Origin of the sequence: Cohnella herbarum (assembly GCF_012849095.1) — a bacterium.
In the GTDB taxonomy this organism is placed as follows: domain Bacteria; phylum Bacillota; class Bacilli; order Paenibacillales; family Paenibacillaceae; genus Cohnella; species Cohnella herbarum.
Genome location: NZ_CP051680.1, coordinates 230,686 through 288,356, shown reverse-complemented (window position 1 = coordinate 288,356; position 57,671 = coordinate 230,686). Strand labels below are relative to the sequence as shown.

General features: G+C 52.1%; 30 protein-coding genes, 1 tRNA gene and 3 pseudogenes (2 of these 34 only partly in view). 6 read left to right on the top strand and 28 right to left on the bottom strand.

The genetic code is table 11. The features are described from left to right. From HH215_RS01230 to HH215_RS01135, 20 genes are all read right to left on the bottom strand, one after another. A protein-coding gene (locus HH215_RS01230) for a non-ribosomal peptide synthetase (RefSeq protein WP_169278241.1) crosses the window boundary here: on the bottom strand, positions 1–7,918 show its 5' portion. 1,061 nt of this gene lie to the left of the window's left edge; only the first 7,918 of its 8,979 coding nucleotides appear in the window; it begins with the start codon at positions 7,916–7,918; its stop codon lies off the left edge, out of view. Between the two features lie 25 nt (positions 7,919–7,943). Continuing rightward, entirely contained in the window at positions 7,944–9,014 is a 1,071-nt protein-coding gene (locus tag HH215_RS01225) for a glycosyltransferase (RefSeq protein WP_169278240.1), read from the bottom strand. 23 nt (positions 9,015–9,037) lie between these two features. After that, positions 9,038–10,708 carry an ABC transporter ATP-binding protein gene (locus HH215_RS01220; protein ID WP_169278239.1) on the bottom strand — a complete coding sequence of 557 codons (1,671 nt, stop codon included), beginning with the start codon at positions 10,706–10,708 and terminating at the stop codon, positions 9,038–9,040. Then, a complete protein-coding gene (locus tag HH215_RS01215; protein ID WP_169278238.1) occupies positions 10,708–12,468 on the bottom strand; it encodes an ABC transporter ATP-binding protein in 1,761 nt (586 codons plus the stop codon). The genes HH215_RS01220 and HH215_RS01215 overlap by 1 nt, the downstream gene beginning before the upstream one ends. Before the next feature lie 533 nt (positions 12,469–13,001). Beyond that, a tRNA-Leu gene (locus tag HH215_RS01210) sits at positions 13,002–13,088 on the bottom strand. A 95-nt stretch (positions 13,089–13,183) separates the two neighbouring features. Further along, positions 13,184–17,347, bottom strand: a complete 4,164-nt coding sequence (locus tag HH215_RS01205) for a carbohydrate binding domain-containing protein (protein ID WP_169278237.1) — start codon at positions 17,345–17,347, stop codon at positions 13,184–13,186. Positions 17,348–17,438: 91 nt separating this feature from the next. Next, the gene (locus HH215_RS01200; protein ID WP_169278236.1) at positions 17,439–20,816 is read right to left on the bottom strand and encodes an alpha-amylase family glycosyl hydrolase; all 3,378 of its coding nucleotides are present in this window, start codon (positions 20,814–20,816) and stop codon (positions 17,439–17,441) included. A gap of 270 nt (positions 20,817–21,086) precedes the next feature. Continuing rightward, entirely contained in the window at positions 21,087–21,902 is an 816-nt protein-coding gene (locus HH215_RS01195) for a prolipoprotein diacylglyceryl transferase (protein WP_254450330.1), read from the bottom strand. Positions 21,903–21,970: 68 nt separating this feature from the next. After that, on the bottom strand, positions 21,971–22,768 hold the full coding sequence (locus HH215_RS01190; protein WP_169278235.1) for a M56 family metallopeptidase: 798 nt from the start codon (positions 22,766–22,768) through the stop codon (positions 21,971–21,973). Continuing rightward, positions 22,765–23,196, bottom strand: a complete 432-nt coding sequence (locus tag HH215_RS01185; protein ID WP_169278234.1) for a BlaI/MecI/CopY family transcriptional regulator — start codon at positions 23,194–23,196, stop codon at positions 22,765–22,767. The genes HH215_RS01190 and HH215_RS01185 overlap by 4 nt, the downstream gene beginning before the upstream one ends. Positions 23,197–23,440: 244 nt before the next feature. Continuing rightward, a complete protein-coding gene (locus HH215_RS01180) occupies positions 23,441–24,223 on the bottom strand; it encodes a DeoR/GlpR family DNA-binding transcription regulator (protein WP_169278233.1) in 783 nt (260 codons plus the stop codon). Between the two features lie 79 nt (positions 24,224–24,302). Continuing rightward, a complete protein-coding gene (locus HH215_RS01175) occupies positions 24,303–25,418 on the bottom strand; it encodes an ABC transporter ATP-binding protein (RefSeq protein ID WP_169278232.1) in 1,116 nt (371 codons plus the stop codon). Then, positions 25,415–26,248, bottom strand: a complete 834-nt coding sequence (locus tag HH215_RS01170) for a carbohydrate ABC transporter permease (RefSeq protein ID WP_169278231.1) — start codon at positions 26,246–26,248, stop codon at positions 25,415–25,417. Before HH215_RS01170 ends, HH215_RS01175 begins: the two co-directional genes overlap by 4 nt. Positions 26,249–26,265: 17 nt before the next feature. Then, a complete protein-coding gene (locus HH215_RS01165) occupies positions 26,266–27,198 on the bottom strand; it encodes a carbohydrate ABC transporter permease (protein WP_169278230.1) in 933 nt (310 codons plus the stop codon). 88 nt (positions 27,199–27,286) lie between these two features. Further along, positions 27,287–28,675 carry an extracellular solute-binding protein gene (locus HH215_RS01160; RefSeq protein WP_169278229.1) on the bottom strand — a complete coding sequence of 463 codons (1,389 nt, stop codon included), beginning with the start codon at positions 28,673–28,675 and terminating at the stop codon, positions 27,287–27,289. Between the two features lie 130 nt (positions 28,676–28,805). After that, positions 28,806–30,173 carry an aspartate aminotransferase family protein gene (locus HH215_RS01155; protein ID WP_169278228.1) on the bottom strand — a complete coding sequence of 456 codons (1,368 nt, stop codon included), beginning with the start codon at positions 30,171–30,173 and terminating at the stop codon, positions 28,806–28,808. Continuing rightward, positions 30,163–30,975, bottom strand: coding sequence for a phosphonoacetaldehyde hydrolase (phnX, locus tag HH215_RS01150; RefSeq protein WP_169278227.1), 813 nt, complete (start codon positions 30,973–30,975; stop codon positions 30,163–30,165). The genes HH215_RS01155 and phnX overlap by 11 nt, the downstream gene beginning before the upstream one ends. A gap of 62 nt (positions 30,976–31,037) precedes the next feature. After that, positions 31,038–32,393 (bottom strand): MATE family efflux transporter, encoded by a 1,356-nt coding sequence (locus HH215_RS01145; RefSeq protein WP_169278226.1) that lies wholly within the window; start codon positions 32,391–32,393, stop codon positions 31,038–31,040. A gap of 8 nt (positions 32,394–32,401) precedes the next feature. Beyond that, the gene (locus HH215_RS01140) at positions 32,402–33,358 is read right to left on the bottom strand and encodes a PHP domain-containing protein (protein ID WP_169278225.1); all 957 of its coding nucleotides are present in this window, start codon (positions 33,356–33,358) and stop codon (positions 32,402–32,404) included. Then, positions 33,358–34,338 carry a CehA/McbA family metallohydrolase domain-containing protein gene (locus HH215_RS01135; RefSeq protein WP_169278224.1) on the bottom strand — a complete coding sequence of 327 codons (981 nt, stop codon included), beginning with the start codon at positions 34,336–34,338 and terminating at the stop codon, positions 33,358–33,360. Before HH215_RS01135 ends, HH215_RS01140 begins: the two co-directional genes overlap by 1 nt. Before the next feature lie 255 nt (positions 34,339–34,593). Here HH215_RS01135 and HH215_RS01130 point away from each other — a divergent pair, with 255 nt between their 5' ends. The 4 genes and pseudogenes from HH215_RS01130 to pdxR all read left to right on the top strand — a co-directional run bounded on the left by HH215_RS01130 (position 34,594) and on the right by pdxR (position 38,409). Continuing rightward, a complete protein-coding gene (locus HH215_RS01130; RefSeq protein WP_169278223.1) occupies positions 34,594–35,202 on the top strand; it encodes a TetR/AcrR family transcriptional regulator in 609 nt (202 codons plus the stop codon). A gap of 114 nt (positions 35,203–35,316) precedes the next feature. Further along, entirely contained in the window at positions 35,317–36,054 is a 738-nt protein-coding gene (locus HH215_RS01125; protein WP_169278222.1) for an SDR family NAD(P)-dependent oxidoreductase, read from the top strand. A gap of 15 nt (positions 36,055–36,069) precedes the next feature. Continuing rightward, positions 36,070–36,333: an SDR family NAD(P)-dependent oxidoreductase gene (locus HH215_RS01120; protein ID WP_169278221.1), complete on the top strand. Its 264-nt coding sequence runs from the start codon at positions 36,070–36,072 to the stop codon at positions 36,331–36,333. A 638-nt stretch (positions 36,334–36,971) separates the two neighbouring features. Then, positions 36,972–38,409, top strand: a pseudogene (gene pdxR, locus HH215_RS01115) (MocR-like pyridoxine biosynthesis transcription factor PdxR). Positions 38,410–38,473: 64 nt separating this feature from the next. Here the strand turns inward: pdxR and HH215_RS01110 are convergent. The 6 genes and pseudogenes from HH215_RS01110 to HH215_RS01090 form a co-directional block, all read right to left on the bottom strand. Next, positions 38,474–39,214: a YggS family pyridoxal phosphate-dependent enzyme gene (locus HH215_RS01110; RefSeq protein WP_169278220.1), complete on the bottom strand. Its 741-nt coding sequence runs from the start codon at positions 39,212–39,214 to the stop codon at positions 38,474–38,476. A gap of 557 nt (positions 39,215–39,771) precedes the next feature. Next, positions 39,772–40,266: a DUF3732 domain-containing protein gene (locus HH215_RS37220; RefSeq protein ID WP_510549638.1), complete on the bottom strand. Its 495-nt coding sequence runs from the start codon at positions 40,264–40,266 to the stop codon at positions 39,772–39,774. After that, positions 40,191–40,667 (bottom strand): DUF3732 domain-containing protein, encoded by a 477-nt coding sequence (locus HH215_RS37170; RefSeq protein ID WP_445662480.1) that lies wholly within the window; start codon positions 40,665–40,667, stop codon positions 40,191–40,193. Before HH215_RS37170 ends, HH215_RS37220 begins: the two co-directional genes overlap by 76 nt. Positions 40,668–41,510: 843 nt before the next feature. Further along, positions 41,511–41,811: pseudogene (locus HH215_RS37165) on the bottom strand (transposase); the annotation flags it as partial. Between the two features lie 191 nt (positions 41,812–42,002). Beyond that, complete coding sequence (locus HH215_RS01095) at positions 42,003–46,967, bottom strand: fibronectin type III domain-containing protein (protein ID WP_169278219.1); 4,965 nt, start codon at positions 46,965–46,967, stop codon at positions 42,003–42,005. Between the two features lie 354 nt (positions 46,968–47,321). Further along, positions 47,322–52,106 carry a fibronectin type III domain-containing protein gene (locus HH215_RS01090; RefSeq protein WP_169278218.1) on the bottom strand — a complete coding sequence of 1,595 codons (4,785 nt, stop codon included), beginning with the start codon at positions 52,104–52,106 and terminating at the stop codon, positions 47,322–47,324. Between the two features lie 522 nt (positions 52,107–52,628). On the opposite strand from HH215_RS01090, the gene HH215_RS01085 reads away from it, so the two are divergent. Further along, positions 52,629–53,669: a transposase gene (locus HH215_RS01085; RefSeq protein ID WP_169278217.1), complete on the top strand. Its 1,041-nt coding sequence runs from the start codon at positions 52,629–52,631 to the stop codon at positions 53,667–53,669. A gap of 1,189 nt (positions 53,670–54,858) precedes the next feature. Then, a pseudogene (locus tag HH215_RS36240) lies at positions 54,859–55,182 on the top strand (TIGR01212 family radical SAM protein); the annotation flags it as partial. Positions 55,183–55,269: 87 nt separating this feature from the next. On the opposite strand, the gene HH215_RS01080 reads toward HH215_RS36240, so the two are convergent. Further along, positions 55,270–57,306 (bottom strand): hypothetical protein, encoded by a 2,037-nt coding sequence (locus HH215_RS01080; RefSeq protein ID WP_169278216.1) that lies wholly within the window; start codon positions 57,304–57,306, stop codon positions 55,270–55,272. A gap of 90 nt (positions 57,307–57,396) precedes the next feature. Further along, positions 57,397–57,671, bottom strand: partial view of a carbohydrate ABC transporter permease gene (locus HH215_RS01075; protein ID WP_169278215.1) — the final stretch only. 613 nt of this gene lie beyond the right edge of the window; the window shows 275 of its 888 coding nt (coding positions 614–888); the start codon falls outside the window, past its right edge — the gene reads right to left on this strand; it ends in the stop codon at positions 57,397–57,399.

Here is a 57,671-nt window from a genome sequence, read left to right as displayed (position 1 = left end):
CTTCTTTCACGGCTACGAAACCCCATAACGCCTTTTCCCCTGCATTATCGTCTTTTGCCAGCACGACGGCTTCGCGAATACGCGGATGCTGCTGAAGTGCGTACTCGATTTCCCCCAGCTCGATTCGGAATCCCCGTACTTTCACCTGGTGGTCTATCCGGCCCATGTACTCCAATTCGCCGTCCGTTGACATGCGGACCAGATCGCCTGAACGATATAAAGTTTCTCCCGGGCGATAGGGATTGGCGATGAACTTCTGCGCCGTCAATTCGGGGCGGTTCAAGTACCCTCGCGCGACGCCGTTGCCGCCAACGTATAGTTCCCCGGCAACGCCTACCGGCACAAGCTTTAAGTTGCCGTCCAGAATATAGGCGTTTAGCGTCGGAATCGGCCGGCCGATCCGGCTGACGTTCGACGAGATCTCTACGTCCGTCATTTCCTTGTAAGTGACATGAATCGTCGTTTCGGTAATCCCGTACATGTTCACCAGCTTGGTATCGGGGTATCGTTGTTTCCAAGAGCCGAGCATCGACGGCTTCAATGCTTCGCCTCCGAAGATCACGTACCGGAACTGAAGCTCCGGCCTCTGCCTCGCCGATTCATAGCGAATGAAATGATAGAAAGACGAAGGCGTCTGATTAAATACCGTCACCTTCTCCCCGATCAGCACATCGAGCATTCGCTCCGGATCTTGCGCGACCTGCTTCTCCAGCACGACCAACTTTCCTCCGAATAACAAAGCGCCGTACATTTCCCACACGGAGAAATCGAAGCAGTAAGAATGGAACATCGTCCAAGCGTCGTTTGCATTGAAGTCGAATAACGATGGGTCATGAACCAATAGACTTACTACGTTACGATGCTCGATCATGACCCCTTTGGGATTGCCGGTCGTACCGGACGTATAGATGATATAGGCCAGATTGCCGGATCCGCTCGTGCTCTTCGCGAGGTCGCCAGACCAAGTGGAAAGCTGGGCGATATCGATGACTTCAGGTGCGATTAACCGCAGACCGGCCTCGTACTTCGATTCCGACAAGACGATAGAGGCTTCGCTATCGTCAATCATATATGCCGCCCGTTCCGCCGGGTAATCCGGATCGATTGGAACATAAGCGCCCCCGGCTTTCAGAATCGCGAGGATGCCGACGATCATGTCGATGGAGCGATCCAGCATGAGACCGATCCTCTGATCGGGTACGACCCCTTTGCTTCGCAGCCCTGCAGCTAGTCGATTCGCCCTTTCGTTCAACTCGCGATAGGTGATCCGCTCGTTGCCGCAGACGACGGCGATATTATCGGGCGTTCGTTCCACCTGCTCTACGAACAACCCGTGGATCGTTTGGTCGCGCGGATAACGCACCTCAGCATCAGGAACGGATAACAACCGGCTGATTTCGTCCGAGGAAAGCATATCGATATTTCCGATCGCGATTTCCGGGTTGTCCGTCACTTCCTTCACAATTTGGCGATAATGCCGTACCCACGCCGCGACCGTCTCTTCCCGGAACAGCTTCGTGCAATATTCGAAATGGCATTCGATTTCCGCTTCTTCCGTCTCGACCGCTTCCAACGTGAAGTCGAACTTAGCGGAGACGTGCGGCGATTCGCAACGCTTCAGCGGTCGTTGATCGAGCGTCAGCTCCGGTATCGCCATATTCTGCATCACGAACATGGCGTCGAACAGCGGATTTCGGCTAAGACTCCGCGTCAATTGCAACTTTCCGACCAGCTCTTCGAACGGATAATCTTGATTGCTGAAAGCACCCAGCGTATTTTCTCGTAATTCCTCCGCGAACGATCTGAACGTTTTATGCGCGGACGGGTAATTTCTCATAGGCAGCGTATTGACGAACATCCCTACCGCGTTATGGAGATCGGCGTGAGACCTGCCCGATACCGGCGTGCCGACCACGATATCGTCCTGACCGGAATAACGGGACAGGAAAACGTTGAAGACGGCCAACATCGCCATGTACAAAGTGATTCGAAGATCCGCTGCGAGTTTTCGCAACGCAAGCGTTTCTTCCTTCGTCAGTCGAAACGCAACCTTGTCTCCTTCGAACGATCTCATGGAAGGCCGATTATAATCGGTTAGCATGTTCAGCGTCGGCACCCCATCGGCGAATTGCCCGACCCAATAGCGCTCCTGTTCGCTCCAAGTCCCGTTAGCCAATGCTTCCCGCTGCCAACCGGCGAAATCCTTATAAGGAACGATGGACTTCTCCGGCTCTCTTCCCTCATAGAATCCGACGAAATCTTCCACGAGAACGCCCATCGAGACGCCGTCGGACACAAGATGATGCATATCGAACAGAATAAGCTGCTCGTTCGGGCTCAGTTGCACAACCGCTGCCCTCAAGAGAGGAGCCTCGGTCAGCACGAAAGGTCGAATGAAATCCCGGATCAATTCCGGTAACGTCGCTTGCGTACCGTCCTTCCATTCGACTGAGACGACAGCTGAAAAATGGACTTTTTGCACGGGCACCCCATCCACCATCCGGAATGAGGTTCGCAGGCTTTCATGCCACCCGACGACCGAACTCAACGCCTTCTCGAACCGGTCTTGATCGACGGTACCTTCGTATAGGAAAGCCGCGGGCAAATGATACGCCGTGCCGATCCGTTCGAATTGCTGCAAGACGTACAATCTGCTCTGCGCCGGAGAAAGCGCGTAATGCTCTCTTTCCTCCGTTGGCGGTATAGGGGCAACGTCGCTTTTTTCCTTCTCGCGCAATAGGTTTGCCATCTGGCGTACCGTCGGGTTGTCGAAGATCTCTTTTAACGATAGAGTAGCCCGAAGCTCCTTATGCAGCTTGTTCAGAAGCTCGGTCGCTTTAAGCGAGTGCCCTCCGATCTCGAAAAAGTCGTCTAAGGCGCCGATTCGCTCCCGATGAAGCACCGTCTGCCATAATGCGATCAAAGCCTCTTCCGTTGAATCGAGCGGCGCCTCGTAATCCGCAGCAGCCAGCTCGACATCTTCTAGATTAGCCAGCGCCTTCCGATCGACTTTGCCGTTCGAAGTCAGAGGCATCCTGCCGATGAGGCTATAACGCGCGGGAATCATATATTCCGGGAGCAGCCGACCCAGATGCTCGCGGATTTCGGCAATCGTCGGTACTTGATTGCTCACCATGTGCGCGCTTAAATACTTGTCGCCTTCAAGCGTTTCTTTCACCGTTACGACGGCTTCATGAATTGCGGGGTGCCGCAGCAGTCCCGCTTCGATTTCGCCTAGTTCAATCCGATAGCCGCGCAGCTTCACTTGATGGTCAAGCCTGCCCATGTAGACGATCGTTCCGTCCGCTTGCCACTTCGCGAGATCTCCCGTCCGGTACATCCGCGTTCCCGGGACGAAAGGATTGTCGACGAATTTCTCCGAGGTCAGCTCCTGCAATTGAATATATCCGCGGGCTAACCCCCTGCCCGCGATGTACAATTCGCCGGGAACGCCAATCGGAAGCAATTGCCGCGCTTCGTCGAGAACGTATAATTGAATGTTATCGATTGGTCTGCCTATGGGGACGCTGTCCGCTAGCGGTTCCGGCTGACAATCGTAATACGATACGTCGATGGCGGCTTCCGTTGGACCGTATAAGTTAACGAGTATGGGTCCGCCTTGCAACAAACCGAACCGCTCGTAAAATCGTTCCACATGCTGCGGGGGCAACGCTTCTCCGCTTGCGAATACGTATTTCAAAGTCGCCAAAGAAGCTTGGCTCCTATCGGCTTCCTGCCGTCTTTCCTGATGTTCCAGAAATAAATGCAGCATGGAAGGCACGAAATGAAGCGTTGTCACCCGGTGGGCTTCGATCGCTCGCACGATGGCGTCCGGATCCTTCTCTCCGCCCGGCGACAAGAAGCTAACCGCCGCACCGGCGAAAAACCACCACAGCAGTTCCCATACCGACACGTCGAACGTAAAGGCCGTCTTCTGCAGAATGACATCGTCCTGTCCGATCGGGTATTGCTTCTGCATCCAACGAATCCGGTTGACGGCCGCTCCGTGTTCGATCATGACCCCCTTCGGGTTGCCCGTCGAACCGGAAGTATAGATGACGTAAGCCAAGTTGCGGCTATGAACGGGATTGCTTCCCTGCGTCGCTTCGTCAACGCGATCGCCGCTGTATCTCTCCTCGTCTCCGATGTCCATAATGGCGCCGGTGAACGCTATACGAGTCGAGTTTTGGTTCTTTTCTTTGGCATCGCCGAACCGGTTCAACCATGCCTTCTGGGTGAGCAATACGACGGCGCCGCTATCTTCCAACATGAAACGTATCCGTTCGGGCGGATAGTCGGGAGAGATCGGCAAGTAAGCTCCGCCCGCTTTCAGAACGGCCAGAATGCCGATCATCATCTCCGCGGATCGTTCCGCGACGATCGCGGCGATCCGGTCCGGCCCCAAGCCGTTCCTTCTTAGTTCCGAGGCTAGCCGGTTCGCTTTCCCATTCAGCTCCCGATAAGTCATCCGTTGATCGCCATTTAAGACGGCTAATTGATCAGGCCATTGTTCTGCGCCTTTCTCGAACCATTCGTGCAGCACGCTCTCGTCGCTATCCTCCGTTGTTGTTACCTCGCGGTTGAACGACCGAAGGATTTGAAGACGTTCCGTCTCGGCCAGCATGTCGATATCGCGCAGATGGGCATGCGGATTGAGCAATACGGATTGAACGACAGCCTCGAAGTGTCCGCACCATCTCTCCATCGTCTCGCGATCGAAGAGATGCCGATTATATTCCAGCCGGCAAGTAAGCCCGCTTCCCTCCATGTAAACGTCCAGCTTGAAATCGAGCTTCGACGTATTCGTTCGCCATTCTTCGAAAGTCAGTTTCCCGTCGCCCATCCTTATTTCCGAACCGATGTCCATCTGGTTGTGCACGATCAACATCGTATCGAATAACGGATTTCGTCCTTGAGGCGTTCTTGAAGACACTAAACCGATCATGTCCTCGTAGGGAAAATCTTGATGCGAATAATCCTCCGTTATGGAACGCGCGCAACGTTCAAGCGTCTCCACGAAAGTCGTTGCGGGATCAATCGTCATCCGCAACGGCACATAATTGACGAACATGCCGACAATGGACTCCAAGTCCGCGTGATTCCTACCCGAAACCAATGAACCGACGACAAGGTCCTGCTGTCTCGTATATTTGTTTAACACAATCGCGTAGACGGTTAATAAGATCGCGTTAACGGAAACCGAATGCCGATGCGCGAGCTCGTTCAGCTTCTTTACGCACTTCTCGTCGAGAGAGAAAGGAATCGAATCGCCTTCGAAGCTTCGAGCTTCCGTCCTCTTGCGATCCGTCGGCATCTCAAGCAGGGGGACCTCGCCGGACAATTTTCGCTCCCAATAGAACCTGTCGCTTGCATATCGATCCGAATGCTTCCGCTCCCGCTGCCACATGACATAGTCTTTATATTGCAGATGGGAGGCCGACAAGTCCTTCCCGTCATATTGCATTGCGAATTGTTCGATCAAATGGTTGACCGAGATTCCATCGGATATAGCATGATGCATATCCAGAATAAGATGGTGCTTGCCCGCTACCGTCCTTTCATCGCCTTCCGAAACAAGCCCGGCTCGAAATAATGGCGCTTCGCTCAGACGAAACGGGCGGATAAATTCATTGATCGCCCCTCGCACGCCGTCATGTTGGAGATTTAAGATTTGCAAGGCAAACTCAATCTCTTCTTCCCGATGGACGAGTTGAACAATGTCTCCTTCCATTTCGGCAAAGGAAGTTCGAAGGCTCTCGTGGAGACTTATTAACCGGCGGATAACGCGCTCCGCTTTCGCGATGTCGAGATCGCCTTCGATATGGATGAGAACCGGCATATGATAGCTTGTCCCGATGTGTTGAGACTGTTCTTGCACGTACACCCGGTACTGCGAGGAGGAAACCGGATAATACTCGCGTTCCTCGGCCTTCGGGATCGGCTCGTACATACTCTTCTCCGCGTCTCGAATGTAATTTGCCAGCTTCCTCGCTGTCGATAACTCAAATAGAGCGGCAGCAGGCACTTCGACATGAAACTCTTTATGAATGCGATTAAGCAACATTGCCGCCGTTAACGAATCCCCGCCCATTTCGAAAAAATCTTGATCGATACCGACGCTTCCCCGACCCAGTCCGTCAGCCCATAGCCGGGACAGACGCCGCTCCAGCAAATCGTCCGCCGTTTCCGTTGCCTCCGGCGTTATCCGCTCGTCCAGAAGCTTGTTCAGCCGTTCGATGACTTCCGTAAATTCTCCCCTTTCATAGCTTTCGGCCAGCTTGTATCGTTGCAATTTTCCGCTGGTCGTTTTGGGTATGCTTCGTACGGGTACAACCTGTTTGATGGATAGGCCGGTCGCTTTATTCAAAGTCTTCTTAACCTCGAGGACGGTGTCGACGAAGCTGTCCGGTTTGCCCCGGTGCACGATGAAAGCGGCGATCTCTTCCGTGCCCGAGTTCTCGCCGGTCACTCCGCAAATCGCGATTTTCCCAAGCTCGATACCTAGCTGTTCCTGAGCTATCCCTTCAAGATCGTGCGGGTAATAATTTTGTCCGCGCACGAAAATAATGTCTTTTTTCCTTCCCGTAACGACTAGACGCCCCTTGCGCATAAATCCTAAATCTCCGGTATTCAGCCACCCGTCATCGGTTTTGAGCTTGTCCGTCTCCTCGGGATTACGGTAATAACCCCTCGTGACGTTATTGCCCTTGATCTGGATATTTCCGATATACCGCTCTTGCAATGTCCGGCCGTCCTCATCGCATATACGGACCTCGCAATCTTGCACGGGATAGCCAACGTCCACGAACGTCACGCATGCTTTGTCGTCGGGGCCGATTTCCGCAACGGGTTCGCCTGCCGAAAGCAAGCTTCTATTCACGTAAACCGGAATCACTTCTTCGTTCATTGGAGGGAAGGTGACGGCCAGACTGGCTTCCGCCATTCCGTAGACGGGGAACAAGATGTTCCTGCCCGCTCCGGCCGGCCCGATCGCATCCAAGAACGAATCGCATAATCTTGCCGATACCGGTTCCGCCCCATTGAAGATAAGCCGCAATCGCGATAGATCCCATTCCGCGATACGCTCCTTCTTGCAGTGGCTCAGGAAATGCTTGTAGCCGAAATTCGGCGAGGACAGAAGCGTAATCCGATGCTCATGCGCTTTATGCAACCACAGCTCGGGATCCATTACGAATAAAGTCGGCGGCATAATGAATTGATGAATATCGGCGGTAAGGGCCGTCAGATGGCAACCGATCAATCCCATATCGTGCGTGAGCGGCATCCAACTCAGGGAACGATCGGCCGAACTAACCCCTGCGCCATCGATGATGGCGTTGATGTTGCAAAGTAGATTCCCGTGAGTCAAGACGACTCCCCTGGGAGCGCCGGTCGAACCTGATGAATATTGGATTAAAGCGATATCCTCCGACCCGATCGATTGCAAATTCCCTCTGCCGGGTTCGATGGATTGCGCATCGTCATCTATGAGGATCGCTCGCCTCTGCATCGACGCCAGGCAAGATGAGATCTCCGGATGCTCCTCGTATTTTTCGATTTGCCTAAGGGTTTCCTTCGAACAGGCTAGATAGGGATTTCGAAGGGTGTTCCACACTCTGGCCAGCTTGAGTTTATGATCTTCGTTATTTCCGGCCGCGAGGGGGACGGGGATGATGCCCCCTAGCTGGCAAGCCCAGAAAAGGATAATAAATTCGCCGTTATCCTCCACCTGGAACACTAACTCGTCCTTGGGCTGCATGCCTTTACGTTGCAGGAAGTGCAATTTCCCCTGCGCTTTGCCGTACAACTCGCCGTATGAAACGAAAGCTTCTTCATGCCTGGTCGTATAAGTAATTCCGTTACCGGAATCCCTAAGGTCATGAAGAACATCCGCAAGTGTCGATTGTCGCGTCCGCATCCTCGCATCCATCCTCCTTATTCCGCTACCCTCTCGATCTAATACCAAACCTCGCTCCTAACGACCGGTTTCTTCTGCTCCTCATGATCGTACGATACAGCGAGTCCCAATCCTCGACGGTACCTGATTCGCCTAATGCGCCTTCGAATTGAATTAATATCTCGTTCGCGAGCAAAGTAGGAATATTATCGTAAAACGCTCTGCGAAAAATATAACTGGCGGGCGTTCCGAATTTGGCGTGAAAATAATCGATGTTTCTTTTTAGCTCGTTCATACGTGAAATGCTCAACGTCGGATTAATCCAGAACTTTCGACCGATCGGATGAATTTGATGATAATTGAACGCCTCGGGACATTCTTTTAGCGCCAATCCGTTCCTTACCAGCCTGTAGCAGAGCTCGGAGTCCTCCATTCCCCAACCTCTGAACTCCGTATCGAACATCCCCGCTTCGACTACGGCATCTTTTCTCACGGACAAATTAGCCGTTGTGCCTAGCATCCACTTCAGGCGAAAGTCTTCTATCCGATCTATTGGAACCCCTAACGCATGATTCGATTCGAACTCTTTGCCCAGAAACAAACGTTCGATGGTATGCTCGAAATTCGTCTCCACTTCCTCTGCCGACGCAAGCTCCGCATACGTCTTCCTGCGAACGCGATGCCAACGATCGCCTAGCTGCTCCGCTAACTTTCGACGGTCTTGGCCTTGCATGATCAACTGATTTCGCCGCCAGATCGTTAGTACCCGACCTTTGCCGCCGATATGAACGGTATTTGCTTCTCTTGAGAGTGCCGATTGATGCCGTTCGATAAAATCGCCCCGAACGATACGATCGTCATCGTTAAACAGTAGATACTCCCCCGAGCTAGCGGAAATCCCCTTATTCCTCGCTGCCGATCGCCCCAGGTTAGCCTGTTTCAAGCGGATCAAATTCAGCTTGTTCTTGTAATTGTCCGCGATGGCTTGCGTGCCATCTCCGCTGCCGTCGTCGATCAGGACGATTTCGTAATCCTTGGAAGTTTGCCGTACGAACGAGGCTAAAGTCAGATTCAAATAGGCGGCTTTATTGAATGTCGGCATAATAACGCTAATCACGAGTTCCCTTCTTTCATTTCCGTTTACTGTTTTTGCGCTTTCCCCTCTTCGATGCAATACACAACGTCAGATTGATATCGCGACTTAGATTCATGAGCGATAACGAGGCACGTCTTCACCCCCCTCAATCGGTTCACGACATCCGCCACCGCATTCGCCGCAGCGGCGTCAAGCGAAGAGCTTGGCTCGTCCAGAAGCAGAATCGGGGCGTCTTTCAGAAAAGCTCTGGCAATGGTAATCCTTTGTTTCTGTCCTCCCGATAGGTTGGACGCATCTTGCGTAATATTCGTGCCGTAACCTTCCGGCAGCGAGTGAATGAAGTCGTGGGCGCCTGCTGCCGCGGCTGCGGTCCGTACGTCTTCATCCGAAGCGTCAAGGTTCCCAAATCGAATGTTGTCCTCGATCGTCCCAGAGAAGAGAAACGGTTCTTGCGGAACATAAGCGATTCTACTTCTCCAATTCGTCAGCGAGCACTGCGAGAAATCATCGCCAAGCAGTCTGATGCTGCCGCTGTCCGGTCGATAAAAACCGAGCAACAGCTTGCAAAGCGTGCTTTTTCCATTGCCGCTCCCTCCCATGATGACGGCCGTCTCGCCAGACCGCACCGACATCTTAACCCCTCGTAGAACGGATCTTTGGCCATATGAAAAAAATACATCGTCTAACTCCACGGCATAGTCTTTCGTGCCTTCTGACGAATCCGACTTCCCTTCGACGATCTCTTGGGTTTCCTCTTCACTCTCGAGCAATCCGTTGATTCGTTCGGATGCCGTAACGGAAACCTGCATTCGGGCAACCAATCCGCCCGTAAGCATAATGACGAACGTTACGTTCATCTGCAACTGGATAAGGGCGATGAGCGAACCCGTTTCAATCGAACCGCTCAGTACTAGAAACGTTCCCGCTACGGCAATGCCCCCGAAACTTATGAAGGTCAACAAATAATTCATGGCTTCCAGCCCTGCGGTTTGTAGTCCGAATCTACTCGTTAAATGCTGAATCTCGCGATTTCGTTCATCGTATTGCCCGATGACGACGGGTTCCAGCTGATAGAGCTTAATCGTGGAGAGACCGTGTAACAAATCGCTGCATCTGGCATTCGCTTCGCCTTTCCGTTGCTGTAAAGTATGGCTAAGTATTCGCAACGGACGTAGGAATCGATAGTTCACCGCTCCTATCACGACGGTTAACGAGATCAGCGACACGGCAAATCGCCATTCCAAAACGAGCATCGCCGCGAAGGAAGCTAGGCCCACGATCGCATAATGGACTAAATTACGCATATGCTCGGTATACATTTCCTCCATTTGAAGCACGTCGTTCGACATTTTCGACATCAATTCGCCGCTTTCATGGCGTTCGAAGAACGGAAAAGACAAGTATGCGACTTTGTTGATCAGTTTGCCGCGTATGCCGACGCTGAGTAGCTTGGCCGTCCGTTTTACTCTGTAGACGAGCAAAGGCGATAGGGCGGCGAACAAGAGGGTAGAACCGCATAATATAGAAAACGTTTTCCATAAAATGTTGATATCATCCGACACCGACGCGTCTATCGTCCATTTGAGAGCGAATGCCGTGACGATCGGAACAATCGATCGAATCAAGGACTCGCCGATCGCATATTGGAAATATCTTCGCCTCGGTTTCGGCAGCATGGAATAAAAGCGCAACCACTCCGAACGTCGTTCGGCCATTAGGAGACACCTTCTAATAAGTTTTGATGCAAGCCGGAATATAGCCCGCTATGCCGCATTAATTGTTCATGCGTTCCCGACTCGACTATGCGGCCTTGATCCATCACAAGAATGAGATCCGCGTCTTGAACCGTAGACAATCGATGAGCGATAACGAGAATGGTTTTTTCCCTTCGAACTTGCCGTAGCGTCTCTTGAATAATCGCTTCCGACTCTCCATCGAGCGCGGAGGTCGGTTCGTCGAAAACAATGATCGGAGCTTCCTTCAACAGCGCTCGCGCAATGGCAATCCTCTGCATCTGCCCACCGGATAATCCCGCTCCCCTCTCGCCAATCTGTGTCAGGTAACTTTCGGAAAGCTGTTGAATAAATGCGTCTGCCCCTGCGGCTATGCTCGCTTCGATCACTTCCCTATCCGTCGCAAGCGGCTTGCCGTGTCTGATATTGTCCAAGATCGTGCCCGGGAACAAGAACGTATGTTGCTTCACGAAAGAAATCATGGAACGAGCTGCCTGCGGATTGTAATCGGCTAACGGCTTTCCAAATAACCGAATTTCTCCTCCATTCGGTTCGTATAGCTTGCTTAATAACTTCATGATCGTACTCTTCCCGGAACCGCTCGGCCCGACGATCGCAACGAATTGGCCTTTCCGGACGTCATAAGTAATATCGTTGAGGGCAAGCACTGAGCGGCCCGCGTATTGAAAATTGACATCGTTGAATGAAATGACGCTTTCGCTCTCATCCGTACTTGTCCGATCCTCGTTATCGGCCACTGTCGTCCCCGTATCGTCTTCCGTTCGATAGTCCATGATCTGATCCAACCGCCTAACCGCGCCTGCCGCAACGAATAACTGATTGATCAGCTCCGGCAGCGCGGAAGCGGATTGAATGCAATAGCCCAATAGATAGATGAAGGCAAGCAATGCCGCAGGACGCATATCGCCATGAATGGCCAGCCAGCCTCCATAAAGAATACACATCGCGAATGGAAGCGTTTGCAGTAGAATTTGCCACGGGATGATGAGCGACCTTTGCCGTTCCAAATCAAAGCTTTTGAACAGGCCTTTCTTCAAAACACGTTCAAATCGTTCCCTCAGCCAATTCTGCCTTCCGTAGGACTTTATTAAAGCTTGCCCGAGCACGGCATCCTGGATTTGGGAGTTGATCGTCCCTTCGATCTCTTGCAATTGCTGCGATTGTCGAATAATCGGCTTTCCTAGTTGCCAAGAAATCAAGAGCGATAGCGGTATAATCAAGCAGCATAGCAAAACAAGCTTCCATTGCAACAAGAACAAAAAAATAAAAGTGCCTGTCGCCATGATAGGGTGAAACAACAAATTGCATAAGTGATAAGTAAAAAATTGCTCGATCGCGAACGCATCATTGGATAGAACGGACATCCAATCGCCCGCGTGGCGGGATTCCGCTTCGGATTGCTTTAATTTCGTCATATGAGCGAACAACGATGAACGCAACTTATAAGCGGTATTTGCTCCGAATCGCGTCGCGGCCGCCTTTATCGAGAACTTCAACAGAAAACCGACAATAACCGCTGCCGACATGTAGATGGACATCCGAATGGCGGTATTTTCGTCCCCGGATAATCCGGCATCAGCCAATCGCATGATCGACAAAGCTATGGCCATTTCAGCCAAAGCGCCGCAAATCGCTGCCGTCACCGCTATAAGCAAATATCGACGCGAGCCCTTGGCAGAGCGGTTCAAGATACTTGGAGATATAAGCTCCTTAAACGACAACGCATCACCTCATTGTTTACGTCGTTAGAAATTATATCGCGCATACCGAAAATCAGATTATTATTTCCCTCCTAATCGTTGTAATAATCTATATAACTCTATCTAAAGAGTTTCTATCGTGTTGACCTGATGTTGAATTTGTGGGTTTTGACACGGTATTGGAGAGTAAGCCGCTTTGCTAAGAAATGAATGACTTGAATCGGAGAGGTTAGGAAGGCTCCTTGCAATAATTTGCAAGAATATCGCCCTATACAATGTTGTCGGAGATGAGCATATATAAATAATAACATATAAAGACACTCTATTAAACTATAATTTTGAATAATTGTAAAAATTTTTAATTAACTCAAATTTGAGAATGTAATGACGTAAAACGTTTTCCTTATTATATTCGTACGTTACCACGAATCCATGGTCATGTATATAGTCAGAGTGAAGCCATACTTAAATATGAAGTGATTCCTACGAATGTACACTCAGTATAATAAATCAAAAAGAAAAAACCCTTCCTAAGAAGAGTTTGTTTGAGAGTTTGGTGCGGTCGAGAGGACTCGAACCTCCACGGCTGTTACACCACTAGAACCTGAATCTAGCGCGTCTGCCAATTCCGCCACGACCGCACATTCTGACAATATTGGCTTCCGAGTCAGAATTATAATTTATCATGGATGATAGGCAAAGTCAATCATTTACTTCCTAAACTTTCCGATAAAATCTATTGATCCTTCCAACGCTGTACCGATAGATTAACGATCTGCGAGCCCCCCGTTGGGGTTAACGTTCGATTGGCGATATCGCTGCCGTTCGAATTCACCTCTACCGAAGCCCAAGTTCCTCTCGCCAGCTTGTACTGAATCGCCGTCCCTGCCGGCAAATTCAAATCGATAGAATAAACTCCGTCGGTTCCTCTTGTCAATTGATAGGCTGAATCCCCAGTCGCCCAACCGTTGAGCGAACCCGTTAAGTAAACCGGTCCGTTCACGGGCGTTGACGACGGCACCGTCACTCGTAACGTTACGCTATCCGCTTGCGGCGTTCCGGATGTCTTACTGCCATTGATTAAGCTCCACGTCCCCGAGCCGAACGAATAATTACTACCGCCGTTGTTATCCCAGCTTCCGCTGCCATTCGTAAAGGCTGCGATTAATCCCGTTGCGCTGCCGAGCTCAATGGCGACGCTCGAATAACCCGGATAAACGGAGCTTTGCATAGGCACGCCCGGCAATGTCGTCCACGTCGTCGAGTTGTCGAGTTTATAATGAATATAGGAGCTCGCAAACGCCGCATTCTTGTAATAAATCGTAGCCTGATTGTTTTCCGGCAACGATGGAGGGCCGGATACGATGTTCCCCGTCGGCGTATACGTCCATGTTCCCGCTCCGAACAAATAGTTCTGTGAATTGTTGCTGTCCCATGTCCCGCTGCCGTTGTTGAAGCAAGCTTCCAGTTGACTCGCCGTACCGATACTGATCGTGATCTTGTTATATCCGGATACCTCCGACTCCGGCATGGCGACGCCCGGCGCAGACGTCCAGGTACCTCCAGCCGGGCGATAATGAATATACGGCGCGGCGAATCCTTTCTTGTAGTAGATCGTCACGTTGTTGCCCGCCGGAGTCGAGATGACGGCCGGAGGATCGCTGCTCACCGAACGATTACCCGCCGCATCGAATGCCTTCACTGTATAAGAATAGGAAGCTCCCGCAGAAAGTCCGCTATCGGTATAAGTCGTCGCGGTCGCCGTCGATCCGACTTTCGCGCCGTTCCTGAACACGTCGTAACCCGTAACCCCGACGTTGTCCGTGGACGCGCTCCACGTAATCGTGGCGCTCACGGCCGATGCCGCTTGAGCGGTCACGTTCAATGGTGCGGTCGGTGCCTGCGTATCCACGATCGGGGCACCCGCTACGATGTTGCCCGTAGGCGTGTAAGTCCATGTTCCCGTTCCGAATAAATAGTTCTGCGAATTGTTGCTATCCCATGTGCCGCTTCCGTTATTGAAACAAGCCTCTAACTGCGTTGCGGCGCCGATGTTGATCGTGATTTTATTATATCCGGGCAACTCCGACGACGGAATGGCGGCTCCCGGAGAAGTCGTCCACGTCCCGCCGGCCGGGCGATAATGGATATAAGGCGTCGTGAAGCCTGCCTTGTAATAAATCGTGACGTTGTTGCCGGCTGGCGTCGTAATGACGGCTGGAGGTGCGCTGAAGTCCGAGCGGTTGCCTGCCGCATCATACGCTTTAACGGTGTACGAATAGGCGGTGCTGCCCGCTAAACCATTATCCGTATAAGCGCTAGTTGAAGACGTCCCGACTTTCGTTCCGTTGCGATAAACGTCGTATCCCGTAACGCCCGCGTTATCCGTGGATGGGCTCCATGACACTTTAATAGAGGAAGCGTTGATCGTTTGCGCGCTTACCTGAGCCGGTACGCTTGGAGGTTCATTATCCGGGATAGTCGGTTGATCGGTTATGAAAGGATGCGTGCCCGTAACAGATCCTTGCACGTCCTCGATGTATTTGCCGCCCACGAGATTATATTTGCCCGCACCGACGTACACTTGCTGGATCTCGCTTTTCGTAACGTTGCCTTTCGAATCCGTTGCTTCAATATAGTAGTCTAATAATTGGTCGCGGTAGTCATCGATGTACGAATAATAGAGATCCCCGATTTCCTGCGCCGGCACCTTAGCCATGACCGCTTTGCCGCTGGGCTGCCAATCTACTCCGTTTATATCCGGCGTTAGGTCGCGTACGTTCATCGAATATTCCGTCCATGAGCCGACCTTTGCCGGATCAATCCCTTGCACGCCTGCCGCCTGAAGCGCCGCCGGATCGTACACTTTAAACGTATTGTCCGCGGCGTCGGCCGACTTGCTCGTATGCGTCCTGACTTTGACCTTGATGTTCTGGATCCCGCTCGTATCGTAGGCGTACGAATAGATGGCAAAAGAATTATCGAAATGATGCAATGTCCATCCTTCCGCTTTACTCACGTTCGCGCTGCCCGGGTTATACGGATAGCGCTGCGGCCACCAGACGGAAGGTCCCACTTTATCCTTGGCTAACTTAGACTGCACGTAGGGTTTGGAGAAATATAAAGATTGATTAAAGGACAAAGTCGGTTTCACGTTATCGTCCACGTTCTCGTCGTAATACCCGAAGCCGGAATCCATTGCGGGAAGCAGGAAATACCAAGCGAGCTCCGCTGGATTAGCGCCGCCCGCGTAATCGTTGGCGACGTTCCCCTTCACCGGATACGACAGCATCCAAGGATTTAATTGGTTACCCGGATACGTAATCTCATGATCCAGCGCCGTGGTCGGTTGCCAATAGTTCGGATGCTCTTCCAGCCAGATTTGCTCCGCCGTCTTCGCATAGTTCAAAGCGGCTTGCAACAAAGCGAAGTTGCGCTCCAAGTAATGGTATCCGTACTCGAACGATACCGTCATTCCGTCGTCGATTCCCGCTAAGTTTTTCTTAGGCGCGTAAGCGGTTTGATTCGCTTGATTAAAGCTTGAGAATTGCGACTTCCATATGCCGAAAGGCAACCGCCAATGGTACCATGTCGGATCGGATGAAGAATCTCTCGTATCGATCCATGAGCCGTCCTGGACGTGAACGACATCGTTCGCGGCGGGAAGATTCATGCGAAGATACTCATCGATTCCCATCCCCTTCACGCCGGAATCGGTATACGTAACGTTCGCCGCGTTGCGCCAGGTTTCTTCCGAGCCCGCGCGCCCCGAAGAGTTATCGCCGTCGTGCGCGACAACGAAAAACTGTTTCTGGGATGAAATCCCTTCGAAGGGCTTGAGCGCCGTAGCTTTCGTGCTGCCGTTGTAGCCTTCCTCCCATGACTCTGCTTGAGCGACAGGTATACCAACGACCTTCGATTCCTGTCCCGTAGCCGGGTCCACGTAACGAACCCAATGAGGCGTAGAGGCGAACGGATATTTATTATGAACGACCTGTTGCTCGTTAAACATGTTCTGGCTCACCCACGAGCCGACATTGCTCGTATTCTGCAAATCCGCGCGGTTGGGTGGCGATATCATCGTATCGGTACCCGGGCTGTTCAATAACGGATAGTCCTTTAACGTACGCGAAAAATGGTTGTTCCCGATGACCGACCATTGAATGCCTAGCTTCTGTAGCACCGGAATAATCCGTTCCGAGAACCCTAGCTCCGTAGGGAAAAATCCGTTCGAAGATTTATAACTGCTTCCCATAAAATAAGGCTGGGCAAGAGCGGCTCCTTGGTAAATCAAATCTTTCAGCATATAATCGTTGCCGGCTAACGGCCCCATGCTATGATGACCCGTAAAATGGATCAGATCCAATGTCTTCTTCCCATTCTGCGTTAGAAGATTGTTGTATGCCGTACGCCATGGCTGCCACCAATTTAGGTTGTTGTAGTCGTTCACGTTGCCGCGTTGAACAAGGCTGTTCACGTTATTGACGAGCGACCCAGACATCGTCACGTGCATCTGGGCTTGGGCGTGATTGTTGCGCAGATCTCCCGCTACGCTCCAAGGCCAACTCAGATAGGCTCCTTTCTTGGCGTGATGAGAGTAATAAGATACCAGGTCATCGTGGGGCATGATGGCTCCGCTAGGCAAATAATAGGGATAACCTGGCGGAGGATTGTTCTTAAGCGCGATGACATCCCCGTCGTACGTATACCGAATCGGGCTCCCGACGGGAGTCGAACCATATTGATTGACGTCATAGTAAGCCCAGAAATTAGGCATATGATTATGATAAACGTGAGCGGCGGCGATCTCGGCAGAAACGCCGGAAGCGCCAGCTTGCAGCAACCAAGCACCCCCCAGCAAAACGGCAATCGATCGAGAAAGCCATTTCATCTTAATCATGATCTTCTTGTATCCCCTTTCATTCTCTTATTCTCAAAAAGAGAGGGCTGTCGATAGTTCAACAACCCTCTCGACAACCCTCTGCCGTTCCTTATTGGTCTTTCCAGCGTTGTACCGTTAGATTTACGGTTAGAGCTCCTCCGGATGGAGTTATCGTACGATTGGAAATATCGCTTCCGTTCGAATTCACCTCGACCGTCGCCCACGTCCCCCGCGTGAGCTTGTATTGAACCGCCGTACCCGAAGTCCAGTTCAACGTAATAGAGTAAACGCCGTCCGTTCCTTTCGTCAATTGATACGCGGCATCGGACGTGGACCAATTGTTGAACGTTCCCGTCAAGTAAACCGGCCCGTTCGCGGGCGTTGACGATGGCACCGTCACTCGTAACGTTACGCTGTCCGCTTGCGGCGTTCCGGACGTTTTGTTGCCGTTGACCAAGCTCCAAGTTCCCGAGGCAAACGTATAATTGCTGCCTCCGTTATTGTCCCAAGTTCCGCTGCCGTTATTGAAGGCGGCGGTTAACCCCGTCGCGCTGCCAAGCTCGATCGTGATGCTCGCGTATCCCGGGAAGGATGAACTTTGCATCTGGCTTCCAGGCAACGTCGTCCAAGTAGTAGAATTGTCGAGCTTATAGTGAATATAAGAATTCGTAAATGCAGTATTCTTGTAATAGATCGTGGCTTGGTTACCAGCTAAAGTCGTTACCGAAGCCGGAGGCGTGCTCTCGGCGGAACGGTTGCCGACCGCATCGTAAGCTTTCACCGTAAAATTGTAAGTCGTTGCGGCCGCAAGTCCCGTGCTCGCGAAGGATGTTGTCGCGGAGGTCCCGACTAACGTTCCGTTGCGGAACACTTCATACCCGGTAACCCCGACGTTATCGGTCGATGCGCTCCAAGTGACGTTCACGGATGTAGCCGATACGGCTGTCGCTGCTACGTTCTGCGGAACGCTAGGCGGAACGTTTTCCGGCAACGAAGGGGCACCGGATACGATGTTCCCCGTCGGAGTGTACGTCCACGTTCCGACTCCGAACAAGTAATTTAACTGATTGTTGCTATCCCATGTCCCGCTACCGTTGTTGAAACAAGCTTCCAGTTGACTCGCCGTACCGATGTTGATCGTAATCTTGTTATATCCCGGTACCTCCGATGCGGGGATCGGTACGCCAGGCGTCGTCGTCCATGTGCCTCCGGCAGGACGGTAATGGATATAAGGCGTCGTGAAGCCTTGTTTGTAATAGATCGTCACGTTATTGCCGGCTAACGTCGTAGCTACGGCAGGAGGCGCGCTGAATTCCGAACGGTTAGCCGCTGCATCGAAAGCTTTGACCGTATAGGAGTATGAGGTCGTTGCCGCAAGACCGACGTCCGCGTAGGAGGTTGTCGTTGACTGTCCAACGAGCGTACCGTTCCTGTAAACTTCGTATCCGGTGACGCCGATATTGTCCGTCGATGCCGTCCATGCGACGTTGATCGAGGAGGACGACGACGCGGTTGCCGCTACGTTCTGCGGTACGCTCGGCGCCTGCGTATCCGGCGGAGTCGTCGTCGCCGAAGCCGGCGGCGAGCTTAACGCGGACCGGTTCGTTGCCGCGTCGTATGCCTTGACGGTATAGGAGTACGTCGTTGCGGCCGTTAATCCGTTATCCGTGAATGAAGTTCCGGACGTCGTTCCAACCAACGATCCGTTGCGGAACACTTCGTATCCGGTGACGCCGATGTTATCCGTAGCAGCCGTCCAAGTGACTTGGATACTTGTCGCGCTAAGCGCGCTTGCGTTCACGTTCGTAGGCACCGTCGGCGCTTGCGTGTCGGAAATCTCCTTGGCATAAATTTTCGCGGAGTTCGCTCCCACGCTTACCGTAATTTGCTTACCCGTGACTCCTCCGGATTGAACGGTAATGCTGTCTGCGGTATTCAACTGGTTAACTAAAACCGTCCCGGCGGTTAAGGTACTCTCGGCCCGAAGAGGAATCGTAACGTTTTGCGTTCCGCTCGATGCGTTGCTGAATACCGATAGTACCTCCTGCCCAACGTTAGTACCGCTTTCTACGCGGCGGGAGAAGGCGTACAGATTTTGAGCGGACCACATCTCGCGCTGTTTGCCCTTACGGAGCGCTTCATACTTCGAGCGAATTTGATTGAGCTTGGCGACGTGCTGGTACGTGTTCGTACTCTCGTTAAAATAGTTCTGAATGACGTTGCCGTTCGCATCGCGCTTAACCATCGACCAACGGTTCCAAGTATCCGCGATTCCGTCGCTCAGAATTTGATTATTGGCATTCCCTTTGTTTTGCTCCGTTCCTTGGAAGACGACCGGCATACCGCGCACGGTGAAAATAAACGTCAGCGCGTTTTGCAGCTTCTGCACGTCTCCTCCCGCTTCCTGAAGGAACCGATTTCGGTCGTGGTTGTCGATGAAGGTGACCATATGGTTCTCGTTGCCGTTATACCGATAATCCTGGGCTAAGCCGTCTTTGATATACGCATCGAAAGACTGCCCGTGCGCAAAGCTGCTAAGAATCTTAAAGAACAGCGGAAAGTCCAGCATTCCCCATTCTTTGTTCGCGCCGACCCAGCGGGAGACGAATTCCGCGTTTCCGTCGAAGTTTTCTCCGAAGGTGTTTACTCCTAGATAATTCTGCAACGCGCCAATGTCCGTCGGTTTCATTAGCTTAGCCGCGTCTACGCGCGCCCCGTCCGCCCCCGTGTAGTCGAACCAGCCTTTGATCGAGTCGAAGATCGCTTGCCTGGCCGCCGGGACGTCGAAATCGATATCGTCGAGTCCACCTAAGTCATAGTTCTCCAGATAATCTTGTGCCGCTTGGGTATAAATCCCTTCGACGGATGCGAAATTGATATCCCCGTTGTGATGATACCAAGACGGATTGTTAAACGGAGCCGCCGGCTGCAAGCTAGGAATATCGTAAAAGGCTTGCGTTCCTAACATATAGTCGCCGATGTGATTCGGAACGACGTCGATGACGACTTTGATTCCGAGGGCATGTGCCGAATCTACGAGCTCCTTGAGCTTCTCTTTCGTTCCGAAGAACGGATTAGCCTTGTTCGGATCTTTGATATTGTAGCCGTGATAAGCCGTATTTCTGCCCGAACCGTTATTTTCCCGGTTCGTCATTTGCGGTTCGGCGACGGGAGATATCCAGATCGCCGTGTAGCCCATGTTTTTAATGTAGCCCAGCTTATCGATGATCCCTTGCCAGTCGCCGCCTTTCATATGACGGAAGTCCTCTTCCGACGTTTCGCCGTAGCGGATGGCCGCTCCCGTCGCATTGTTGCTCGGATCTCCGTCATGGAACCGGTCGACCATAATTTGATAGATCGTGTCGTTCTCGTCTATCGTACCTATGCTTGCCGCATGTACGGTTTGGGGAGAGACGATGAATACGTTAGCGCATAGAGTTAACATAAAAGCCGCAATAAGCAACGGAGATAACCATCTTCTGAGCATCCTTATTTCCCTCCTGGATTTTCTTATATTAAGCGCTTACATTCGTGCTTGATCAGAGCACTCCTTCATTTCACTCATTCATTAATTTCTAGGAAACCGGTTTCCCGAATAGAAATTAGCATGTTCCCGATTCTATTGTCAATACATGCCAATGAAATAGAGTCCTAAGTCCCGAGCTCTTGCCGACATGACGAAATCGGTCGAATCGTGGCGCTACAAAAATCTTTGGCCTTCTTAATAACTTCCGCTTTCTTCTGATCAGCCGTGTTCCTAGCGCGCCTCCGTCTGACTATTGTCCGAAATAGCAAGTTTTTTTCTTCTATCGATCAGAAATGCAAGACTGGTTATCAAAATCACCCCGATAGCGATACACTGCGAGGTAGCAAGAACCCCAAACTGTCCTCGGATAAGGTCGCCTCTGAAAAACTCGATGCCAAACCGTCCTACACTGTACATTACAAGATACAAACCCGCAATCACTCCATGATGCGGCCGGTATTTTTTTGACACATAGACTAGCGCTATAAAAAGAGAAAAACAAAACAAGCTCTCCATGATTTGCGTAGGGACAAGTTTGACATCATTCGGGGCGGACTCCGAGTGGCGAAAGGTAATGCCAATCCAACTGTCCGTTTCTTCTCCATAGCAACACCCCGCAAGCAGACAGCCGATCCTGCCGAATCCCTGGGCCAATGCTACACAAGGCACAAACAGATCCAGGTGTTGGAGAAAGTTTATTTTTTTCTTCCGGCAATAAGCGTAACCAGCCAAAATCCCCCCTATTATGCCTCCGTAGACCACGAACCCTTCGGAAACATTTAAAACAATGCCCGGGTCGTTTACGATTTTATTGATTTGAGTGATCCAATACAAAAGCTTGGCTCCCGCGAATCCTCCTATAAGGCTAAGCACGGTTAAAGAGAATATATGGGATTGCACGATTTGTTCCGTTGTCGCACGATATAGGACTACTTTGTAAGCGACAAGGATTCCGAGCGCAATCATCATCCCATAGCCGTAAATGGTTACCGGACCGATTGTAATTAATTCATTATGCACGAGTTCATCCCCCAAATCGTTTTTCATGGTTTAAGGTCCCAAGCTTTCAGACGACCAAACTACAATATGTAGTATTGTTAGTTAAAAAAAAGGGATTATGAATCCCCACCCACGATTAACAACAGCAAAATGGAACAGGTTCTCAAAAATGGCTTCAGTAAAGCAAGCGGAACCTTCACAGCTTCTTCTGGCTCAAGAACCTGCATCACGCGATATTGCAAGGTTGTATTCGCAAAATAAACGGCAGAATGATAACGCTGAAGATTTTCGCGTTTTGCCAATTTCAACAAGACTTTACCTAAATACAATTCCGTGCCCATTTGTTGCATTGCATATCGATCCGCAAACAGTTCTTTCCATGTCTCATAATAGCGAACAATTGGTTTAACGATCGGCAAATAGCCAAAAGCATCAACCAGCAAGCTGGAGAGGAACATTTTGCGTCCGTCGTGATTGAGGCAATGATATCGTTCATGCAGCAAAATCGCTTTTACTTCCATTTTGCTAAACCTGTCTACAACCATTGTGGAGACAACGATTTTGGGTCGAATTAGTCCAATCGTAAGCGCAACAAAAGAGTCTTCCTGTACAACGATGATTTCTGTTCCCCAATTTCGGCATATGTACTGCAAGCGCTTGGTGAGTTTATCGTGTTTGCGGGACCGAAAATGTTTGATCCATTTTTGCGATAAATACATTTGCCGGATAATCCGCCATATCATCATGCCAAGCATGTATCCAAGTACTAAGATGATTGCATAATTGAAAACGGGAGCTTGGAACGTTCCGCTGCGGACTTGATAGACAAGAATCCATCCCATTTGTGCAATCGCAGTTGTTATTATGACTATCATCAGAGAATAAGAGCCTCTTAGCCTTGTTATCGGACTCATTTCTTTTTCCTGCTTTTCAGATCATGTAGCTTGCGCTCCAGCCTTGTGATGACTTCAGGATCGACTTCATCAAGCGCATCAATCATGTGGTTTACGACTAAACTTCCGTATTCTTGAATGAGTCCCTGCGACACTTGCTTCGTTTGTTCGGACAGAAACTGCTCTCTGGATAGAATCGGACAGAACTTGGCTGCCCTCGCCCGGCCGGTTCCCGTCATGAGCTTTGCCAAATGTCCCTTGTCCAGCAGACGATTCATAATGGTCATCACCGTATTAATCGAAATCGGACTTTCCTGATCCAGGATCGCTTGCACTTCCTTAACGCTCAAACCTTCGGAAGTCCAAAGAATATCCATAATCCGGGACTCCAGAGGCCCAAAAAATCGGTTCAGGCCTTCACTGCCCATATTCATTTTTTTGATCTGCATTGTTGTCTCACCACCATACTACACATAGTAGTATGGTGGCGCACAAATGTCAACAGCCTGCGGCATGATTCATTCCTATAGTAATCTACATCAGAAAAGTTGGTGTATTTCCGATGAGAGGCCCCCCCTTCATTGATTCTGAGTAGAGGGGATAATGCCAAAGGAACTTTCAAGAATCATGCCAACACACAGCTTCTGAGCAAGAGGGATAGTCGCGGGTGTCCGCCCTCCTACCTCAATGGATTCACTGAGGATGAATCCATCTTAAATCCATCTTCATAAGAGCCGGCTTCCACTCTGTTGGAGGTGCTTGATCGGATATGATGATGTGGATGTCTTCCATATCGACGATTTTGGCCACTGTACGTTTGTCGACTTTAGAGGAATCCGCCACTACGATCGCCGTTTCCGCGCAACGGATCAACTTTTTGGTGAACACGGATCTTTCGTAATCATAGCTAGAAACGCCGTTTTTCAGAGAGATTCCATCGACGGAAACGAAAGATTTGTTCACGTAGAAGTCATCCATAATCTTTTCGGCAATCGGACCGGATACTCGAAGATGTTTGGCGTTCACTTCGCCGCCGATAAAAATAATTTTACCGTCGTATTTATTCCGTTTTTGATGTTCGATAAGAAGCATAAGAGCCGGTATGGAGCTCGTCAATATCGTCAAATTTCGCTTATTCACTAAGAAATGAATGATTTGCAGCGCCGTGCTGCCTTCATCCACCACGATGACATCGTTATCCTCTATCAATTCCGCGGCCAAGAAACCGATCTTGCGCTTAGCTTCCGCGTGTACGAACTCTCTCTCGTTATGCCCGAGCTCCACTTCGACTCGAAATTTAACCGCTCCGCCATACACTTTTTTCAGTTTATTTTCTTTTTCCAGCTCGTCGAGATCTCTACGGATCGTTTCCGTCGAAACTTCGAACAACTGAGAAAGCTCGCTCGCGATAACTTTCCCTCTTTCATTGAGCAAGTCCATAATACTCGTTTTTCTTTCCTCCCCCGCCAGCGACACCCGATCCCCTCCTTCGTCTTGCATTATTATATCAAAATCTTCCACGGTTCTCCTGCTTATTACGAATCGGCACCGCTTGCTAACGATATTGATATAAATTGCGTCCGTTATCCGTCATATCGAATAGATGAAATTTAGCATCCTTAAATTTAATATGCAAGTTATCTCGAGAGCTAACTTCATTTTCATTGTCCGTCAACAGACGAATCATCGTCTCTAGCTTATTTTGCGGATCTATCACTTTAACGAGTTTTCCGCTGCCTAAGTGCTCGACCAGATCCACCTTCATCCGAATCGCTTGCTTATCGCTAGCCTCGCATATCGCGATGTCGTGAGGTCTGATGCCGAACTGGACCGGTTTCCCGATATGCAGCTTATTCAGCTTCCTCTCTTCCGGCAGCGTATACTCGAAACCGTTCGTAACGACGACTTGATTGCCGGACTTCTCTTCAAGCGTTCCGGTAACGAGGTTCATCGGCGGATTTCCTAGAAAGCTCGCCACGAACAAATTGGTCGGATGATTAAACAGCTCGTTGGGAGGCGCGTATTGCTGAATTCGACCCCCGTTCAAGATCGCGACCCGATCGGAGATCGCTAGCGCCTCTTCTTGATCATGCGTGACGATTATCGTCGTTACTCCCAATTTACGCTGGATCTTGCGAATCTCATCCCGAACGTCTAATTTCAGCCGCGCGTCCAAATTGGACATCGGTTCGTCGAGCAGCAATATTTCCGGATTTTTGGAAAGCGCCCGAGCCATGGCCACACGTTGCTGCTGTCCGCCGGAAAGTTGGGCAGGCTTGCGATCGAGCAGGTGATCGATCTGCAGTATTTTGCTCGTTTCTTTCGCTCGTTCATAAGCTTCCAGCTTCGGAATTTTCCTCTCTCTTAGCGGGAAGGCAATATTCTCTCGCACCGTTAGATGCGGGTATAACGCATAAGATTGAAACACCATCCCGATGTTACGATCTTTAGGCTCTACATGATTCATCAGCTTGTCGCTGAAGTATATTTCTCCGGAAGTCGGCTTAAGCAATCCGGCAAGCATCATTAACGTCGTAGTCTTGCCACACCCGGAAGGTCCGAGCAAAGCTACGAATTCTCCCTTGTTAATCTCGAGATCCAGCCCATCTACAGCCTTATTGCCCGCCTGCTTACCGTCGTATTCCTTTACGATCCTTTTCAAAGTAATCATACCTGCTTCGCTCCTCCCAAGTTGACCTTCATGAAGATCTTCTGCGTAAAGATATAGAAAACAACGATTGGCAGCGTGTAGAATAATCCGATAGCCGTAATCAAGCCGTAATTGATAATGTTGTTTTCTTTAGTCACTAATTTAGACAAGTAGCCTGCCAGCGTCAGCATGTCATCGTTGAAGATGAGCAATTTGAACAGAAACCACTCTCCGTAAGCTCCGAGAAAAGAGAATACGGCTATCGCGCCGATCCCCGGCAGCACGTAAGGTACGAGTACTTTTTTGAATGCGCTGAACCGCGTGCAGCCGTCGACCATAGCCGCCCATTCGATATCCCACGGCACTTCGTCGAAAAATCCTTTCATGATATACACCCGTCCTGGAAGAGACCCAGTAATCGCCACCAATAGAACTCCCAAATACGTGTTAACCAAATTCATTTGAACCAATATGAAGAAGGTCGCGATAATTAACGTAATGCCCGGAAAGGATCTCATGAGGAACAAAAATTTCATCGTCGCCCGCTTCCCGCGAAAATCCAGTCTTGCAAAGGCGTACGCCGTAGGTACGGATATGCATACTTCAATGGCGACAATTAAAAACGAGTACACTATCGTATTGAGGACGATCGGCCATATTAACGGAAGCTTCACCCCTGCATACTCCACCGGCTTACCGAAAAACGAAAAGTTCTCCATGGAAAACTGCCCGGTCGTAAAGTTCATCGTAGCCGCTAGGAAGTACCATATGATCATAGCGATTATTGGCAAGGTAAATAACGTCATATAGGTATGAACCAACAATTTTTTAAGCGTACCGGTTGACATCATGCAGCCTCCTTCCTTAACTAATCTTCAATTCTAGATGGCTTGATCATTTGGTCGAAGTCGAATAACCGTAAGAAGAATAGTGTAAGGATAAAAGATATTAACACGACGATTAACGACACGGCAGAGCCGTAGCCGTAATATTTCAAGTTGAATGCTTGCTGATAGGCGTATAAGGACAAGGTCGTCGTATCTCTCATCGGCCCGCCGTTCGTCAATAGCATAATGAAGAAATAGGACGATACGAAACCGATCAACTCCGAAATCGTGATATACATTAACGGCCATTTTAACGTAGGAAGAATGATCTTCGTAATGACCGATTTCTCGCTTGCTCCATCCACTCGGGCGGCTTGGTACAAATCTTCGGGAATCGAGTTGATCGCGGCGGACAATAAGATCATGCCTCCGGAAATGGTGGAAATGATCGTTGCTACAATGACAATAGCCATAGCGGCTTTCGTGAACCATGACACGGGATCGGATTCCACGCCGAATTGATGCATGATGCTATTGAGCAATCCGACTTCGGTCGGGTCGAACACGTATTTCCAGAAGGTTACGTAGACGACGGCCGGAATTATGCTTGGAATGAGCCATAATACTCTGTATATGACAGCTGTCACTTTGCCTTTAAGAAAGTACTGAGTGGCAATCGATATAATTAAAGCAAAGAGCATCGAGATGGCCAAAGATAGCACCGCGAAGATAGCCGTGTTCCATAAAATTTGAGGAAGATTGTAATCCATAAAGATTCTCTTAAAATTCGTAAATCCAACGAAATTCGGCTTCATGGAAGCGTTCAAATCGGTAAACGACATTGCGATCGTGGCAATGGCAGGTAATATAAAAAAGATGAACACCAGCACAGCAAACGGCATAATAAACAAATACGGGTAGATTTTCTTAGTAAACGGTTTTTTGTAGGTTTGCCGAGTGGTCGCGTTCTCCATGTAGACTTTCACCACTTCCTTCAGAATAACTGGAAAGGTGCTCTAACCTAAGATTAGCGCACCTTTCGATAGAGTGAATCCGGTTTATCTACTCAATGATGACATTTTCTTGCGGCACGTTTTGCTTCACTTCTTTTTGGAATAGTTCATATGCTTCTTCCGCAGATTTGCCCTTGGTTAAGATGGCCTCCACGCCTAAGGTATAGCCTTTAATAAAGGTCGCGTAATCCGGTTGCGGCGGGCGAGTGCGAGTAAATTCAACCAAGTACGCATGCTCTTCGTAGAATCCCATTTCCTTAAACCGCGGATCCTCTTGAGCTTCCGGCGTCACCGGCAATTTTCCGCTTACGATCGTATGGTTCACTTGGAGATCGGGATCGAGAACATGCTCGATCAATTTTTGCACGTAAGGCATTTTCGCGTCGTCCACTTTAGGACCGACGAATATTAATGCCGGGTTACTATAGGAGGATGGCTTGCCGCCTTTGGTCGCCGAGGGAACCGGAATCCAAATCACGTTCTCTTTGAACCATGCGTTATAGCCCTCGATATCGTCCTTCATCCCGTTAGCTTCCCGCATCATTTGGTAGAATTCCGTACGTGCGAATTCGGCGAAGATGTCGCCCTTAATGAACATAGGAGCCGCTTTGTCCGTATCGATATTGCCGATCCCTTCGGTTATGACTCCTCTCTTCACCGCATCGGCCCAGAAAGAGTAGACATCCAAAGCCGGACGGGCAAGCACTAATTTATTCTGTTCCGGATTGTAGTTATAATTGCCGAAGGCGTAGTTCCAGCCTTCGAATCTGGTATCCTCTACGGCAAAGCCGACCTTAACCAGATTTTTCTTCTTCGCTTCGTCCGCTAAATCCACCAAATCCCCGAACGTAAAATCTCCGGAATCGACGCGAGCCTTCAAACCGTCTATCTGCTCATTCGTCCAGCCTAAGCCTTGAAGCGCTTTGCGACTGATGAACACGGGAGAAGCATCCATGTCCTGAATGACTCCGTAATAATGACCATCGTATTTCATGATATTCGTATAGGAATCCGGAACGCTTTTGAATACTTGGGAGTCTTTAACCCAGTCGATATCGCGGATAATGCCCGCTTCCAGCTGCCAACCGATATCTACGCTGGAGTTAATGAAGATGTCCGCCGATTTGCCGGCTTGCGCTTGAAGTATGAGCTCTTCGTCGTCGATTCCCGGCCACCAGTCGATTTTCACTTGTACGTTGTCGGCCTTTAACTCTTCGTTCAAGCGCTTCTCTGCTTCTAGAAAGTTGTCTTTGCGGGCTCCCCAAGTATTCTCGCGAACGGAAATCGAAATCTCCTTCGCTTTACCGCCATTAGCAGCGTTAGACCCGCCGGTATTACCTGCCGGAGTCGAGTTCCCGGATTCACCATCCGTCCCGCAACCCGCCAGTAACCCTACTCCCATGACCACGCTCAAAGCAGTGACAACAAACTTCTTCATACTTTGCAATCCTCCTCGTAATCTCTTAATCGTCAGCATCGCTATCGGTACAAGCTTAGTATACGGCGGCAGTGTAAACAGATGATTAAACACACGTAAACTTATAGTTTTATTGTTGTTTCTTATGAAATTATGTTGTTTTAACACTGGAGATCTCGGCGATTACGTCCTCAATGATGAATAGTGCCTGTTCTAATTGCGACTGCGTCGTAATTAACGGCGGCACAAGCGTAATGACATTGCCATTCGAAACCTTAAAACTTAATCCTCTCTCCATGCAACGGTACATGACTTTCTCCGTGGCCTCTATCGCTCTGTCTTTCGTTAATCTGCTCGTTACGAGTTCGATTCCCGCCAGCATGCCTTTTACGCGTACATCTCCGATGATTTCATGCCTGTCCATCATTTCCGTAAGCCTTTGTTCCAGGAATGCGCCCATCCGCGTCGCATGCGCTAGCAACCGATTGTTCTCGATGAACTCGATGGTTGCCAATGCAGCCGCGCAGCCTACCGAGCTCTTCTCGTGAGTGTAATGCCCGAGCGAAATGTCTTGAGCGATATCCAGATCTTCGCGAGCGATAATCCCCGCCATAGGAAACACTCCGCCGCCGAATCCTTTGCCGATCACGACGATATCGGGCACGATATCGTAATGCTCATGGACGAACATCGTGCCCGTTCTTCCGAAAGCCGTAGGAATTTCGTCCAGGATGAGAAGAACGCCATATTGATCGCACAGTTGACGCAGTCTTTGGAAGTAGGACTTAGGAGGAATCTGCACGTCCGTGCTTCGGATCGGCTCCATGATGATCGCTCCTACGTCTTCTTCTCTTTGAAGCACGTACTCCAGATAATCCAAACTCTTCCGCTCGGAATCCGCGCCGTTACCGAAAATGCAGCGATAAGAATTAAACGGCATCAAATGTTCCGTTCCCGGCAACAACGGCCCCATCTGGTTACGAAAAACGCCTTCGCCTCCGACGGATATCGCATCCAGGCTCGCTCCATGGAACGAATCCCAAGTGGATATGGTCTTGAACTTCCCCGTTGCCTTCCGGGCAAGCTTCAGGGCAAGTCCGATCGCGCTTGTTCCTCCGGGCGTTAATAGTACTTTGTTCAGATTGCCCGGGGTAAGTTCGACTAGCTTCTCGGCCAGTTGTACGGCAATCGGACTCGTATAACGACGGGGGAGAAAGGGCAGGTCGTCCAATTGCTTCTTAACCGCATCGATTACGAATCGGTTCTTATATCCGACTTGATGCACGCTATTGCCATGAAAGTCCATAAACTTGCGGCCGTCCATATCCTCTATATAAATGCCTTCCGCATTCGTGATGACGTTCATGCAAGGCGTCGACATCGATTGGTGCAGGAAATATCGGCTGTCTTCCTCCAGTACCTCCAACGTTTGCTGACTGAGATGAGCTTCCTGCCATCCCTTTCGCTCCGTCGATAAATTAATATCTCCTTCCGTTCTGGAGAAAGATTTAATTTCCACGGGGCTTGTCCCCTTCCTTCAACTGCTCATTAACCAATTCGACGATATCGGGCAAATGAGACATCTTTTCTACCACGTAGTGCGCTCCGCATTCCAAGAATCGCTGTTTGGCCGCGTCAATATGTTCCCGTAGCACGCTGTGCTCCATCGTTCCTACTTCCTCTTCCGTCAAGCCTAACATCGAGCTCCCTTTCACGACTCCGACTGCCCAAACTCCTGCGTTAATCGCCTCTTGGATATCCGATGCCGTATCTCCGACCTTAATGACCTGCGATGGGACTCCCATATCCAGATGAATCATATTGGAATAGATCATGTAAGGATTCGGACGGCCCTTGCCAAATACGGAATCCGGCGTCACCCAGTAATCCGGCGCATAGCCTTTCTCCCGGGCATTGCTTGCGACAATCTTCATCATCGCATCGTTATACCCCGTCGTTCCGCCGATCTTCAAGCCGTCCCGCCGCAATCGATTCACGACGTCCACGACGTGCTCGATCGGTTCCGCGAATCTATGCAAGATTTCAAGCAGCTTCGGTTCGAACTCGTCATGCAACTCGTCCACGTCGCTGTTCCGATAGGGACGCCCCATCCGTTCCTCGAATAATTTACCGATACGAGGCATCTCGAGCATCGCCTTGATATGGTCCCATTTCAGCAGCCCCATAGGTGCCCGAACTTCATCCATCGTCGGTTCGATTCCTCTGGACCTGAATATATCCAAGAACACATGAACGGGCGCCATGCATCCATAGTCGACCGTCGTCCCTGCCCAATCCATAATAATCCCTTGTATTTTCATTTTCGTATACACTCTCCTGTTGTATGGTACGTAATGTATTAGTTCGCTGAATATCGGATGCGCTACATGTTCTGAATCAGATTCCGGGCCCATTTGTTCGAACGATATCTATAAAATCCGATGCATGCCTTCGATACTTCCTCCAAGGTAAACATGAGATACACCCACTCAACCGGCCAATGAAAGAGATAAGCTCCAGCGAACACTAACGGCAAAGCAATGAGCCAAGTGGAGACGAGTATTAAATTCATCGTGTACAGGTTGTCGCCGCCCGCTCTGAACATTCCGACTATCCATAAGTTGTTTAAGAAAAACATGACCATAACGATCGCTTGAATGATCATCACGTTCCGAAATGACGATTGGACCTCGCTGCTTAGATTCGGAAATAAGTGAATAAGAAACGGACTTAGAAGGAAAATCGCTATACTTACGACTATCGCCGAATACAAAGCAATTCGAGTGAATTTACGGGCATAAATAATGGCTTCGCTCGGATCCTCCCGGCTTAGCTTCTGACCGATCATGACTTTGGCAGCGTAAGCAAAACCGAATATGCCCATCATAAAATAACCGTTGAACGTGTTAGCCAGTTGATATGTCGCAAGCGCCGCCACCCCGATATGTCCGAAGGCTACCGCATATAACATATTCCCAACCGACCATAACCCTTCATGGAACATCAGCGGCAGCGTTGTCGCATACACTTTTTTCACAAAAGAGAAATCAAAGGAGAATATCTCCTTTAAGGTGACATTGACGTAATAGCTCTTCCCATAGACATAGCCGATCAAAATGAACCCGCTCATCATCGACGAAAGCAATGTCGCCCAAGCCGCCCCTACGATCCCGTATTCGGGAAATCCGAACTTCCCGTAGATGAGGACATAGTCCAAGAGGACGTTCAGAGACATCGCGATAATACCAACGACTAAAGTCAGCTTTATTCGGCCGATCGAACCTAGCGCGTTACTATATACGTCCTTAATAGAATTAATGAGAAACACGAACACGATAACCGATAAATATTGTACGCCGTAAGCTACGGCCGTCTCATCCTTGAGAAAAAGGGACAGGATAGGCGCCTTAAACCAAGAGACCAACGTAAACACGATCAACGTAACGATGACGCTGGAAATCAACATGAGACCAAACGATCTTTTGACGTTTACGAGATCTCCCTTGCCATAAAACTGCGTAATATAAGATGCAATTCCGAAGATCGCGGACAAAATCATACTCAGAATAAAACTGATTTGTCCTGCGGCCGCCATGACCGCAACGGCGGTGTCCCCCAAGCTTCCGACCATGAGCGTGTTAATCAGCGAGAACGAATTCCCGATCAGCATTTGTAAGATAGAGGGGACTACGAGCCTCTTCATATCCTTGCGAAATTCCAAATCTAAGTTGCTGATCACGCTTCCTCCTACTGTAAGTCGGCCGGGAAAATGGGATTGGACCAAGCGATATTTCCTTCGAAATCCACGCATTCCACGCGGATATATTGCTCTTTGCCATCTACCAGGTAGATTCCGTTGCTTATGGGTGAAGCGTCTTTGTTGTATAAAGTACGTCCGTTGTAAGGATGCGTAATGAACTTGATGAACTTTACCGGGGAGCATTCGATCCGTAAGAAGCCGTCTTCCACGCGCAGATCGTATATTTCAGGACCGTTCGACGAATAGTACCGACCGTTCTTTAATGCGTTAATAATGGACTGTTGTTGCAGTTCCTCGGATTCTACGCTAACCCATCCGCCGAAAAATTCGGAGATGGCGGTATCGATTTCTCCTCCGTGAGCGTCGTCCGCAGCTACTCCGAACACCTTGCGACCGTTCTTAAGCAAGTAATCCCAATGGCTTACGCCGTAACCGACCGCTTCGTCGAGCTCCGATTGATGGTTATAGATTTCGACAGCGAAATATCCCTGCAGCGCGAGTAAATCTTCCGGTTTGTTCCTCGACCATTCCGGGTGATTCATGATGATCTGATTGCCTTTATGGCGCATCTCGTCGATCATGCTCTGAATCGTGTCCAAGCTTTCGTAATCCGGTTTGGCATGCTCTTCGTCATGCTCGAACTCGCTTTCCGAATTTAACGAACGATCCAGCAGGCCGTGAACGTGGTATTGCTGTCCCGTCTTCCGCCAATTCATCTCGCATGCCATTTCGTAACCGTCTAATAGAATGAACCGGTCATCGTCATAAGCATCGGACTTAAAATAAATCTCGTGATCGCTCAGGCACATGAAATCATAGCCTTTATTCTTGTATGCGTTAATGACGACTTCAGCGGCATACTGCCCATCACTTCGAGTAGAATGCGTATGAAGATTGCCCTTGAACTTGCGATTGCGTCCGTCCAAATAGATGATCGACTTCATTAATGCTCGTCCCCCTCAAGTAAATCCGCAACGAACACCGGATTGGACCATGCGACGTTCCCGTCGAAATCAATACATTCCACGCGAATGTACTGCATATCCTCTTCGATCGGCATCGATGCCAAGGTCAGTGGCTTACCGTTATCGCAATTACCGACGAACGGCCCCCGTAGCGGGAAAGCTTTAAACATAATGAATTTGCATGGGGAGCATTCAATGGTCAGCTGTCCATCCTCTACTCGCAGATCATAGATTTCCGGACCGGTGCTGGAATAAAAATAACCTTGTTTCAAATTACTCACGATGTCGCGATGGGTTAAAGCATTCGCTTGAACTTGCACCCAGCCCCCGCCGTATTCGGGAATTTTCCAATTCGGGTTATGTTCGTGCGAATCATCCGCCGCGATCCCGAATACCCGCTTGCCATTCTGCAACGCATGGTCCCAATAAGCAGCGCCATAGGAGCTTACGGTCGACCATTCCGTCGCATGGTTATAGATTTCGGTCGCAAAAAACCGATCGTATTCGACCATGTCGTCGAAGCGCGTTAAATGCCATTCCGGGTGATTAAATATAACCAGATTGCCGTGGGAACGCATCTCGTCGATCAGCACCTGCGGAGAATGGTCTCCTTCCCAGGGAATCGGCGTCGGAAATGTCTGCAGATGTTCGAATCTTGCTTGAACTGGCTCTTCCGTAGGATCGTCTATCACGCCGAAATGGTAGCCCGGATCTTTATCCGCGACCGGATTCAGTCCTCCTCTTTCCATACCTGGAATCGTGATGAACTCCGCGTTATTAAACTCATCCGTTCTCGTATAAACCTCATGATCGCTTAAACATATGAAATGATAGCCCTTCTTTTTGAAGGCTTCGACTACCTCGGCGGCCGGAAGCGAACCGTCAGACCATGTCGTGTGAAGATGCAGATTGCCTTTATACGTTTTTTCATTTCGGTCTAAATAAATTTTGTTTTTCATATGCTCTCCTCCAGTAAGATGATTTTGCTTTCTTGTGTTTTCATCTTTTATTATGTTGTTTGTGATCATCATACAGCCAACAATATTCGGTTTCAATCGAATTGATCTTATTTAACGACGCGTTAACAAAGTTAATAAAACCCGTCGATCGAGATCCGCTTTAAGAAACGCGCCGAGTTCGGTTGACAATACAAAACAAAGGAACTAGAGTTAGAATGAACATTCTTTCTATTAGTGGTGTAAAGGAGGAACGCAATGTTCGAAAAATATAAACCGTCAAAGAAAAAAGTGTTGGAAACAACGCTTAGACTCCTTCGGGAAAATGATTTGCAAGCAACGTCGATGTCCATGATCTCGAACGAATCGGGGGTGTCTATGGGGAGCATTTACAATACTTTTTCAGGGAAAGAAGATATTGTGAATGCGCTATATACCAGCATTGTCGAATTTCAGACTGAAGCGGTGTTGAAGGGATTTTACGACGAAGCTCCGATCCCTCGGCGATTCGAGAATGCGTGGGAGAGAGTTGTTCAAACGAGCATTGATTATCCGGATGCTTTTCAATTCATGGAACAATACTCCTTCTCTCCGTATATTTACGAAGCTTCGAAGAAACTAGCGTATGAAAGCAACTGGTGCGGTCCCTTGTCTCAATTGTATTCCGAAGCGATTCAAGAGGACTTATTTATCTCCGGTAATCCTCGATTGATGGTGCAGATGCATTGGGGAACGATAGTCTTTTTAGTAAAGGGACAATTCCAAGGCAATCTCGAGCTGTTGCCGGAGCTTGTTCAAATGGCGATTCGATCTTGCTGGAACTCGGTTAGCACCTCGAAAGGTTTCAATTTGTCTTTTGAAGATTGATTGTTAGCAAGATCATTTTTCAACCGCTTGCGTGCCGACCCTAAAGAGGGCTCGGCAATTTCTTTCAACAAATTAGAATGAATGTTCACTACAAAAACATTGGAGGTTTTACGAATGAAAAACAAAATTGCACTTGTTGCGGGAGCTACTAGCGGTATCGGAAAAGCTACGGCAAACGAACTGGCCACGCGTGGAGCAATCGTATTCGTTGGAGGTCGGCGGGAGCAGGAAGGTCAGATGGTTGTCAAAACTATTAAGGATAACGGCGGAGAAGCCTATTTCTTATCCTTAGACGTGACGGATGAGGAAAGCGTGAGCCAAGCTATGAAGACGATTGCGGATCGCTATGGCAGGTTAGATATCGCTGTCAATAACGCAGGCGTCATGAAGGAATACGCCCCTATCGGTCAATCGTCTAAGGAATTACTTATGGCTACATTGAACACGAACGTAATTGGCATATATTTGAGCATGAAATATGAAATTTTACAGATGTTGCAAAATGGAGGAGGCGCGATCGTCAATGTTTCGTCGACTACGGGCTTGAGACCTTACGCTTCAGCAGGTGCTTACGTGGCTTCGAAATATGCAGTCGAAGGACTCAGCAAATCGGCGGCACTAGATTATGCAAGTCAGGGAATTCGAATTAATACCGTGGCTCCAGGACCTACGCGAACGGATATGGTCGGAAATGATGAGAACGTAATCGCACAGTATGCTGAGAGGAGTCCAATAAAGCGGATCGGAGCCGCAAGCGAAATCGCTAAAGGCATTGTTTGGTTGCTATCGGATGAAGCGAGTTATACGGTTGGAACTACGCTTGTTATCGATGGCGGAGCCGTTATGGCTTGAGGAGACGATAATCCCATGACGAAACCATCCAAATCGATTATGATTACCGGCGCTAATTCAGGACTTGGCTACGAATGCGCTAAGCGCATCGCTCAAGCTTCCCCCGAGTATCAAATCGTCATTGCGGGTAGGAGTGCAGAACGAATTGCACAAGCGACGCAATCGCTCGTACGAGAGACAGGTGTTACTCGATTCACTCCCGTGCAATTGAATCTGGCTTCGCTTGATTCCGTTCGATCATTTGCGGAGCGTACTCTCAAGTATTTCTCACGACGATAAGGCTTTTACTCCGCTTCCGAAGCCGGTATTGAAAAGCGTAGATGCATTAGCCAGCCCCCTTCCTTCGGAAGGGGAGTCTGTTTCCGATTCTTAGGCAGAGCTTATACGACCTCCAAATTATGCATTCTCATGTTTGCTTACGAGATGGAAAGAAAATTACGAGAAGCTGGTCGTGGGAGATTACCGTCAACGCGTTTGATCCGGGCGGGATGTTAACCGGGATGGTTCGCGAATGGAAACCCGCAACGCGATTTATGATGAAGATGCTGTGGCCGTTGCTCCGATTAGCACCAAATGCTAGCACGCCACGTAACTCGGCCAATGTTTTGGCCGAACTGGTTATTTCCGCAAAATATCGGAAAGCTTCGGGAAAATTCTTTAGCATGATCGGTTCCTATCGAAAAGGCGCCAAAGAAAAACGGTCATCGACGATTTCATACGATAAGCAAAAAGCCCGAGAGCTATGGGAAGGAAGCTTAAAGATCGTTGGGTACCCTCAAATGGGAAAAAATCTGACGAATTGACTGCAGTAGCAACGATTTTCGTGATAGGATATCAACTAATGGATTTTAATTCTCAATCCATAATCACGAATTTGAGCAATCTATAATTACAAATCACTGTTGGAGTTGAATCGGATGCTCAAAGTGAGTCGGGATGATGAACGTCCCATTTGGCAACAGTTGCTTGACCAAGCGATCCATAATATTACGACAGGAAAATGGCCGCCTGGCGAGTTGCTGCTCCCATCCCGCGAGCTCGCGCAACTGATCGGGGTTTCCCGTTCAACCATCCAAAGCGTATATGAGGAGCTATTCAGTCGCGGATACACCGTTACCTCTCGCCGCGGCGGAACCAGAGTCAGCGAATGGACATATAAGCCCCTCTCTGCAACCGAAGTTCCGGCTCAAGGGCCTATTCTACCGGAATTGCCGCTATTAAACACCGCTGTCGGACATCTACACAGCTGGTTTGGAAATAGGGAATACGGAAGAGATGAGATCGATTTCAGTCCCCATGAACCGTATTTAGATGAGCGCTTTCTGGCAAATTGGCGCCAATCCTTTATACAAGCCTCCACGGAAACCGACCTGGACAGATGGTCCTACGGTGACCCTTATGGATTCCTACCCCTGCGAGAACAAATTCAGCGTTACTTATCTCTCGAACGTGGCATCCATGTGAGTGTCGATCAAATCCTGCTGACCTCAGGCGCACAGCATGGCCTCGATTTAGTCGCGCAAGCCCTGTTACATGAAGGAGCAACCGTTTCTGTTGAAGATCCCGGCTTCCCTGCTGCCTGGATGGCGATGAAGTACCGGGGAATGAACGTTGCATCCGTCCCGGTCGACGAGCATGGGCTATGCGTAGAACTCATTCCCACTGAGTCCAGACTTGTGTATGTTACGCCATCGCATCAATGCGCGATTGGCGTTATTATGTCGGAGCCTCGCAGGCAACAATTGTTGCATTTGGCTGCGGATCAGAGGTTATGGATCGTCGAGGATGATTACGACAGCGAATTTCGCTATCGCGGCGACCCGCTCCCCACTTTGTTCAGTCAGAGGCCTCAGAATACGCTGTATTACGATGAGCTTTTCCAAAATGATCGCTCCCGGCATTCGAATGTCGGCTATCGTTGGTCCCAATGACGCCATTCATCAGCTCGCTCGGGTCCAAGAATTAACTTATCGTCATCTTCCGATTATGGAGCAACTAACGCTCGCCCGGTTTATCAAACACGGTCACTTCATGCGGCATATGAGAAAAGTGCGAAATGTATACCGGCGCAGACACGCAGCCATGACGAAAGCCCTCGTAGCGACGGGTTTGAGCGAGCGCTTCATGCTTAGCGGCGCAGAAACAGGACTGCATATGCTGCTTGAGGCGGAGCCGTCGTTTGACGAGACTGCCATGACGAGCTTGGCTCTGGAAAGAGGCATCCGGATCTATCCGCTCAGCCGGTATGGTTTGGAAAGCAAACGAAAAGGCTGGATACTCGGCTTCGCTAAAGTGGATGAAGCGACTATCGAAGAAGGTATTGAACGTCTGGCAGAGCTCCTCTTAAACAAGTAGTAGCCCTGCCAGCACCTTATCTGCGAGAGTATTCGATTGCTCTGTACCTGTATCCTTGTTCGTGCTAATCATCCTGACGCGCATTTTCGTTCCAGTAATAGCTGTCCGGCAAATAACGCTCTCCGAATACTCTTGTCCCTACGCGAATAATGGTAGCCCCCTCCTCGATGGCCACTATGAAATCGCCGGACATGCCCATCGAGAGGACGTCCATTTCTACGCGCGGGAAGCTTCTCTCCCGGATTTGCGCTTGTTTCGATTTCAAAAGCCGGAAGCAATGCCTGGTCTCCTCGTTCGTCGCATTCAGCTTGCCAATCGTCATCAACCCTTTAATGTTTAACGTTTCGAATCGGGACAGTTGCTCTGCCAGCTCCACAGCCGACTCGGGAGAAGCCCCGAATTTGCTTTCCTCGTTGGAAGTATTGATTTGTACCAGAATATCCATCGTCTTGTTCTCTTTGACGAGTTGCTGGTGCAGAGCCTGTCCCAATTTCAAACGATCCACGGAATGAATGAGAGTCGCATATTTGACGACATCCTTCACTTTGTTCGTCTGCAAATGTCCGATAAAATGCCATTCCACCTGATGATATTGCTGCATAAGCGGAAATTTGTCGCGAAGCTCCTGCGCTTTGTTTTCCCCGAAAAGAGTCTCCCCTGCCTGCATCGCCATTTGCAATTTTTCAAGCGGTACCGTTTTTGTCGCGAGCAATAGCTTCACGTCTTCCCTCTTGCGCCCCGCGGCTTGGCACGCCAAATCCATCTGCTGTCTTATCGTTCTGAGATTCTCTTCAACCATGCCCATATCTTCTCCCCTCCTGCTGCCCCCAATTCAAAGGAGATATAGAATCATCCCATGCGTATTTGTTTGAGGAACACAACGTAGTTTATCAAATTATGGTTTGTTTATATCTGTCCATAATTTATATTTTTGAGCAATCCATAAAGCGTTAATCTCATCGAAAATAGTGCAAAAAAACAGAATTGAACAATATAAAAACCCCTTCCGAAGAAGGGGTGAAGGGGTATGGTATGGTGCGGTCGAGAGGACTCGAACCTCCACGGCTGTTACACCACTAGAACCTGAATCGCGCACGCTAAAGGGAACTAAGCGGAAAACATGTCCCTTTAGGGGAACCAAAAAACCGCGAAAAGCCTATAAAAACAAGGGACTCCGGTGTTTCACATCGCCTTTCCCTAGTGCCGCAAGGCGTCTCGGGAATTCAACAAAAAGCGACCAAAATTGCACGTTTGAGAGAACTCGGAGAGAACGACACTCGCATCAGCCCTGCTCCACTACCATCGACAAATTTAGCGGAGCAAAGCTACATAACTTTTATTTTTTTGAAAAAAGTGAAGTAATCAACCTTCAGGGAATACGAAATTTACATTCAAGTCAAAATCAATCAGTCCGGCAAGCTTGATCGTCCCTTTGTCAAAGGATTCCGCAGAAGTATTAAATACGACTCCGTCTGCACTAAATGAAGCATTTGAAAAACTGATCTGGCAAAGAACGTCTCCAATGGCTTCCATACAAGCAGGCTCTATGTGTGATTCGAATAAGTCCTCAGCTGCATATTGTACATTTTTGCCGATCGTTTTCACATCCATTTCCTTTCTCCAATGCCACGGTATCATCTTACGACCTCTGCGCCATCTTTCTACAAGGTGGACATTCTCAAGACCGTCTACAGCACTGTGACCTACATGCTCACTAACAATGACCTGTAATGTTCCCTTTGTTCTCTTGATCCCTGAAGATAGTGCCTGGAAGACTTTATTTACTGCCTGTAATTCTTCATTCTCTGAATCCTCTTCTGTATTATCAGGAAAGTGAGTTTGGCTCGGCTGATCAATAACAAATAAGCTCGGAACATACGGGATATCTTGGAAAAAAAAAGTTCATGTAGTGCCAACAAAGTTGTAACATGATATCCGAGCCAGTTAGCACCGCTGCCAATTTCACGAAGCCACGCAGTGCCTCCCTTTTCGTCAATGACACGAATAGTTAACTTATTTGTATCAAGTTGAATGAGGTCGTCACCCGTCTCTAATTCCAAAATTTCTCCGTAATGACCTGCAAACCTTGAGAATTTAAACAAAGCAGTTTCTTTCCTTTGCGCAAACGTGTCAAAGTCAACTTCCTTTAATAACTGTGCCTCCTCATCCTTCAACGCAGCAATCTCAATTGCAAATCCCCCTTCATCTGTAAGCGACTCATGAAGATTAATGAACTCCGCAGTTCTACCTACAAACATTGCGCGTTGCTCTCTGGAAGCCTGCATTTCTTCAGTTTCTTCCTGTATGTACTCACGTTCAGATCTCACCTGACGAAGCTCAGACTCTTTGGCTGCGATTTGTTTCTTAATATCTACCTCTTCGGCATCCAACATTGGTGGAACGAGCTCAACAGCTTTCCATTGTGCTTCAACTTTTGCAGTAGAATCAATTAGTTTCTTAAGCTCTTTGGAAGAAGTGTCGCTGTTGTTTCCACAAAGAGGGCATACATGATCGGAACTGAGTCGATCAACTAGCCAAGAAGTTGAAGAAAGCCGATTCCGTTTTCTAGAGATGTTCATTTCCGAAGTTGCCCTTGCCAGGGAAAGCTCTCTTATTTGAGTAACTCTCACCCTGAATGTTGTGATTTCAGAATTCAGTATGGCTTCGCGTTCACGTAACCATGAAAGTCTTTCTGTGTTGTAATGGTGACCATCCGGATCCCTGTATGTCGGATCTTTCTTCCAAATAGCGACGATATCTTTAAGTCGCTCGAACAAAACTTGAGTATTCATATCATCGGATTTCAGTGAAGGAACCAGACCGTGCTGTGCCGCGGCTATGTATCTTCCTTTGACCTCACCCGAGAAACTCTCAATGTTTATTTTCAAGGCATCGAGTTGTCGCTGTTTCCGTTCAATTAATCGTCTAACCTCTTGTAAGCGATGCTGTTTTATCAAGGTTTCAGCGTCGACTACCCCTAATACCAATGGGAATATCTCTCGTAATTTCTTGGCGTGTTCCTCAATATCTGCTTCAAAGAACATCGTTTCATTATTCGCAACTATCCGCTGTGGCTGAAACATAAAAGCGGTCATGTCAGCAATAGACGCCCTTCCGAAATCGGCCACGATTGATTGCTCGAGCGAATCATAGAAGGCGCCGTGGACGACAAAGCGCGTCGTGTCGTCGATGAAGAGCACGAGGTATACCGGCTTCTTCTCCCCCATTCGTACCGATAGGTAGGTGCGGCCCCGTCTTAATATCCGATTGCCAGAGTGCGTTACGGTGTCTCTTTTGGAAGCGCCGAGCAGCAACGCCCTGGGCTCTGTACATTCGCATCTGGCGTGAACTGTAGCCGCGCGAGGTTAGCCGGTCTTGCAACGTACTGCGCTTGATCTCGCCGCATGCCTCCATTTTCACAGCGAAGTATGACTGACGGAAGGGGATAACGGAGGGAAGACAGACGGCGACCCGATCGGTCCGCCGCTTACGACGATGGAACCGCCGTCCGTCATACGGAACAAAGCTGTCCCGTCAGGTCGAATGGCAACCTGTGGAACAGCCCTGCTCGTTCACCACTCTAAATTGCCGGATTACTGGATGTCATCCACCTTGATGAAGATCGGCTTCTCGCTGACGTTGACCGTCACCTTCCCGCCGCTGATCGTCAGCGCGCTCGACACGCCGTTCGTGTTTCCGTTGGTTATCGTTATTTGCGTCGCATTCGTCGGCGTGCCCGCCAGCGTCATTTGATATCCATTCACTTCGTTCTGGCTGTGCGTCGGACTCCATACGGCGTAGGCGCCGCTGTTGTCGGTCGTGCTCTTGAACTTATAGATGAGCACGTTCGGATTGCCGGAGCTGACTTCGCCCGCATAGGTCATGCCGGCGAGCGCGTTTTTCATCGTGTACACGTAATAATACGATTTCTTCGGCAATTCCGACGTAAGCGGATCGCCCGTAATAATGCCGACGAGGCCGGAGTTGGCGAATTGGGTCGGATCGTTCGGGTTGTTATCCGAGAAGGCGAACATCTGCGCCCGATCGATGCCGGCCGCGGCTGCGGCCAAATATGTCCGCACGATCCACTGCCCCTGCACGTCGTACGTGTCGAACGTTCCGACCGGAACGGCATACAGGTTCGAGCCCGGATGCGTATCCCAGCCGAATTCGCTCAGCCATATTTCCTTGCCGGGCAAGTATCGGTTGCGATAGTCGACGAACTTCTCCAGAAGCGGCTTAAAGCCCGCATCTTCAGGGCTAAGGCCGGTCGTATCCGGACCGCCGAACCCGTAAGCGTGAATGTTGATGACGTCGATCGGGAAGCTGCCGTTCCGGTAATAGTCGGACCACACCTTCATCCCCTTGATGTAATCGAGCTCCGGGATATACAGGCCGGCCATGACCAGCTTGGAGTTCGGGTCGGCGTTTTTGACGCCTACGGTCGTGCCCATCCGTCCTTGGTCGCCGTCATAATCGGCGCTGGACAAGGCGGCGAATTCATACGGCGTGAAGAACGAATGTCTTGAGCTCCAATCGGTGTCGTCCTCATTGCCGTTCTCATAGTAGCGAATGAGGTTGAGCCCCGTGCTGCGCGTCTGACCGGCTGCCAGCTTCAACTTGTTGTCCGCGACCGCCGTGCTGCCGTAGCGTGCGGCGAACTGGTACATATGGTCGGCGTGGGCGGCGTAAGAGGACGGCAATGCCGGATCCGTGCCGGGCGGAACTTTGTTGTTGGCTCCGCCGGCCAGCCATTGCACGCCTCCCTGCACCGCAGGCGAGACATTGATACCGAGCGTATTCAGCGCTTGGTAGAAGCCGTCGAAGTTCCAACCGCCACCAGCCCAGCTCGGGTTGAATTTGTTCTTATTGTTCGGGTAGCCGGGATAAGACGTGTCGGGATTGCCCGGCCATGCATCGCCTTCGTCCCAATACCAGTTATGATATTCACGAATGTTGCCGAGCGCCTGCAGCTTCGTCGGCGAGTTCGTGATAAAGGCGTTGGCGCCCATGAACTTGTCGATTTCCGGCAGGGCATGCGGCGTCGGCGAAGGCACGACATCGATGTTCGTCCCCTGGCTGCGGCCGTATACGATAATTTCGGGAACGTACAAATTGCCGTCCGTAATCTCGACCTTCAAGTAATGCGTAGACGACATGTTGACGGCGTGATTCGTCCATTGCGTTGCGGGAGCCAGCAAGGAATCATCGAACAGCTTCGTCCATTCGAACGGCGATCCGGCATACACCGTGAACTTCAACCCGGCGGGACCGCCGAATTTGTCATAGACGAGAATGTTGTTGATCTCGTAATCCTGACCCAAATTGATGATCGCCGATCCCATTCCGTACAGGAAATTGCCGCCCGGAAACCAGTTCGTTGTCGGCGCCGATCCCGGAGATCCGTTCAAGGGATCCCCGACCGCCGCCTGCTCGTCGACGAGGTTGCCCGGCGTGCCGCGCGCGGTTTCGCTCAGCACCATGGACGGATCAAGCGGAATTTTCCCAAAGGCGCCGATTGTGCCCGTCAGCGTAACGATAGTGGCGACATTGGACAGCGCCGATTGGTTTTCCATTTCGTCGAGCGTAACCATGGCAAAATAATACGTCGTGCCGGACGTCAATCCGTATACGGTCATCTGCTGCTTCGTGCCGGCGGCTGTCGGAACCGGTTCGCCGGTCACCGGCGTCGCCGACGCCCAATTGCCCGTGTTGATCGGAGACGTGCTGTAGCGGATGTCGTACATATCTGCCGTTCCGGTCGCGCCGTCGTCTCCCGGCGCCGTCCAGGTCAGCTTCGCCGATACGATCGTCGGTCTGGAGGCATTTAGATCGGTTACGGCTCCGGGAGCCGTCGTATCGGGCGTGCCCAGCGTCGTTGCCGTCGGCGTGTTGGACAGCGCCGACGTATTGGCGGTCGTAACGGTAGGCGAATAGTAATAAATATCGCTGGCCTTGAGCGCAAAATAGTAAGTTGCCCCCGGCGATAAGCCGCCCACCGTCATCGATTGCGTCGTGCCGGCTTCCGTCGGGGTCGGCTTGCCGGTTACGAGCCTGGCGGTCACCCAGTTGCCTTCCGTAATCGGATGAGTGCTGTAACGGATGTCGTAGCTGTTGGCGTATCCGTACGGCTCCTCGTCGTTCCCGGGAGCCGTCCACGACAGCTGCACGCTCGACTCGGACAGCGTCGTCGCCGACAAATTCGCGACGGCGTCGGGAGGCGTCACATCGCGTGAGCCGCCGCGGCCAAGGAAGCCGATCTCCGAAATCCGCGCGTCCGCGCTCGCCGACGTCAGCTCGAATTTGAAGCACGACGTCAAAATGTTCACTTCGAATTCCTTCCATCCGGCCGCGCCGCTGAACGAATCGGTCACGAGCAGACTCCAGGCTCCCGGGTAGCCGGTGTAAATTTTGAGGATGCCGGTGCCCGCCGACTCGTACACGCGGATTTTGTGCACCGAGCGGGTCGTATCCCATTGATAGCCGAAGTCGTAAGTGAATACCGCCGGATAGCTCGAAACATCCCATGCTGTAGCAGTGTTGCCGTCGACAAGGCGAGACTTGGTGCCGCCGCCGGACTGAATCGTGATCCCGCCGTCGTTGACCGAGAAGCCTTCGGCACTGAGCAATGCGCGGCTGCCGATATTCGAGATCGAGGAGACGTTGCCGGCATGGTCGGTCGTCTTCATCGCGAAATAGTAGGTCGTGCCGGCCTTCAGCCGACGTACGATTTTGGATTGGGCCGTACCCGCCGCGGCCGGAACCGGTACGGCGACGACCTGCGATGCGTTGTTCCAGGATGCCCCGACCGTAATCGGAGACGTGCTGTAGCGAATGTCGTACGACGCTGCCGTGCCCGTCGTGCCGTCGTCGCCCGGCGCCGTCCAGTTCAGAACGAGCGACGCTACCGACCATCTCCAGTAAGAGTTGTCGTTCTTGTCGTCCGTCACCGACAGGTTGGACACCGCGGCCGGCGGCGTCGTATCGGAAGACGCGGTCGTCGCAAGACTGACGACGTTCGACAGACCGGATTCGTTTGCTACCTCGTCCTTCGTCTTGATCGCGAAATAATACGTCGTTCCAGCGCTAAGCCCCGTCACCGTGAACGATTCGCTCGTGCCTGCCGCCCCCGGGACCGGCTCGCCGCTCGCCTGCGTCAGCGTCGCCCAGTCCGCGTTCGTGAAGCTCGACGTACTGTAGCGAATGTCGTACGACGTTGCTGTACCCGTCATGCCGTCGTCGCCCGGCGCCGTCCACGTCAGCGTAATCGTCGTCGGCGTAGCTCCGGTTGCCGCCAGATTCGCAACCGCCGCGGGCGCTGTCGTATCGCCGCCGCCAAGCGCGACGGACACGATGTTGGACAACTGTGAAGTATTGTAAAAGGGAGAGCTCGGCGTCACGTATCGCTTGTCATTCGACTTGATCGCGAAGTGATAGGTCAAGCCTGCCGTCAGACCGCTCACCGTCATCGACTCAGGGCTGCCGGCTTCCGACGGATTCGGTTCGCCCGTCGCCTGCGTCGCCGCATTCCAACTCGTCTCGTCCGTAATCGGCGACGTACTGTAGCGCACGTCGTACCCATCAGCGAATCCGAACATGTCGTTGTCGTTGCCCGGCGCCGTCCACGTCAATTGGACGCTCGTCGTCGACAGCGCCGACGCCGCGAGGTTGTCGATCGCCGACGGCGGCGTCTCGTCGCGGGGCGCTCCCCTTCCGAAGAAGCCGATCTCCGACAGCTGCGCGTCGCCGCTCGGCGACTCCAGCACGAACCGCAGCCTCGACGTGAGAATGTTCACCTCGATGTCCTTCTGGCCCGCCGCGCCGCTGAACGAATCGGTCGCGATCAGCGTCCAGCCGCCCGGCCGTCCCGTATAGATCTTCAGCGTGCCGGTGCCGGCCGATTCGTATACGCGCACTTTATTGATCGACCTTCTGCCGTCCCACTCGTAGCCGAAGTCATACGTGAACTCGGCCGGGTAGCTCGTCGCGCCCCAGACGGTCGCCGTGTTGCCGTCGACCAGATTTGCCTTCGTGCCCCCGCCGGAGACGAGCCCGACCGACCCGTCGCTGAGCGAGAAGCCGTCCGCGCCTAGCAGCGCTCGGCTGCCGACGTTGGAGATGGCCGACACGTTGCCCGATTTGTCCGTCGTCTTCATCGCGAAATAGTAGGTCGTGCTCGCCTTCAGCCGGCGCACGATCATATTCTGCGACGTGCCGGCCGCCGCAGGCTTCGGCTCGCCGACAACCTGCGTCGCTCCGTTCCACGAGGCGCCGTCCGTAATCGGCGACGTGCTGTACCGGATATCGTACGACGTCGCCGTCCCCGTCGAGCCGTCGTCGCCCGGCGCCGTCCACGACAGCCGCAGCGAGGCGACTGACCATTTCCAGTAAGAATTGTCCGTCTGATCGTCCGTCACCGCCAAGTCGGTGATGGCCGCCGGCGCCGTTGTATCCGGCGGATCGGCGTGCACGACTGCCGACGGCAGCGCCGTGGTCAGCGCCAGCAGCCAGGCGGCGGATAACGCGAATAACCGTTTTCTCGTTCTAGTGATCATCATATCCCTCCATAAGCTTTGGATCGCCGTTGTTTTCCTTCCGATTGCTGCGGTATTTCGTCTTCATCGGCAACTCTCGCCTCTAGTTAATCGTGCCGTTAGCGCCGCCCCACCCTCACCTCCTTGGCATCGTCGTTCCACTGCCGCGCTACCGCGGATAACGAAAAAAACGCAGATTTGCCATCCCTCGTTCGGAAAAGTCGTCTGCGGTCAGTCGTATCTGCGATTATCCTTATCTTCGTATATCCGGCGGGGATCGACAATCGCACTCTGTTGGCATCGCTTATCTTTCCAAGTGTTTTTGGACGAACGCCCCCGAACCGGCAAGCAAGCTCGGTCGGTCCGGGAGCCGCGCGTCTATTTCGAATGCTGCAGCAGCCAGGCGTAAATGGCCGGATCGGCGTACGTCTCCGTCCAACCGCCATGACCGTTAAGCTGATAAATGTTCACTTTGGCTTCGACCGGCGGGACCGGACTAGCGACCATGTTCTGAACGACGTCTTCCGTCTGCTCCCGGCCGAACGGCTCGCCGGCGTTGGCGAATCCCCACAGCGGCACGGATCCCAGTCGGAATTGAATGTCTTTCGTTAAGTACGGATGCGCAAGATCATCGAAATTCGTCAGGTTGGAAGCGATCGGGATGGCCGCCGCCACTTTTTCGGGATGCTCTTGCGCGTAATAGAACGTACCCGCCCCGCCGATGCTGAGCCCGGTCACATAGACGCGGTCGGGATCGATCGGGAACCGGCTCATCGCATCGTTGACGAAGCTGTCGATGTTGCCAGGCGTGAACCATTGCCCTGCCGACAGCTGCGGCGAGATGACGATGAACGGCATTTCCTGTCCTTGGGAGATCAGCATAGGCGGTCCGTGCGTTTTGACGAGCTCGATGTTTGTTCCCGATTCACCGCTGCCGTGCAGGAACAGCAGCATCGGATACTTCCCGTTCGGCCCCCGGTACGCGTCTTCCGGCTGATACGCCAAATAGTGAACGGTGCCGAAGCCGGCCAGCGGCGACGTGAAGGACACGACCCGATGCCGGACCTGCAGCGTTACCGATTGGCTGTAGACGGTACCGAGCGACGACATCTCGCCTACCCAGTACACGTAATACGTCGCATTATCGGCAAGACCCGCGACGTTGCGAAGCAGCTCCGTGCCGGCGTTGCCGGCCGTCACGGCAATCGTCCCTTTCTTGACGAGCGCGCCGCCTGTCGAACCGAGTGCCGCCGCCTTGACCGCGGCCGCTGTCGGCGATCCTTGCGAGGTGTTATAGACCGCATAATAAATCGTGCCGGCCTGCGGCAAGCTCGCGTGCAGGTCGATCGACGAAGCTCCGCCGACGACATAGCCGCCCGCAGGCGCCGCCGTCGTCAGCAGCGAAGGGACGTTGGACAGCGCCGATACGTTGCCTACATCGTCGATCGAGCGAATCGCGAAGTAATACGTCATATTCGGCGAGAGCCCGTTGACCGTGGCGGTCTGGCCCGTTCCCGACACTACGGGGTTCGGACGGACAGCCAGCCGCGTCGCACCGGACCAGGAGGTCTCGTCCGTGATCGGCGACGTGCCGAATCGAATGTCGTATGACGATGCAGTTCCTATTGCTCCGTCGTCGCCTTGGGCGGTCCAACTCAGTTGGGCGGTCCGCAATCCGGCGTTGGAGGCGCTTAAGCTTGTGATGGCGCCTGGCGCGACGTTGTCCGACGTCCCCGTCGTCACGGCGCTCGCCGTATTGGAGATCGGGCTGTAATTGCCCGCCTCATCCTTGGATTTGATCGCGAAATAATAGGTCGTGCCCGGGCGCAATCCGCGGACCGTCACCTCGTCGCCGGTACCTTCCACGCGGGGAACGGCATAGATCAGCGCCTTCGACGCGCTGCTCCAATTGGAGGAATCGATGGATGACTTGCCGTAGCGAACTTCATATCCGGATACTCGTCCCCACGCGTCGGATTTGCCTGGCAACGTTAAGTCGTCATCGTACGGCGCCGTGAACGTCAGCTTCACGGACGTATCGCTCAGCGCGGTCGCGGCCGCATTGGCGATGGCGGTCGGCGCGATCGTATCCGGGAGCGCCGTCGTTCTCGGCGCATGTAGCCGTTCTCTCGGCTGGCTGGGACTGGACCACGATGCCGTCAACGTCCCCCAGGCGCCCGTCGAATAATATTCGACCCGAATTTCGTACGACTGATTGGCCGTTAAGGCGATCGTCGCTGATTGCTCCGCGACGGTCGGCGAGTTCCACGTATCGACCAACAGCTGCCGATTTACCCAGAAGCGCACGTGGTCGTTGCTGTCTCCGGTTTTGACATAGAACGTGTACGTTTGCGAATATTGCGGAATGACCTGTCCGGTAATGCGCGCCGCATATTTATTGGCCAAGTAAGGTTTGCCCGGCAGCACATCCCAGCGGTACAGGTTGAAATCGTCGTACACGAGCCGGCCATATAGCGACGTGAATTTTTCGCCCGCGCCGGCAGCCGCGTCGTCGTAGATTTCGGCGATGAACCCGGCGCTGTCGCCCGTGCCGTCCCAAGGCGTCATCGCCGCGACCGACGTCGACAGATTGGAGGCGTTGCCTGCCTTGTCCCTGGCGACGACGGCGAAGCTGTACAGCCGTCCGGGACGGAGCCCGGCGACGGTCAGCGATTCCGGCTGCCCCGATGCCTTGGGCGTCATCGATTGCGGGAATACGGTTGCGTTCTGCCACGTGTTATTCCCGTAATCCCGTGCCACCCCCCCAAGATTAATGTATCGTACTTCATAGCTCGTCGCCGTTCCCGTCGAGCCATCGTCACCGGTCGCCGTCCAGTTCAGCGTTACCGTCATTCCCGTCTGCGAGGCGATCTTCAAGTTCGTGACCGGATTCGGTTTGATCGTATCTGTCGATGCGGACGTCGCCAGGCTGGCGACGTTGGACAGGCCCGATTCGTTGGACGCCTTATCCTTCGTCTTGATCGCGAAATAATAAGTCGTACCGGCGCTGAGCCCCGTCACCGTGAAGCTCTGACTCGAGCCGGCTGCCGCCGGCGCGGGCACACCGCTCGCCTGCGTCAGGCTCGCCCAGTCCGCGTTCGTGAAGCTCGACATTCGGTAGCGAATGTCGTACGATGTCGCCGTTCCCGTCATACCGTCGTCACCGGGAGCGATCCAACTCAGCTTAATGGAATTCGCCGTCGCGCTGCCCGCGCTCAGGCTCGTAATCGCTGCCGGCGCCGTCGTGTCCGGTGCCGCCGTCGTCGACAGGCTGACGACGTTCGACAGGTCGGATTCGTTGGACGCCTCATCCTTCGTCTTGATCGCAAAATAATACGTCGTTCCGGCGCTGAGCCCCGTCACTGTTAAGCTCTGGCTCGAGCCGGCTGCCGCCGGCGCGGGCACACCGCTCGCCTGCGGCAGGCTCGCCCAGTCCGCGTTCGTGAAGCTCGACGTCCGATAGCGAATGTCGTACGATGTCGCCGTTCCCGTCATACCGTCGTCACCGGGGGCGATCCAACTCAGCTTAATGGAATTCGCCGTCGCGCTGCCCGCGCTCAGGCTCGTAATCGCTGCCGGCGCCGTCGTGTCCGGTGCCGCCGTCGTCGACAGGCTGACGACGTTCGACAGGTCGGATTCGTTGGACGCCTCATCCTTCGTCTTGATCGCAAAATAATACGTCGTTCCGGCGCTGAGCCCCGTCACTGTTAAGCTCTGGCTCGAGCCGGCTGCCGCCGGCGCGGGCACACCGCTCGCCTGCGGCAGGCTCGCCCAGTCCGCGTTCGTGAAGCTCGACGTCCGATAGCGAATGTCGTACGATGTCGCCGTTCCCGTCATACCGTCGTCACCGGGGGCGATCCAACTCAGCGTAATGGAATTCCCCGTCGCGCTGCCCGCGCTCAGACTCGTAATCGCCGCGGGCGCTGTCGTATCGCCGCCGCCAAGCGCGACGGACACGATGTTGGACAACTGTGAAGTATTGTAAAAGGGAGAGCTCGGCGTCACGTATCGCTTGTCATTCGACTTGATCGCGAAGTGATAGGTCAAGCCTGCCGTCAGACCGCTCACCGTCATCGACTCAGGGCTGCCGGCTTCCGACGGATTCGGTTCGCCCGTCGCCTGCGTCGCCGCATTCCAACTCGTCTCGTCCGTAATCGGCGACGTACTGTAGCGCACGTCGTACCCATCAGCGAATCCGAACATGTCGTTGTCGTTGCCCGGCGCCGTCCACGTCAATTGGACGCTCGTCGTCGACAGCGCCGACGCCGCGAGGTTGTCGATCGCCGACGGCGGCGTCTCGTCGCGGGGCGCTCCCCTTCCGAAGAAGCCGATCTCCGACAGCTGCGCGTCGCCGCTCGGCGACTCCAGCACGAACCGCAGCCTCGACGTGAGAATGTTCACCTCGATGTCCTTCTGGCCCGCCGCGCCGCTGAACGAATCGGTCGCGATCAGCGTCCAGCCGCCCGGCCGTCCCGTATAGATCTTCAGCGTGCCGGTGCCGGCCGATTCGTATACGCGCACTTTATTGATCGACCTTCTGCCGTCCCACTCGTAGCCGAAGTCATACGTGAACTCGGCCGGGTAGCTCGTCGCGCCCCAGGCGGTCGCCGTGTTGCCGTCGACCAGATTTGCCTTCGTGCCCCCGCCGGAGACGAGCCCGACCGACCCGTCGCTGAGCGAGAAGCCGTCCGCGCCTAGCAGCGCTCGGCTGCCGACGTTGGAGATGGCCGACACGTTGCCCGATTTGTCCGTCGTCTTCATCGCGAAATAGTAGGTCGTGCTCGCCTTCAGCCGGCGCACGATCATATTCTGCGACGTGCCGGCCGCCGCAGGCTTCGGCTCGCTGACAACCTGCGTCGCTTCGTTCCACGAGGCGCCGTCCGTAATCGGCGCCGTGCTGTACCGGATATCGTACGACGTCGCCGTCCCCGTCGAGCCGTCGTCGCCCGGCGCCGTCCACGACAGCCGCAGCGAGGCGACTGACCATTTCCAGTAAGAATTGTCCGTCTGATCGTCCGTCACCGCCAAGTCGGTGATGGCCGCCGGCGCCGTTGTATCCGGCGGATCGGCGTGCACGACTGCCGACGGCAGCGCCGTGGTCAGCGCCAGCAGCCAGGCGGCCGACAGCGCGATGAAGCGTCTAATGCTTGTTCGTATCGTCATCGTATCCCTCCGCGTGTATTGTGTATTCGATTGTCCGTAAGCGTTGCGCTCGCTATAGGCCGTTTCTCTTCCAAAGGTCGAAACCGCATGGATAGCTGCGCAATGCGCTACCATGCCGTATCGGGTACCGCCTCCTTTTCAACCGTTCATTCTCCGCAACCGCCAGCCGCCGACAAATTAAATAAACGCAGTCGGCAATCCCGTATTCGGAAATGCTTCTGCGTCGGCCGCGGTGTCGAAGTCATCTTCATTGTCGGCGATCGCATGCGGCACCTCAATGATCCGATGTTGACATCGCTTATCTTTCCAAGTGTTTTTGGACAGGCATTCCTGTCCGCCACGAGCCCGCCGTTCCGCCCAGCCAGCGACCCGACATGCAAATCGAGTAGGCCCATGCGCAATTGCATGGGCCTCTCACAGATCCGTACGTCAGACTGTCTAACAAATATTAATGAATATCCGATTTTGGCATGAAAATGGTTGTCCCGTGTCGAATTTCTGTATCTAAGGAGATGAGCGCATATGCCTTTTATTGAAGGTGAAGATAGAGATCAAATTTATTTACTGCCATATACATTGGGCGATTTTGTAGAAGAAGAAAATCCTGTTCGAGTTATCGATGCTTACGTAGATAGCTTGTCCCTAGAAGAATTGGGGTTTCAGGTGTACTCGGGTTCAAAAGCAGGGCAAAAACCCTATCGCCGGCAAGAACTTCTCAAGCTCTATCTTTACTGTTATATGAACGGCATCCGATTCTCTCGAAAGATGGAAACCGAGACGAAAAGAAATATTGAACTAATGTGGCTAATCGGTAAGCTCCAGCCGGACCACGTCACTTTATCTGCTTTCATGAAAAGCAACCAAACTGCCATAAAAAAACTGTTTAAAGAATTCACCCTAATGTTAAAAGGTTTCGGTTTAATCGATGGTCAGCTTGTCGCGATTGATGGCACAAAGTTAAAGGCGAACTGCTCTAAAAAGAAGCATTTTAATGACAACATTATCAGTAAGAAGCTAGAGCACATCGATGCCTATTTGCGCGACTTTTTAATGGAGGACAATCGTCTCAAAAAGCAGGAAATCATTGAAAAGTTAGAGGTTTATCAAAAGAGAATGCATGAGCTGCAAGTAATGAAACAAGAACTCAAGGAAACGGGTGAAAACCAGCTCTGCGTTACCGATCAGGATGCCAAATCAATGAAAAACAACGGGAAGCATGAAGTTTGCTTCAATGTTCAAACGGCAGTGGATAGCAAGTATAAATTAATCGTGGACTGCGATACGGTCAATGATGTCAATGATCAAGGGCAACTGTCCAATATGGCAAAGAAGACAAAGCAAGTTTTCCGTGATCAAAAAATCACAATTCTGGCCGATACAGGATATTATAACTATTTAGAAATCATCGATGTTGTCGACAAAAGCACCGAACTCTTAATAAAGCCGCAGCAGGGTAAGCAAAACAAAGTAGCTAGCGGATTTAATAAAGTCACTTTATCAATTCCTCCGCTACCGCCGTTTGTCCTCACAGATTCCCATGCCATTTCCAAGTTGGTCCTGTGATACACCTTATCGATTAATGAATGAACTTTCCGTTCTGTGCCTTCTGCTTTCATGTGTTTCGTATCCTCCGCCTGCAAGTTGTGGGTCTTTCACAAAGGGAATGTTCCGTCCCTTGCCGCCTACTCTCGAAACTCATGTTAGTTTCCAGTCTCCATAAAGCGAGCTGCCTTCCCCTTCTGTTTCACCTTTTGAGTGAGCAGAAGCCAGCCACACCTGGGTAGCTGATCCAGACGTTTCTGTTGTTCGTCAGTTTCAAAGTATTACGCAGCTCTCCGACTTCTCGCCGTGCGTCTGGTATGCATTTCGGGGTTTCCTTATAGCATCCATTACTGAAACTGCCGTGCGTTCTTTTGAAGTGGCAGGCACGGCGCGACCACTTCGACTTTGTTTAACCACTCGTCCTGCAAGTGCATTTGTTTCAGACACGACGAGATCTCCGTGGGTCACATCGTCATCTTCCGTACCATGCCGCCCACACACACCTTGGTGCGATAGGTGGACTAGAACGCCTTCGTCTCCATAGTGCAGACTCGACCTTACCCCATCTTTGGCCGACCGGTTCGCGAGTTCGGGTAGCCCCGTTTCACTACGGCCTGGTACTTCTCCTCATACCCTTCAGACTCTGCCTCACGGTAGACGCCCTGCCCTCCGACAAAAAAATTTTGCCAGCCCCTGAGACGTTACTCCCAAGTTTGGATATGAGCACCCTAGTCCGGTGCTCAGCGGGACTTTAACCCACCTGATGAACGTGCTGCCACGTACGCACTATCCCTACGTCTGACTTCTCACCACCCATAACCGCTCCTTAGCCATCACGGCCTTGTACGCGGCTTACCGCACATGCGGGGACGATAAGATCTCCTTGGGTCACGTCAACGACTTTCACCCGAATCCAGTCCTTCTAACTTACGAGATCAACAGTGGTATTGGACGTCCCCTTCTTTTGTAGGGTTATCCGATCTCGCCAGCCAATGTGGTTTTGCCATCTGTTCCGGGGTTTGCCTTCAAGCCCTCCGCACACATCCTCTTGGACTACGCACTGCCTGTCAGCTATGCACTTCCGCCACCTCGCGGTGTGCTCGAGACTTCCACTCCTTAGTCGTTGCGCTGCCAAGCGCACAAAAGCCGCCCCCTCGAAAGGGTAGCGGCTCGGCTTCGACGAACAAATACGGTTGCCAGTTGATCGGGCGTTGGGCGTCGAGGATGTACGTATTGCAGCGAGCCGGGATCCTGGGATTTCGCGATCAGCTGCCGGCACGATCTGATCACGCGATTCGAAGAGGTGCGCGACCGCCAGCACCTTAAAGGGGTTGGACGCCCGGTACATCGGCTACTTCCAGGCGTACACGAACACGTACACCTCGCTGGCGACGTGGAAGGAGTAACGAGGTCGTGTTGTCGATCGCGATTCGGCCCGACTCTTGCGGATCACGTCGTCGAATATTTGGCAGAGCTGAATGAGCGGACTTATTTGTGGTTGGAGATGGGGCTGCAGATGGTGCATGTGTCGACGTTGCAGCCTTGCAAACTTGTCGTCTTACCTTCCTTGACCCCGGGGGCCAGTCAGGCTATACCCGCTCGCTCGTCTGCCCAAAACCCGTCAGTCGACCAACCCCCGATCCTTCATCCGCAAGTAGCTCTCGGCCGCCGCCCCGTTGCCCCAATCGAATATAGTGAACTCGCCCATATAGTCGTCATCGGCGCTCGTACGTCCACCGTGGCCATAGTTCTCCATCATGAAGCCGTAATCCGCCTCACCAAAAAACGGCCACGATTTTTCCCAACGCACCTTCACCTCCGGATTGTCCGGGCAGTACATCAGCGCGAACGACGCATACATAGCCGCCAGGCCGCGTTCGACGTACTCCCGTTCCCCCAGCGTCTGCCCGTAGCGGATAATCAGCTCGGCGAACAGGCTCTGGCGCGCATCGTTCCACTCGCCGTCGACGTTCATGACGCCGAAGCCGCCTAGCGCCGGCACATGGATGTAGGGCGGCTGCCAGGACGCCTGCGTCATGAGAAGCTCGTCGAGCACGCGGCGCCCGAGTCTCAGATGCGCCTCGTCCTCCGTCGCCCGGTAGCAAGCCAGTAGCGCCTCCGCGGTCCAGTACATCGAGAAGTTGCATTGCTTGTACATGCCGTTGCGCTCGGCCCGCCGTCCAAGCAGCGTATCGTGTCCGTACCAGGAGCAGGAATAGTACGTCTCGAAGTCCTCCCAGCGCCCTTCGGCCACGATAGAGGACGCGACCGCCTCCATCGCGCGAAGCGCGCTGTCCCGGTAACGGCCGTCTCCCGTCAGCTCATGCAGCTTGAGCAGGAACGTGACCGACATCGACGTCTCCGGCGAATCGTCGAGCACGCCGCACGGTTCAAGAGTCTCCTTGTTCAGCCAGCCGGGGAAAAACCCGCGCGCATCCTGCTTCCCGATGAGCGCGTCGGCGTACGTACGGGCGTACTCAACCAGCCTGGCATCCGGCTCCAGCTCTTCATGCCAGACGAGCATCAGCCACGCGGTCCAGCTCATGTCGAGCAGATGAAACGGCGCCTCCTGCACGTTGAACGTGAACGGGTTGCGGTTGGAATTGCCCCAGTACTTTGTCTCCCACCCGAGAGAGCGGTTGTACTCCTTCCCGTCTATCGTCACCGTCTCCATGCGCGTGGCTATGACACTCGGGAAAAAGCCGTTCCGCTGCGGCGCTGACAGCGCCAACTCCTTCGCCATCAGCGCGCGGCGCATGTAGTCTTCGTTGCCCGTACGCCGCCCATAGCGGTACAAGCCTTGCGCGGAGCGTAGGGAGCTGAACCACGCCTGGTTCCATATGGAACGGAATTCACGCTCGTTCACGCGCCCCGGATAGTTCGGGCTTTGCGTTACGTTGACGATGAACACCGGAGCGCCGACCTCGCGGCCATCCAGCTCGAATTGCTGCCAGACGGCGTCCCCCCAGCTGTTGAACGCCCAGTTGTAAGTGTGCCCGACGTAGCCGTCCAGCGATCCGGACATCGGCTGCCCCGCCGCGAACAGGCGGCTGCCCCATCCCATCCATAGGAACGACAGCGCGTAGCGCCACGGGTTGGCGATCGCTTCAGCCCCTTCTGTCATCATGACGTAAAAAGCGATCCGCACCTCGCCGGACGCGTATTCCGCGCCTGGTCGGCGGACGTACAGCACATGTTCCTTCACCTCGGTCACGCTCATCCCGAGCGCCAGCATGTTCGCCGCCGCGTCCAAATCCATATACCAGCGGGGAGATGTCGGACCGTCCCCGGCAATGCCCCGCGCATGCATGGCGCACAGTGTGTCGGGATCGGGGACGATCGTCAGCATCCGGCTGCCGTCGTGCACGATCAGCGCCGGCGAGCGGAAAGCGTGCTGGTCGATGACGTGCTCTTCCGTCGGACTTAAGTGCGGCGCCCAGTGGAACGTCGGCGCGAATGCCGGAATGATGCGCAGCTGCCAATCGTCCTGCCGCGTGTCGGCCGGCAGCTCGAAGCGAACCGTGACGCGCGCCCAGCCGCCCTTAATGCTGGCGATTTCCGTTTGCGGCCGCACGCCGTCAAGCGCATCGCACTCGATCGCTTCAATATAAGTTCGCCAGTCCGTTGGCAGCGAGACCGGGTCGGTCGGATAGGTCATGCAGACGATACCTCCAGTCAAATCGATATGAGGCGCGCGTCCCCGGACGTCGACGCCTTTTCCTTCAGGACGATGCGGAATATGCGCTCTCTATTCCTTGACGCTGCCCATGACGATGCCGCTCATGAAATACCGCTGCAGAAACGGATATACGCAAAATATCGGCAGCGCCCCGAGAAAGATTTGAGCCGCGCGCACGGCCCGGTCGTTCAGCTCCGCGAACAGCTTCCACTCGTCGGCGCTGCGAATCTGGGTCAGATCGAGGCGGACGACGACCGTCTGCAAATAGCTGGCGAGCGGATAGCGGATCGGGTCGTTCATGTAGATCAGCCCTCCGAACCATTCATTCCAATGGCCGACGATCG

Excerpts from the sequence above, each read along its gene's own strand:
- HH215_RS01220 (WP_169278239.1), bottom strand. The coding sequence starts at position 10,708 with ATGGCCGAACGACGTTCGGAGTGGTTGCGCTTTTATTCCATGCTGCCG.
- HH215_RS01205 (WP_169278237.1), bottom strand. The coding sequence starts at position 17,347 with ATGATTAAGATGAAATGGCTTTCTCGATCGATTGCCGTTTTGCTGGGG.
- HH215_RS01200 (WP_169278236.1), bottom strand. The coding sequence starts at position 20,816 with ATGCTCAGAAGATGGTTATCTCCGTTGCTTATTGCGGCTTTTATGTTA.
- HH215_RS01195 (WP_254450330.1), bottom strand. The coding sequence starts at position 21,902 with ATGAAAAACGATTTGGGGGATGAACTCGTGCATAATGAATTAATTACA.
- HH215_RS01190 (WP_169278235.1), bottom strand. The coding sequence starts at position 22,768 with ATGAGTCCGATAACAAGGCTAAGAGGCTCTTATTCTCTGATGATAGTC.
- HH215_RS01185 (WP_169278234.1), bottom strand. The coding sequence starts at position 23,196 with ATGCAGATCAAAAAAATGAATATGGGCAGTGAAGGCCTGAACCGATTT.
- HH215_RS01175 (WP_169278232.1), bottom strand. The coding sequence starts at position 25,418 with ATGATTACTTTGAAAAGGATCGTAAAGGAATACGACGGTAAGCAGGCG.
- HH215_RS01170 (WP_169278231.1), bottom strand. The coding sequence starts at position 26,248 with ATGATGTCAACCGGTACGCTTAAAAAATTGTTGGTTCATACCTATATG.
- HH215_RS01165 (WP_169278230.1), bottom strand. The coding sequence starts at position 27,198 with ATGGAGAACGCGACCACTCGGCAAACCTACAAAAAACCGTTTACTAAG.
- HH215_RS01160 (WP_169278229.1), bottom strand. The coding sequence starts at position 28,675 with ATGAAGAAGTTTGTTGTCACTGCTTTGAGCGTGGTCATGGGAGTAGGG.
- phnX (WP_169278227.1), bottom strand. The coding sequence starts at position 30,975 with ATGAAAATACAAGGGATTATTATGGATTGGGCAGGGACGACGGTCGAC.
- HH215_RS01140 (WP_169278225.1), bottom strand. The coding sequence starts at position 33,358 with ATGAAGTCGATCATCTATTTGGACGGACGCAATCGCAAGTTCAAGGGC.
- HH215_RS01135 (WP_169278224.1), bottom strand. The coding sequence starts at position 34,338 with ATGAAAAACAAAATTTATTTAGACCGAAATGAAAAAACGTATAAAGGC.
- HH215_RS01130 (WP_169278223.1), top strand. The coding sequence starts at position 34,594 with ATGTTCGAAAAATATAAACCGTCAAAGAAAAAAGTGTTGGAAACAACG.
- HH215_RS01125 (WP_169278222.1), top strand. The coding sequence starts at position 35,317 with ATGAAAAACAAAATTGCACTTGTTGCGGGAGCTACTAGCGGTATCGGA.
- HH215_RS01120 (WP_169278221.1), top strand. The coding sequence starts at position 36,070 with ATGACGAAACCATCCAAATCGATTATGATTACCGGCGCTAATTCAGGA.
- HH215_RS01110 (WP_169278220.1), bottom strand. The coding sequence starts at position 39,214 with ATGGGCATGGTTGAAGAGAATCTCAGAACGATAAGACAGCAGATGGAT.
- HH215_RS37170 (WP_445662480.1), bottom strand. The coding sequence starts at position 40,667 with ATGTTTGTAGGTAGAACTGCGGAGTTCATTAATCTTCATGAGTCGCTT.
- HH215_RS01095 (WP_169278219.1), bottom strand. The coding sequence starts at position 46,967 with ATGATGATCACTAGAACGAGAAAACGGTTATTCGCGTTATCCGCCGCC.
- HH215_RS01090 (WP_169278218.1), bottom strand. The coding sequence starts at position 52,106 with ATGACGATACGAACAAGCATTAGACGCTTCATCGCGCTGTCGGCCGCC.
- HH215_RS01085 (WP_169278217.1), top strand. The coding sequence starts at position 52,629 with ATGCCTTTTATTGAAGGTGAAGATAGAGATCAAATTTATTTACTGCCA.
- HH215_RS01080 (WP_169278216.1), bottom strand. The coding sequence starts at position 57,306 with ATGACCTATCCGACCGACCCGGTCTCGCTGCCAACGGACTGGCGAACT.